Source organism: Microcoleus sp. bin48.metabat.b7b8b9.023, assembly GCF_013299185.1.
GTDB lineage: Bacteria > Cyanobacteriota > Cyanobacteriia > Cyanobacteriales > Microcoleaceae > Microcoleus.
This window is the reverse complement of record NZ_JAAFKG010000008.1, coordinates 97,494-155,164: the sequence shown is the minus strand read 5'-3', so window position 1 is coordinate 155,164 and position 57,671 is coordinate 97,494. Positions and strand designations below refer to the sequence as shown.

The following is a 57,671-nucleotide window of genomic DNA, read 5'->3' as shown; positions in this document are numbered from 1 at the left end:
AAAAACGCCCCGATATTGCAGGCCACTCTTATTACTACTGCACGGAGACAAATAATGATGACTAACTTAAATTACCGACTGCTACCTCCGAAAGATGAGTACGTTCAAGTGTCTATCTATCTGAATCGGGTGCACTTGGATGGATTTACGCCCGATCGCGCGATCGCACAATTGATCGAAATGGGTTATGTTCCTAGTTTGCAATACCAGTGGAATCCAAAACGCAACGAGTTTGATTTGTTTGCTGTGATTCACGATCGCCCGATCGCAGATTCGCTGATGGATAAACAGGCTTGCGATGCTCTCTGGGCTGCATTTAACGAATCTTCGCTTTACGTGATTGGTTGCGAGGCTGCCCAAAATCCTAATTGGCTGGCTGCGGGCAGTTTTAATGACTCGCGCCGTCACGCTGCGCCGGAGGAAATTGAGCCTCTGCAAGCAAATGCTACGGCTGCTGCTTGATATTCGTGCTCTTGGTACGTTGTTGCGCTTCAGCGCTCTTTCCTAAAATCTGGAAAGAGCGCTGAAGCGCAACTACATACGTTTCTTGGTACGTTGTTGCGCTTTAGCGCTCTTTGCTAAAATCTGTCAAGAGCGCAAAGAGCGCAACTACATACCTTTCTTGGTACGTTGTTGCGCTTGAGCGCTCTTCGCGAATATCTGGAAAGAGCGAAGACAGCGCAACTACATACCTTGTACGATCGCACAATTGAGCTAATCTCTGATTGGGCGAATGACCATTTTATGCGATTTTTTACTCCACGAGCTCATAACCAAGCTCTATCGCTAAAGGATTGACCACACTCTTTAATAATCTCAATTCTTCTGGCAGTGCCTGACGCTTTGTACTGTATATGACTTTTTCGATAGTAGTTTTATTTAGCTTGAGTTCTAAATAATTTTCTAACTCGGTAAAATCAAAGTTTCCATTGCATAAATCTTCATATTTTATTAGCATTCCATTTACTTTATGACTATCTGCAATGTATCCTTGAAGTAAATTTGTCCAGTGCAATCCAAACTGCTCTGGTGTGTATACAGGCTCGTTTGGCCATTTTTTGTACCAGTAAAAACCCTGAAAAGAAGCATAGGCATTGTAAGGATTTCTATACAAAAATAGGAATTTGGCATTGGGAAACAGCCATTTTAAGTAAATAGCGTGATCGATAGTCAACCTCACTTCTTTTAGCCCCCATCGCAAAATTCCCCTCGCTTTTGCGGGTTTTTCAAAATGATTTACCAAGAAGGCAATATGAGATTCAAGTAAGTAATTTATGTCGGGATAAAGGTTGGCAATCCATTCGCCAGCTAAGTCAGACAGTGGAGCACCATCGCTTAAAACTTCATCAATAAACCATTCCGCAGCAGGATAGGTATCAGTAATTGATTTGAGTGGGCTAGATAAATGATCGATTAATCCTGCACGACCGTAGGGTTCACCCCATACGATGATAGAACCCGATGACATCACTAACCTTTGCAAAAGAGTTGACCCTGACCTCCAACCAGCAGAAAATATAAATACGGGACTGGAATCGCAATTACTTTTAATGTTCGGCCACCTGACCGAAAATGTTTTAAGAGCTTCTTCGATTGTTGGAACTTTTTTCAAGTCCTCTTCATGTTTGATTTTAAAGTCCATATTGAAAATTAGTTGTTGTTATAATTGATGTGGGTTGTTGGTTGTTCAATTTTAGTGGCAATCTGCGAAAACTTCAACTCTAGTTTAAGCTTATAGCCTTTCTCAAAAAGATGAGGTATGACCGACACCTTCTATAACCGCTTAAATAAAGAGGGCTGAAGCCCAACAACGTACCTCATCCTAGCTCCCTTTGATGAGTACGATCGCCGTTGGCTGGCGATTCCTGTTCGCGATCGCCTTGCCGCGCCTACTTTTGGACTTCGCGGACATTCGATCGCGCCCTGGGGTAGGAGGACAGGGAACTGCCGTTTCCCCACGGATGTCACGTACAATTTAGTCCCAGCCGAAATCTCGATCGAGCAATTGATGTTTGGGAAAAGTCTACTGAGCAGTTTTAAACAGTTGAGTTCTTACAAAATTAGCATACTCCTTGGCGCTCGACGTAACCAAGTGAATCCCATCATTAGTTTTCCACTCTCTTGAGGGCGGTTCTGGTAGCCACTCATAAATATTTTCTGGGAAAATATCTCGAAATAATTCTCGCAGTTGCTTTTCCATGATTGTGTCTTTGACTCGTTTTTCGTTAGGTACGTCCATGAGAACAACTCGCACTCCTGCCTTTTTTAATTGGGTGATTTTTGTTTTGATGTACTCAGACTCTTCGGTGATTGCGTTCTTTACTCCTTCAGACATAGTATTTTTTTTTGCTTGTATTTGCTGTTGAATTAGCTTTTCTATTAATTCTGGGTCTATCTGTTGTTGGGTGCTGTTTGCTTCTTCTAAGAAACGGAATGCAATTTTATTATCCTGTGTAGTCGCTTTGATTAATGATTGGATTATACTGAGCAATGGCTGATATTCTTGTCTAAACATTGGAAATTGTAAACGAATCAAATAAAATAAGGGCTGGTATAGGTTCTCTATAAAATCCTGGCTTGCTTTAAACTTTTCACCTTTGAGAATTGTCTCGCTTAGTTCTACTAATAAGAATTTTGGTTTAACCTTTTCTCTTTCAATTATTTGTAATCCTGTTGGGCTAGACATTCCTAGCAGAGCTAGACTTACGGCTTGAGGGCTGATGTACTGAGGATCTAGCCGTGCAGTTATTGAACTTCCTACCAAAACTATTTCTCGTTCGGATTTTTGATTGTAAATGTAACGTTGAGCTTTTATCGTATTGCTCTGCGGCCCATTAATTCCATCGCTGGGTAACACAACTCCACCTATCACTAAGGTATGATACAGGCTTAACAAAAAAATACAAATCAAGAAAGAAATAAAAAATGGGCGGAGTCTATTAGCCATTGAAATAAAAATTATTTACGACTATCTATATTATTTTAACAATACTGATGCAGGAACATCGCACTTCCACGAACAAAGCCCGCCGCTGTTTAGCTTCACTCTTGTTGACCCTCAAAAGAATCTAAGGATGGGATCGGAATACAGGAAGAGGTAAATTAACCTGCTTGGCTATGAGTGGGCGTTTGGGGCGATGCGATCGCGATCGCTGTTTTTTGGCGATCGGACTCACTCGGTCTCTGGGCACTGACAATATCATTGAACTAGACTAGAGTGGAGTTCCCCAGCCCAAATCCTTGCGGGGCAAATCTTTCGGGGAAAATATATCTGCGGTGAACCTCATCGCGGGTTTGTCGATTTTATTCTTCAGTGAGATTACACAATTTGTGAATTTTTGCAAGGGCTGATATGGATGTTGTGGAAATTGGGAACTATAAAAATGGGATCGTACTGTCCAGCAGTAACTACCTGCAATACCATCTCTGAAATTATTCAGGAAGGCGTCAATGTTTAAGAGCAAATTATCCAAAGTTATCGTATCTCTGCTGCGGCGGATTGCTGGTGTTACCAGATCCGGTGCCAAGCGGCTGATGAGAGCAATGCTGCAAGCCCTCATGGCTATGGGCCGCAGGGCAAAGTTGCCGGTGGCGGGGTTTGTGCTGCCGACGGTGACGATGGTGTTGCTGGTAGTGATTTTGTTGACTGTGGCGATCGTCCTGCGATCGTTCGATCGGGCTAATTTGGCGCGCAACGTGCGGGTGAACCAGCAGGTACTGGCTGCCGCAACCCCCGCGCTCGATCGGGCAAAAGCAAAAATTCAGTTTATGCTGCGGGAAGACCCGCAAAGGCCGACAGCGACTCCCTCCGATGCTGAACTTTACCGGATCATGTCCTTTGACGGTAAAAGTAAAAGTGGTGGAGCTGCACAGCCTGACTTGTATACATTTGGGGACGAAGAGCGACTAATCCTCAGAGCCGATCTTAACAGTGACGGCAAGCCCGATCCCAACGCCGATCCAAAAGGCGCGCTGGTGATTGCGGGAGCCGATAATGAAGCGTTAAATACAGCTTGGAGATATCCGGTCGATACGAATAATAACGGTTTAGTTGATACTTACACACTTTACGGTATATACTTTCGCACCCCACAACGTGATGCTACGGGCAACTTTGCAAGGGCCAGAAAGCCATTGGAAGCAAGAACGCCGCCGATGTCAATCACGGGCTTACTCAGACCTGAGTGTGTGGCGGCGGCAGGTACTAGCGCTAGCTTGGTCGGTGACTCTGGTTGGTACAAACTTGATGGCAGACTTAAAAAAAGTTTTTTTGTTTACACAGTTAATGTACCGATTACAGAAACAAATCGACCACCGAATGGTGAAGTTTTCACAGGCACTCCCAGCCTTTCGGCTCTTGAATACCAACAAGACCAAAGTCGCATTCCCCTCAGCAATAATGCTGTGGTATATGAAGACGATTTAGATATATCTCCGGCGCTGAAGCTGAATCTAAACGGTCGAATTATCACAAATAGCAACTTGCTAATATCATCACTCAGCGGTGCTAATGACATCAAACTTCATCTAGTCAGTAGCGAGAAGTCTTGTTTCTACGACCAAGAAAACAGCAAAATAGTGGTCAGCGGTAATGTAGTTAGCGGAAATGCTGGTAGTGGCATTCCGCTTGCTGCTGAAGTACACCTGTTCAAAAAAACAGGCTTGCCCGACAAAAGTAAAGTCATTGATGACACGAATCAATCTGTTACCAATAATAGTCTTCAGGTACTTTATAACAACAACGCCTATGCCAATCGCATTGCGCTGTTAGTAGCTTCACGAATAGCTGCCGAGCCAAATAACGACCCTAATACCAATACCGACCCTCTATCAGTCAAACAAGCTATGCGGCCGCCCCTGAGTCAGACGCGAGAGCAAGCGCTGCAAGCTTATTTTAAAGAAAGGACTCGGAAAGTTCCTTTTGCAGAAGCAGATTTGCGAACCTCAGGATTGGATACTTACAGCGCCACAAATCCCCCGATTGCACCAGGAGCAACTGGAGATGATCTCAGACCTGTAAATGAATGGAGTCTTCCTACAGGGGGAACTGCGACGGCAGCAACTACCGACGGGCCGAAAACAAAACTGACAATAAACCCAACTCAGTTACAAGCAACAAATCCTATAAAACCCAGCCCACCGGAGGAAGAAACTTTTCTAGGCGATCGCGTGGTAGCAGGCAACAACTTGCCAGCACAGCGGTGGGACGAAAGCAGCAAAAAGTTTCTCGGCAGCGATACACCACAAACCGTTGACGGCACAACTGCTTGGGATGGAGGCGACAAAACTCCCCGCACCCGCAGACCGCAGATTACGCAGATCGCCGATATAGGGGCGATAGATAGAGACGGTTTCTGGGAAAAAGCAGCGGCTCAAATACCTAAAACTGCCGTTGACGGCATTGGCGGTTTGCGCGTCGTCACCAGTGCGGGAGTTTACGAACGGCTCAATTCTTTTCTGCCTCTTCCCCGTTGGGACGACCCGACAACATCTACTGTAGAAGGGTCGCTAACATACGATGACCCGGCAACAACAGGCCCGGAGAAGCTTCCCATCGTCTGGCCTGATTCCATGCCCATGTCGCCCGTGCTGGGAGCGCAGCTAGTGTACAACAACGGCAGGGCTGACACCGTAGCGCCGTCTGGTTGGGCTATTGCCCCATTGCCCAACCCTGAGGCTCCCGCCACTCCAACTCCCCTACCAGCCCCACAAGCTCCTACCATTGACCCCAACACTCCCAAGTATGCTAAGGGCGATTTGCGGATGCGGGCAACAGCCGTATATCACTACGCACAAGGCGGTGGCTACGATCCAACTGTAGAACCAACGAATCTTGATAACGTTCGACCAATCGCCTGCATCAGCAGCTATTACGACCCCAGCACGGCTGTAACGGCTAGAAATATCTCAACACTTCCAAATGTTAGCGGTCTTTTACCATCAGAATTAGAAAAATTAGCATCAGGAACCCTGTCAACGAGACCGCAGCCAACAACAGTCGGCTCCAACAATGGAGTAGTCTACCCCCCACCTGCCGATCGCACAAAAGATGGAGCGGTGGTTCCGGATGCCGACGGCTTGCTAGGCAGCGGTGATTTACAAACGCAAGCTAACTACGTCTTCCCTGACGGTCGCTTTGCCAACGAACCTTTGAGAAACGCACTGCTGAAAGATCCAACCAAACGCAACTTGGCGGATAAGGCAGCGATAGACTCTACAATGTGTGCATTAGAAATTTTAAAGAACCCCGCCAGCAAGGCCAATGTTGCCGGTATTCCTGATGGGGCGATCCAAGAAGTAGCATTTTTGAATGCCAGAGAAGTCAAGGCGATCGAGCGCGACGACTTGAACACTCGTGTTGACGAAACCTTTACCCTCAGCAGTCCTCTGTCTCCGGCGGCAGGCCCTCGGAACCCCCAATCTGCTTGGCTGAAAGGGAATTATAACCTTGCCTTAGAAGACAGAGAACCGCTAGAAATTCGCGCCACTCAATTAAACATCGCGCAACTGCGGACAACAAGTATTGGATCGTCACCTACGGGCCCGAATCCCGAGTGGTTGCTGCCAAGTAGCGGGATTGTTTTTGCTAGTAGGGATGACGCGCTGCCCGATCGCAGCAATCGCACCCCCTCAACAACAACACCGGGAATTATTGATGAAAATACCAGCAAGCTCGTCAGTCCCACAGATTCCCTGCTCGACCCCACCCGCAAACCCAACGGAATTTTACTGGTCGAGGGTTCGCGCTTATTTCGGGGCACTACACCCACGACAAAGACGGTGACAGATGTGGTGAAGGAAAAAGGTCTGACCTTAGTATCGAACTTGCCCGTTTACATCAAAGGAAACTTTAACCTTCACGGCAGGACCGATGAAACTACTAAGAACTTTACCGAAGTTGAAGAGTTCGATGAGCTTTTGACTAAAGCAACTTCGTCAACTGATTCAGGCTGGGGCAATTTCTACACTCGCACGACTCTCAGCAAAAACTTTGCCTGTCGAAATGGCGATCCCAGACTCACCTGCGGGGGCGATTTCTGGAGGCAGGCAAACGTGCTGGCAGATGCGGTAACAGTCCTTTCTGACAATTACCGTTTTGGATTCCGCAATGAGGGAGACTTTGACCTGAGAAACAATGCCGGCGGTGCCGTTATTCCCAGGGACGCCGATGGCAACGGCACGATCGCAGAAACAGAAATACAAACACTTAAAAGAGCTCGATTGGACAACGGCTTTTTTACCAATAACTTTGTCACTAACGGGCTCACCAGCGGCGCGTTTAACGCTAATGGTAGCGGTTTAATTCCCCCCAATGCTCCTGCTGGCGTTGCGCGATTGCTCGACAGCGACTATGTAGGTGTACCCCCCGCTACTCCTAAGCCCGATGAAGTTCGCGACAGTTCTTATTTCAACAATTTTGTCACTCCCGTTCAGCGGCGGGGCCTATTTCCACAATACTTGATGGAAGTCTGTGTGAAACTGCCTGTCGCTGCGTGCGGACCAAAGGACTGGTATATTAATCCGCCCTCTACGGCAACTCCCGCAGGAGTTAAAGCCAGCAATACTTCTCTTTCTTTAAACCAAACTTATCAGCCATCTATTTCTCTGACAGATACCATTAACTTTAAAGCAGGAACAACAGTTGACCCACCTGTACCGGAATTACAACGTTTTCCACGTCGCATTGCTTTTCTAAGAGATGCCAACGATCAATTGCTCAGCGCTTCCCCACAGCCTCTAGGAATTAAAGATGGAACAGTTGCCCCCGGTGCTGGCACTCCTAAGGCTAACTCTCTGTGGTTCGCCGCAGCAAATGGGGCTGTACTCAGTTACAAGAACAACACGGGTGAAACGCCGTACCTCGTAAACAACAATACAACAGACGGAAATGGAACCACATTGCCGCCACTAGCAGCAAACTCCAAAGTTCAGCCGCTTTTGCTGCCTGTATTGCAGATTCAGACTGTGCGGGATGTCGCCGCAGTAAGGGATGAGACCCCCCTGCCTCAATCTGGAGGAGACCCTGATGGGGTTAAAAAATCAAGATGGATGCCACGGGCTATAAACACAACACAAAATCTTATTGTAGGAGCAGGGGACACTCCTTCACGAGCCCTCTCCATCAGCGCCCCCTTGAGTGGGGACTTTAACGGTGGGTTACAAAACTTCCCCCGCTTTGTAGAAAACTGGAATATTCCAGGCTCTCCCAGCACTAACAATATTAAAGGTTCCTTCATCCAATTAAACCGCAGCGCCTACAGTACCGCCCCTTACGTCCCGATTCTGGCTGCTCCGCCACCAGATGTGCCGGCCGCTGTGGCACCAAATCTTCAAAACTCGATCCAGAGTTTGTTTTTTGCGGCAAGTTTACCGCCAAATACTATTCCTACAGCTAGGTATAGAACAGACAACAATGGTGGGCGAATTCCATTCTTTACCCCGCCACTCCGAAATTGGGGTTATGACGTGGGAATGCTCTCTCAGTCACCTGACTTGTTTACTCAAAGGTTCACTACCCCTCCGACAAAGACTCAGCCTGCTGAGTATTTCCGGGAAGTACCTCGCAATGACGAGTGGATAAACACTTTGATGTGCGGGAAAACTGTTGCTGGCGCGAACGCAGTCGGCGACAATTACCGCACTGAATGTCCTCCTGCTTCTCCTTAACTGACCAATCCTATGCCGCGCAATTACTGGAGTCCTATTTATGACTAAGCGACAACAACAGCAAAATTTACCTCCGTCGCAAGATGGCGGCTACACGATTATCGAGTCATTGGTAGCAATGATTGTAGTTTCGGTGCTGATGATCGCGATCGCCCCCGTGATGGCCTTCTCGGTTGCAACTCGCGTGCAAGCGCGGCGGGTGGAACTGGCCACGCAGGCGGCGAAAACTTACATTGATGCCCTCAGAACAGGTACTATCAAATTCGGTGGATCGGGGTTCCCCACAGCCGCACCAGCAAATGACTTGGCAAGTGCAGCACCTCCGGCAGTTGGTGACACATACTGCGTCAACATGAATGGAGGAGGTTGTGAGCCGAACAGTAACAAAGGCTTTTACGTTCAGGGGGCTTGGCTAAATCAAAATGCTACTGCTGGTAACGATCCCACATCAAAAGGCTACCAACTCTTAGTCCGGGTTTACAGGGCTGATTCCTTTGCAGGTGGTGTAACTTTGAGGCCTCCCAAGACTGCGACTAAGCAATCTGTTGTGGGTTCTGGTTTGGGCGACAAGACCATCCCAGTAGTAGAAATGTCTACAGAGATTCCGGCGAGTGGAACTCCCTCCTATAGCTCAATCTCCGATCGCCTCAAAAAACCATGAACTACTGTATGCCCATAATTACAGTGAGTGTTATTAGATTAAAACACCTCCCAACCACTCGGCAAAGGAAGAAGTCAAAATGAAAAATTTACTCAGGTTGCTTCTGAAAAATCAGCATCAGCAAAACCGCTCGGGGCAAGCTCAAACAGAAAAGGGCATGACTCTAGTAGAGCTATTGGTCGGCTCGATTATGGCATTTTTAATCATCACGCCGATGCTCGCCTTTGTAGTCGATATGCTGAATACCGACAGGAGGGAACAAGTCAAGTCAAACACTGAGCAAGATATTCAGGCGGCCGTTGATTTCATCGGCCAAGATTTGAGTCAAGCTATTTATATTTACGATAACAATCCCGCTACTACTACCACTACCACCACTACCCCGACAGGCATCCCGGCACTCCTAGCTGGAAATTTTATCCCCCCAAAAAACGCAACTCAAACTCCAATTCTAGTATTCTGGAAGCGGCAACAGATTAAAAATGCTGTTCCTGTTAACAGTTCAATAAAACCAAACCAATGTGAAACTAAAGCTAATGCAAATAACTGCAACGATACTTACGTACTATCATTAGTTGCCTACTACCGGTTTAAAGATAAGAATTCTACTTGGTGTCAGCCTTCAGGAGACACTTGTCCTACCCGTATTGCTCGCTATGAAATTAGGGATGGAGTAAGAAACCCTTACGCGACAGATCCTACAAATCCTTACTACAACGTTAGTGATACAGAAGATACTCAACAACCAGATCCAGCTTTTGATAAAGCTTTTGAATTGACTAAACCCACAACAAACGTGACACTTCCTGCCGGACTGACAGATCCTAAATCCGGGGTTCAGAACCCACAGGTACTGGTTAACTACATCGACCACAATCCACCAGTGCAGGCATTATCAGCCACTGAATGCCAGACGGCTCTTGGTAATCCGAGTGACCCAAAAGATGCAACAAAAAATCTAGATGAAGAAACGCTAAAAGTAACAGATTCAGATAAAACAAATAGCTTCTACGCTTGTGTAGATACAGCTAAAAATATAGCCCGAGTAACGATCAGAGGAAATAGCCTCCGCCGCCTTCAAGATAGTAATGTTCCTTCTAGCACCGAAAATTCGGCATTTTTCCCAACAGCAACCGTGCAAGTACAAGGTCGCGGTGCATTAGGAAAGTAACTTATGCCTGAAACACATTTCCGAATCGCCACCGCCGATAAAAAGAGGAGACTACAATGAAAATCCCACCAATACTATTAAAACTTTTGCATAAATCTGCCGACAAAGCCAGCCCTAATTTCAACAATAATTTATCCAAAAAGGGCGACGGAGGATTCACTCTTCTAGAAGTGCTGATCGTAGTGGTGGTATTAGGTATATTTGCTTCGATCGCAGCTCCGGGCTGGCTGGGCTTCATCAACCGACAAAGAGTCCGCACTGTGAACGATCGCGTTTTCCAATCATTGCGACTCGCACAAAGCGAAGCAAAGCGAACTAAGCGCGATGTCACAATTACATTTAATCCTGGTTCAGCTACTGACCCGCCAAAAGTTACGTTTAACCCAGCATTACCCACCGGTGGTAGCGAGCAAAAATTAGATGGTGGAGGCGAAATCAAACCCGGGACTATTCAACTTTCTGCTGCTAGCTGTCCTGCTGGTGCGTGTACGGCTGCGACATCACTAACTTTTGATTACCAAGGCAATCTCACCGCAGGTACAACTCCTTTTTATGTCACAGTTGCTGCATCTGGTGGCGGTACAAAGCAGTGCGTAATTGTTGATACTCTTCTAGGAGGAATGAGAACTGCTGAAGGAAACGATCCAGTAACTGGGTGTAAATGATAGCTTTCAATAAATTTAATCTTAATCTCTAACAGCGATTCCGCATAAGTGCAGAATTGCTAAACTATACTAACTTAAATTATTTTATAGTTCAAATCTAATTAAAATGACCAAACTATGCTGCTAGAACTCAAGCAAATCACCGTACCACCAGGAAATCAACTATTGCTCAAAGACATCACCTGGCAAAAGTTTGAAACCCTACTAACAGAATTGGGAGAAAGCCGCGCATCCCGACTTTCTTACAGCAACGGAACATTAGAAATGATGGTTCCGTGCATGGAACACGAAGTTAACAAAGTTCTGATTAGCGACTTAGTAAAAATTCTCCTCGAAGAACTAGATATAGAATTTTGGCCGCTGGGTTCAACCACATTTAAAAATGAAAATATCGCTCAAGCTATAGAAGCTGACGACTGTTTCTACATCCAAAACGAAGCCGCAGTCAGAGGCAAAAACCGCATCGACTTAGCCACAGATCCACCTCCAGATTTAGCCATAGAAATTGACATCACCTCCCGCACTCAGCTCAACAACTACGAAGCATTGGGAGTTCCCGAATTGTGGCGCTACAACGGCCGCAGCCTGCAAATCAGCGTATTGCAAGATGGAAAATACGTACAGTCCGATCGCACTCCGCAATTTCCCAGCTTCCCGATCGCCCATCTCATCCCCCAGTATATCGAACAAAGCAAAACAGCCGGCAGAAATGTCGCCATGAAAGCCTTTCGAGCATTAGTACGATCGCAAATTTAGCAATTCGGGCGCGCTCTGATCCACAGCGGGCGATCGCATCAATACGCGCAATTTCTCCCAAAGGGCGATCGATTCTCTCCACACCGCCCCTACCAGATCCTAATTTTTTATGTAAATTTTATTTAAGCGACCTATACAGTAACCACACTCAAAGTTAAAATACTCCCAACAAAAATAGAGCCTTCCAGCTATTTTTTTTAAACAAAAAATCACTGAGTGTACTTACGTGTCAATAAATAAAACCCCCAAACGCAGAGCCACAGCATCTAACGCCGGTTTTACAATGCTTGAGACATTGATAATTATCGCAATACTGGGAATATTTTGTGCGATCGCCAGCCCCTCTTGGCTCATGTTCATCAACAACCACCGTTTGAAGGTATCAGTCGATCGGGCTTCTTGGGCAATGGAACTGGCCCAAAGCAATGCCAAACGCGACAAAACCTCATGGCAAGCCAGCTTCAAACAAGTCGGAGAAAATGTCGAAGTAGCCATCCACAAATCCGAAATTTTCCCAGCCAAAGTACCAGCCAGTCAATGGAAAAGCTTAGAATATCAAATTAGGATAAATGAAAATGACACAACTTTGCGAAAGGTCAATGAGAACACAAATAAAGTAACACAAGATGGAACAGTCTGGCGAGCCATGTTCAATTACCAAGGTTGCCCAGTGTATAACAAAACTGACGAATGTGGCCTAACAAGCATTCTAGCAAAAGGAAACCTCACACTATCTCATCCAAATCTTCCAAAAGGCGATCGATGCGTGATTATTTCCACACTTATAGGACATACACGCACCTCCGAAAGACAAAGCAAACCCAATCCAGACAATAACAAAAATAGATTCTGTTACTGAATTCAGTTACATCGAATTCGGCGATCGATATATCACCGATCAACCCAAAATCCCGGCGGTTGAAACCGCGTCTACACAAACAAAACCCGCCTCCGCGGGTTGAAGAGTCAATCGCACATTTCTCTCAAATTCCATATTTCTTCGTCCGCGGAGGCGGACATCGTTTGTGTAGGCGCGGTTTCCAACCGCCGGGAATTTCAAATCAAATTCCATCATATTTCTTCGTCCGCGGAGGCGGACATGGTTTGTGTAGACGCGGTTTCCAACCGCCGGGAATTTCAAATAAAATTCCATCATATTTCTTAGTCCGCGGAGGCGGACATCGTTTGTGTAGGCGCGGTTTCCAACCGCCGGGAAATTCAACTCAAATTCCATCATATTTCTTAGTCCGCGGAGGCGGACATCGTTTGTGTAGGCGCGGTTTCCAACCGCCGGGAAATTCAACTCAAATTCCATCATATTTCTTCGTCGGCGTCCGGCGGACATCGTTTGTGTAGGCGCGGTTTCCAACCGCCGGGATTTCTCAAATTCCATATTTCTTCGTCGGCGTCCGGCGGACATCGTTTGTGTAGGCGCGGTTTCCAACCGCCGGGATTTCTCAAATTCCATATTTCTTAGTCCGCGGAGGCGGACATGGTTTGTGTAGACGCGGTTTCCAACCGCCGGGAATTTCAAATCAAATTCCATATTTCTTCGTCGGCGTCCGGCGGACATCGTTTGTGTAGGCGCGGTTTCCAACCGCCGGGAATTTCAAATCAAATTCCATATTTCTTCGTCGGCGTCCGGCGGACATCGTTTGTGTAGACGCGGTTTCCAACCGCCGGAATTTCTGCTTCCTACTTCTTACTCGGCGCAATCTTCTCAATATTAATCAACGCCTCCATCACCGACTCCACAATCGGCGCCGCCACAACTCCCCCGCTACCACCACCCTTCGGCTCATCAATCACCGCCAGCACCACATACCGAGGAGCCTCCACAGGCACGATCCCCACAAAGCTAGTAATAATCGCCTTATCAGAATAACCCCTACCAGCACTAGCTTTTTGAGCCGTTCCCGTTTTCCCAGCAATCCGATACCCAGGAATTTGTGCAGCTTTCCCCGTACCACCATCCACCACAGTTTCCATCATTTCCAAAACCTTCTTGGTAGTTTGTGGCGAAAAAACCTGCTTCGGAACAGCCCTCGGCAACTTCCAAAAAGGTTGACCTTCGCGATCGAAAAGTCCCCGCACAACATGAGGAGTTACCAACTTGCCACCGTTAGCCAAAGCCCCGTTAAGCTGCACCAACTGCATCGGAGTAATCGAAAAACCCTGACCAAAAGCAGTAGTAGCAACTTCCACCGGAGAATTAATAAATTGGTCTCGATTTTTAAGCTGACTCGTTACTTCAAAAGGCAAATCTGTACCCGCAGTTTGTCCCAGTCCCAATTTTTCTAAAGCTTGATAGTAAAGAGAAGCTTTCATCGTGTTCATTATGTGAACCATCCCCACATTACTAGAATGTTTCAAAATCTGCGTAACAGTCGAAGGGCCGCGGGCGCCTGCTTGTTTGTAATCGGAATTTTGGATAGTCCAGATATCCATATAAATCCGACCTTCGTCGTTAAACACAGTGTTAGGTTTGACCGCACCCGCTTCCAGGGCGATCGCCACATTAATCGGTTTAAAAGTCGAACCAGGCTCATAAACATCAGTTACAGCCCAATTTTTATACCGCGACAAATCGAAATTAAAATATTGATTCGGATCGTAAGAAGGTTCAGCCACCACCGACAGCAACTCCCCGTTACGGGCATCCATCACAATCACCGTACCCCGCTTCGCCTCATGTTTGAGCATTTTCTCCTTCAGAGCAATCCGGGCCGCCCGCTGCAAGCGACTGTCGATCGTCAATTGCAATTTCAAGTCATCAAGCTGCACAAAACCCGCCGTCAGTCGATCGGGAAGCCAACGCCCGTCGATCGACTTACTAAATTGAATCGACGGCATCGATCGTTCCAGCAAATTCTGCTGGCTGTATTCCACCCCCGCCTGTCCCTTCCGTTCCCCATCCACATAACCCAGAACATCCGCCGCCAACTCCTGCTGCGGGTAAAAACGCTGCTGCTGCCGCACCAACTCCAGCCCATCCACCGGGCTATTTTTAATTTGCATCTGCCCCACGCGATCGGCAATTTCTTGAGCCAAAGAACTAGCGATCGTAATACCGCTTTCTCCCAGATTAAACCTTCGCAGCAGTTCAGTTTCCGCCGTATTGCCAGGGGCTACCTCGATCGGCAACATCGGAGCCAATTTAGCAGCAATATCCGCCTTCGAGTGCTTGAACAACTTCGGGTGAGCGTAGAGAGTGTACACCTGTCTGTCGATCGCCAACACATTCCCCGTGCGATCGACGATCGGGCGTCTCGGCACAAACGGCTTCGTTTTGAGAGTTTGCTGCTGAAGAGCCTGTTTGCGTAGCGCCGGAGCTCGCGTCACCTGCAAATAAAACAAATTTACAGCCAGCCCCAGCCCCCCCAGCATCAACACCACCCACACAACCCACAAGCGGAACTTGTTGCGTTTTAAACGCTCCAGGGGTGCCCGGGGCGGGCTGCTAGCCGTAGCCGCAACTCTGGGTTTGGCCCTTTGGCCCCACCAAGTGCGATCGCTCGACGCTTTTGGACGTTTAAAATTCGGCGATCTGTAGCGGTCAAAACGGGGATCGTAGCTCATAGAATTCCAAATTCACCGACAAGTTCTACCATTTTAGATTTTAGATTTTAAATTTAATAATTTAATAATTTAAGAATTTAATAATTGGCAATATTTGATAAATATTGGATTTGGATTTATTCTTACCCGAAAGAATTGGTTCAAAGCCCCAAGCCCGATCGGGAGAAATTAAAATCAGACTATTGATTACTCCAATTCTCCGACTTTTAGGTAGATGTCGCTCTTAAACTGTCAACTGTCAACTGTCAACTGTCAACTGTCAACTGCTTACTGTAGCATTATTTTTTTGAACTTCTGTTTGTTAATTATTTTAAAATAAAATTTTAACCGAGGGTAAGTAGGGCCAAAATCGATCGGCACTTACACAAAAATCAAACCGGAAGCAAGCCCTCGGACATTTCCCCCTCGGGCCCTCTCCGCGTTGACATTGCCCAAAAACGGGTACCGTAGCCCCGACAGACAGACAATCTTTGTGCATATCCCCAAATTTTAGACTCAAGATTCAAGCCTCCAGATTCATCTTCAGAGCAAATCTAAAATCTAAAATCTAAAATCCATCGACTGATATAGCCTCAATAGCCCAGCGGCGTTTCCCCGCCCGATCGCTTCTGGAGAGCAGGTTCTTCGGAATTTGGTGCCGGCGCACCAGGCGATCGGTTTTCCGGGGCCGGGCGCAAGAAAATCGTGTCCGCAGGCTTCTGTGCAGCCAAACCAGTTTCTGGATTTTCAGCTTCTTTAGCAAGTTGATGTTTCAAGACTTCGCTAGCAGCACTCAACTGCTGTTCGCCCCGGCGCAGAGTTTCCAGCTTTTGATACTCTTGACTCCAGCGTTGCTCGCCGTAAACAGTCAAACCGTAGAGAGTCAGAGCACCGCCCAACAGCAGCACCAATGCGGCTGAGGAGGCGCGCTCCACCCGCAGGAGCGATTGCAGCCACATCGGATGCGACTGGCGATCGGGCATCACTTTCAGCACCGATGCTTGCGGGCGAGGTTTAGCCTGTTCGTCGGCTGGGGAGTAGTTAGGCAACTCAGGCCCAGTTTTTGCCCGTCTAGCTCGGGCAATAGAAGTAACTTTGCTTTTGGTAGCGTCTGTGGTGGCCTTGCCGGTCGATCGGGAGCGGCGAGGAGAATCCGGGGATCTGATAGCAGCGGTCATAGAGTTCACCAAATTTACGTATAGAGGGCAGCTTCAGCTTGAGTAAGGTTAGGAGTTTTTGCGGTTGCCGATCGCCAATTTCTGGAAATCTCGGTTATCCTTACCAAAGATACCTCACAAACCACCCAACCCATCCTACCACTGGTCTCTTTGACTTGTAGATTTGCCAAAAAAATGAATTTTTTGCCGGTTCGCCAGAATCAATGTGAAATTTATTAATAAATGCAGTATTGTAATCAACGAGCGAATCGTCGATCTATTCGTGCCAGCATTGTTTCTCAAGTACACTATTCCCTTCCTTGCGATGGGTTTTGAATGTTAAGGAGTGTTTATGAACAAGGGATTAATTCGTTTGACTTTGGTAATTGGCATTGCAGCAGCCCTGGGTGCTTGCGGCGGTGAGGGTGGCAGTGGCGGTGGCGCTAGCCCCACTCCTGGTGGCGGTACAACTCCTCCTCCTGTTTCTTCTCCAGCAACACCAAAGGAATCTCCAAAGGCTTCTCCTGGGGCTGAGAAGTCTCCTGGGGCTGAGAAGTCTCCTGGGGCAGACAAGCCTCCAGCAGGCGGTGCTTCTCCCTCTCCTAAAAAGCCCTAACTAGGCGATCGCGGAGTACAACCCCAACGGGCCTAGCCTCCGAGTGAAAAATGGTTCGCTCTTCGCATTTTTCAATCTCATCAGTCTAGGCCTCAAGTTGGGTGTTATTTTTTGTCAGATGCTTTTACTACAGTTCAGTACCTCCCCTTACTGCCGCAAAGTCCGCTTAGCCCTTGGTTACAAGGGAATCCCCTTTCAAGTAGAAAATTTGACTCCGGGCCTGCACGTTTTGAAACTCAAGCCTCTCACGGGGGGTTTGAGGACAGTCCCGGTACTGCTGCCTCAAATTGAAGGTCAACCAGGGGCGATCGCAGACTCGACGCAAATTTTGCACTGGATCGAGTCTAGTTTTCCTTCAACGCCGCTGTTGCCTGCAGGCGAGAGTTTGCAAGCAGAGGCCTGGATGCTGGAAGACTGGCTCGATGAAAGCATCGGCATTGCCACTCGATTTGTTTACTACGAGTTTCGCGCCGGTGCGGGCAAGGCAATCGACCCCTCTGTTTTGAGCCAGTTAGTGATTCAGTTAGCGCGCCACCAGTTCGGCATTAACCACGCTTCGGCAAAACTCGCCGAGTTGCGCCTGAGCGCTGCTTTAGACCTGTTACAGCGTCGCTGGCAAGATGGTTCCTATTTGGTAGGCGAGTCCTTGAGCGTGGCAGATATTGCTGCTGCCGCGCTGCTGAGTCCTTTAGCTTTGATTCCTCAATACCGGATTGAGCATCCTTGGCTGTTGGAGCGCATTGCCAACATTCACCAAGTTTGCGGCGAAACCCTGCCTCCGGGATTTTAAAAGATACCTGTCGGGCGATCGCCCCAGCCTGAAAATTCCACTAATTAATCATCATTGAGTTCTCGGCCAAACTCACCCTCCTTGGCCCACCTGAGTTTGGCACATTGACCATAATTTGAAAAAAACTTATATCACACAGGTTAAAAAAAGTCAAGAATATTATCTAAAAAATATAAATTTTTCAATTTGTTTTAATATTTCTATACTTAGATGTTAGCCCTTAGCAGTAAAAGCACAGCTTGGTCGCCAGCAAGGCAAGAGCGCGCGCAAGGATTGCAGTAAGCGTGGTAGCATTAGCGATCAAAAATGTATCCAAATGTAAAGTGCAGCTCCGCTCTAGGTTTTGAAAGCCGCCATTTAGTCAAAAGATTGAGGTAAGTAGTTTTATGCCCGCGACCGTCCCCTTTGAACAGATTGACCGGATTGTTTGGAATCAGCACCACGATCCATTTGAAGTGCTAGGCCCCCACGCTACGCAAGAAAATGGCAAAAAAGTCTGGGTCGTCCGAGCTTATCTGCCGAATGCCGAAGCAGTATCGGTAGTTTTGCCTGAAGCGAGGGCCGAATACCCGATGAAATCAGAACATCACCCTCACTTTTTTGAATGTACGATCGACACCCCAGAACTAGCAAACTATCAACTGCGAGTCAAAGAAGGGGAACACGAACGCTTTATCTACGATCCCTACGCCTTTCGATCGCCCAAACTCACAGAATTTGACCTTCACCTATTCTCAGAAGGCAACCACCACCGGATTTACGAAAAACTAGGAGCCCACTTCACCGAAGTAGACGGCATTACAGGAGTATATTTTGCAGTTTGGGCTCCGAATGCCCGCAACGTATCAGTATTAGGCGATTTCAACCTGTGGGACGGCCGCAAACATCAAATGCGGAAATCCCAAAACGGCATCTGGGAATTATTCATTCCGGGACTATCCTACGGAACTCACTACAAATACGAAGTGAAAAACCAAGACGGACATCCCTACGAAAAGTCCGACCCCTACGGTTTCCAGCAAGAGGTACGGCCCAAAACAGCCTCAATAGTCACCGACTTAGATACCTACACTTGGCACGATAGCGCTTGGATCGAACAGCGGCGGCACACAGACCAACTGACGCAGCCGGTTTCGGTTTACGAATGCCACATCGGTTCTTGGCTGCACGCGGGTACAGCCGAACCTGCCGTACTGCCAAACGGCGAAATAGAACCAGCAGTGTCGGTTTCGGAACTGAATCCGGGCGCGCGCTTTTTGACTTACCGCGAATTGGCCGATCGGCTAATTCCCTACGTCAAAGACTTAGGATTCACCCACATCGAAATGTTGCCCATTGCCGAACATCCCTTCGACGGTTCCTGGGGCTATCAAGTAACAGGCTATTTCGCCCCAACATCCCGCTACGGCACACCAGAAGATTTCATGTATTTTGTTGACCAGTGCCACGCCGCAGGGATAGGCGTACTGGTAGATTGGGTGCCGGGACATTTCCCCAAAGACGGTCACGGTTTAGCCTTCTTTGACGGAACTCACTTGTACGAACACGCCGATCCCCGCAAGGGCGAGCACAAAGAGTGGGGAACCCTAGTATTTAACTACGGCCGCAACGAAGTGCGGAATTTCCTAGTATCAAATGCTCTGTTCTGGTTTGACAAGTATCACATCGACGGCATTCGCGTAGACGCAGTAGCCTCGATGTTGTACTTAGATTACTGCCGCGAACCCGGAGAATGGCTGACCAACCAGTACGGTGGACGCGAAAATATCGAGGCGGCAGATTTTCTGCGCCAGACAAATCACGTCATTTTTAGCTATTTCCCAGGCGCATTGTCGATCGCCGAAGAATCTACCTCTTGGCCGATGGTATCTTGGCCAACCTATGTAGGCGGTTTGGGCTTCAACCTCAAGTGGAACATGGGTTGGATGCACGATATGCTCGACTACTACCACATGGATCCGTGGTTCCGGCAGTTCCACCAAAACAACATAACTTTCAGTATGTGGTACAACCACAGCGAGAATTTCATGCTGGCTTTGTCCCACGATGAAGTCGTCCACGGCAAGGCCCACATCATCGGGAAAATGCCAGGGGACGAATGGCAAAAGTTTGCAAACGTGCGGTGTTTGTTTACCTTTATGTTTGCCCATCCCGGAAAGAAAACCATGTTTATGGGGATGGAGTTCGGCCAGTGGCAAGAGTGGAACGTTTGGGGGGATTTGGAGTGGCAGTTGCTGCAATTTGAGCCACACCAAAAGTTGAAGCTATTTTTCAAGGATTTGAACAATTTGTACCGCAGCGAAACGGCACTTTACAGTCAAGATTTTGCTGAGGATGGGTTTGAGTGGATTGATTGCAGCGACAACAGACACAGCGTGGTAGCCTTTGTGCGCCGCGAGAAGGATGGCGATCAGTTTGTGATTACTGTGTGCAATTTTACGCCACAGCCGCACTCTCACTATCGCGTCGGAGTGCCGGAACCGGGTTTCTATACGGAGTTGTTTAACAGCGACGCGCGGGAGTACGGCGGCAGCAATATGGGGAATTTGGGAGGTAAGTGGACTGATGAGTGGTGGTTCCACAACAGCGCTTATTCGATCGACTTGTGTCTGCCGCCTTTGGGTGTATTGATCTTAAAGATCGATCGGGAAAAAACAGCAGCAAAATCTCAAGAGTTTTAAGTTAACAATCAAAACTTGATTAAACCTCAAAGTTTGAGGTTATTAAAAAACCCGGTTTCTCCAAAAACCGGGTTTTTTTCTCACTATTGGATTAGGTACGTTGTTGCGCTTAAGCGCTCTTTCTTATATCTATCAAAGAGCGCTTAAGCGCAACAACATACCAAGGCTTAATTTTCAACTACGAGTATCGGAAGCACCAAGATTATAAGAAACTTTAGATGGCTCAACTTTCACTACTTCGGAAATAGACTGTTCTTCCTCTGCTTTCAAATTCGGCAGTGGCATATGCTTCATTTCCCAAACTTTGAGCAAAATTAGATATTCATAAAAAGCTTGTAGCGTGCACCAAGCCAATCCAGCTTGACCGTCAAGAAATCCGCCGAGTAAAATATACATATAGAAAAAGCGCACCACAGGCCGCAAAGGCAAACGCAAAGAAAAATCTTTCAAAGCGCGGCGCCTTTCAACCTCCGATGCGCCAAACAATAAATCCCACCAATTTACTTGACCGGCTGCTAATTGGCGGAGAGTTTCAGCCGCCTCGTCAGTCGAGTAGCGGTTGTGCTTTTCAATCCAGCGAGAAAGACCTTTGCTGCAAGTATAGTGAGGGTAGGTTTCCTTCAAAAAGTGAGTGGGCCCGTTGCAGACTTCCCGTTCAGTGTGACCGTAGTCAGTAAACCATACTTGGTCTTTGCGAAACAGGCGCATTTGATAGCGCGGATATTGAGTGCTGCGACGAATCCAGCGCTCCATAAATATTACTTTTTCAGCTACGTAATAACCGATATATTCTTGACTTTCGATCGCCTTTAAGCATTCAGCAAACAGTGCAGGCGTCATCCGCTCGTCAGCTTCCAGGATGTAAACCCATTCGTACTTGCATTCTACTTCTTGAAGCATCCAAGTCCGCTGGCGTCCGTGAGTTTCAAAGCGGTGCTGCACTGTTTGCACGGGATAGTTTTGAACAATCTCAAGGGTGCGATCGCTGCTGAAAGAATCAACTACAATGATATCGTCACAAAGCAGTGCCGATTCAATGCAAGCGGCGATATCAATCTCTTCGTTGTAAGTCAGAATATAAATTGAGAACATTCCCAGCTTTCAGTAAGGGCAAACTATAGCAGAAGGAAGAAGGAAGAAGGAAGAAGTAAGAAGGAAGAAGTAAGAAGGAAGAAGTAAGAAGTAAGAAGGAAGAAGGAAGAAGGAAGAAGGAAGAAGGAAGAAGTAAGAAGGAAGAAGTAAGAAGGAAGAAGTAAGAAGGAAGAAGTAAGAAGGAAGAAGTAAGAAGGAAGAAGGAAGAAGGAAGAAGGAAGAAGAACGATGGTTTCAGCAATTAACAGCGTCCTAACTACTAGGTGCAGTTGCTATATTCAGCAGATCAAGTATTTCTTAGGGATATCTCGACTTGCGCGTTCCGAGCAGTCGGGTCGATCAATTTTTGCGGTGGCCGAACCGCAGAATTCCCATACTTCTGAGTCCACTCCAACCAACAGTAATGTAGCCGATCGCCAACAGCAAACTGTTGATTCCAGTCTGCAAACTCGAATTTCTCGATCGAGTTCTCAACTCTTTCTCTTTTTGTTGCTTCTGGGTACCAATCTCTTTGCGAGCTTGATTTGGCAGTTCTTGGGCTTGCTGTTCCAAGAACTTATCGAGGGCTTTCGGGTCATTTTTCGACTCCTGAAGCACGGCTTTCAATTCCTTGGGAAGATTTGGATTCTTGAGTTCTTGTTGCAGCTTCCCGTCGTCTTGCAGTAGCGCGCCTATCTGGTTCCGGAGAAGGCTTTTACGCTGCTCTAACTCAGATTTATACTGCTCGCTTTTAATTTGGGCATCTAGTTTAGCTTCTGCTTGTCCGGCTTCCTTATCGAGTAGAACCAGAGCATCCTTGAGTTCCAGGCGAGTATTGTTGAGATGAACGGGAACCAGCAATAGGTAAATTAGCCCTAACAAGCTGGAAATCAATAGTGCCCAAAATCGCAAATCAACCCAAACATTGCGCCGGTCAATAGAGACTCCACTGCTGCTGTCCACCCAAAAGCCCGTCATCAGCAGGGCGATCCCCATCAAAGGAATAATGCCCCGGTCAACTATCTGAGTTGCTGCGGCCAACTGCCAGCCTCGATTGCTCATGTCCGAGATTTCTCCCGGCAGCGATAGAACAATGCTGTTAAGCAAGGCAGAGAGAATCAAGATAATCCCGACTACTTTGAGAGTGCGAGCAGCTACTGAAGAAAATTGACGGCTGTTAGTTGCTTTCATAATTGCTGTTAGATAATTCTACACTGTTAGATTAAACGAAATTTTGTTTAATGAGTTGACTGATGAGAGGGTTCAATTGCTCTTCCTCACTGATTGCTTCGTTTGGGGAGATCGCGCGGCCGGTGCCACACCATCGCAGAGGTTAAGTCCCGAATCTGTGCAAACAGGAGTCCTGAATCTGAAAAGGGCTGTTGAGACGGGAAACTCCGGACACGAAAGACGAATCAAACCGTCCCCCATTTGATGATTTGGGAAGTCCCAACAAGATGCTTGCACAGGTTGGTACTTCAGGTTATTTTCCACCAAAATAGCTCGATCGGGTAATCGCCTCAAATTTCCTCCCACCAGTTGCTAAGCTGTCAGTCATTTAAATTTATTGCCTCAACCCCTTACAGTATGGGGTCTGGCACACAAATAGTGCAGTTTGAATGTCGAACAGCTTACCCCAAACACTTTGCCAAAATATTCAATCCAATTTCTAAAAGTTGTCCAAGCCGCATCAGATATCGACTTGGATAGCTTTTTGTTTTTGACCATGTTCTTCACCTGCAAGTCTTCATAGGCTACCAAGTCGTTAGACTGGACTACGCACCTTGCCAATTTCACAGCAAAGTCTTTACGTCGCCTACTTACCTTAAGGTGTTTTTTGTTCAAGCGATTTCTCGCCTTATCTCTGTTTTTGGAACCCTTTTTGGTTCTGGAGAGTCTCCGATTAAGTCGTTTTAGCGACTTCTCTGATTTTCTTAGATGACGCGGGTTCTCGACGGTATTACCGTCAGAGTCCGTGTAGAAATGAGTTAGCCCTACATCCAAACCGATAGTTTTCCTGGTCGGTTCACGCTTTTCGTTGCGTTCAGCGTCAATACAAAATTGCACATAGTAGCCGTCTGCCCGACGAACTACGCGCACCCGTTTAATTTGATTTAGCTGATATTCGTGCAAGTCGCGACTTCCCCATAACTTGAAAGAACCTGCTTTGAAGCCATCACTGAAGTTGATGCTTCTTCTGCCTTCATAAAGTTTCCACCCACAAGTCTTGTATTCTACAGAACCGTGCGACGAGTGCTTTTTGAAGCGCGGAAAACCTTTCTTTCCTGGTTTTGCCTTTTTGCAGTTGTCGAAGAACCGCGCAATTGATGACCAAGCTCTTTCTGCGGAAGCCTGCCTAGCCATTGAATTAAGCTTGGTGGCCCAAGGAAATTCCTTGGCAAGAACTACGCAATAAGCGCTTAAGTCGTAGCGACCCACCCCTTTCGTATCCATCCAGTATCTGATGCAGCTATTACGAATGAAGCGAGCAGTACGAATGGCTTCGTCTAGCCGTTCGTACTGCTCGCTTTTTCCTTCTAGCTTGGCTTCAAATACTAACATTTACGTTACCGAACCGGATATAAAAACTCTAACACAGTTCTGGCAGAATTAAAGCTGTCCTAAAAGGACGGGGCTTTAGACCCAAATTTTTGGTAAGATTTAGGTGTGTTTCACCGCTATATTTCTCGCTTGCCAGATGGCGTGGCACTTTCATCCCCTGTCTTATAGTAATTGATCTCACAGAGATCTGAAAGAAATAATTGTTTCCCAATCTTTTGAACCTCCAATTACCAACTGCACAACACGGCAGTCACTCGATCGATTTGAGATTTTCCGTTTTCGCTTGTAGGATTTATACCTATTGACGAAAACAATGCAACTTTCGGCTGGTTCTCGAACCCATACAGAATAAGTCATTCCTCATCGCCTACCGCGCTCTTGAAAATCGACATTTTTATTACTCGATAGATGAATCTGGGAGTTTGAACTCTTAGTCTCAAATTTGGGGCTGCTGGCGGCTGTGGGAAAGCAAGTATCGATTTTTTTGGTGGGAGTAGAGATACAGGAGTAGCTATTTTCCGCTTTTTCCTTCTGTTTGCCGGAAAGCGCAGCCGAAGGGCATTCTTGTTTGTTGCTTCCTCCTTAAGAGCGATCAATTACTAATTACCAATTACTAATTACCAATTACTAATTATTGGCAGCTCGATCGCTGGCTCGTTCAATGGCAAACGCGCTCTTATCTCACATTTTTTGCTAGGATGATTCATCGCCGTGCATTTTTTTAGTTATGACTGTAATGATTTCGGGTGTTTACACGTTGGGAGAACTTGAAAGATCGATCGCCTCCGATCCTCAAAAGTGGCGTCCGATGGTGTTTACTAACGGCTGCTTCGATATCCTGCACGCGGGGCACGTCCGCTATTTGCAGGCGGCAAAAGCTTTGGGGCGATCGCTCGTGGTGGGCTTGAATAGCGATGTTAGCGTGCAAGCTATCAAACCGCAGCAGCCAGGATTGCCACCCCGCCCGATCGTACCGGAAATTCAGCGAGCCGAAGTGCTGGCTGCTCTCAAACCAGTGGACGGCGTAGTAATTTTTTCCGAAATTACAGCTACTAAACTGATAAGTATCCTGAGGCCTGATATATACGTTAAAGGAGGCGACTATCAACTAGAAACTTTGCCCGAAGCACCGGCAGTTATTGCCGGAGGTGGCAAGATTTCCTTGATCGAAATAGAAGTTCCGAGTTCTACCAGTGCGATCGTCAAACGCATTTTGCAGTTAGGCGTTTAACCGCTCGTAAAAACCTGGACAAAACTACCCAAAAGTAGTCAATGTTAGACATCTACGTTAGTAATTTTAGTCCACAGTCCTAAAACTACAGGAATAAACGGCAATTCCTCTATTCCCTTCATGAAGTCGGGAATTACTTTTCTCGCTATATTCAGACTTCCATTGATATCAGCATTGATTGTTTTGCCAGTTGAGGTTCTATACAATCCACGCTGAACGCGTTTACCGCTAAAAACAGGCTTGGTTTCTGTCTTTTTGTGATAATTCGGTAAATTATCACCATCTAAAGCACTAGCTTTTGACGTGTAACTTTCCTCAGTTAATGTCACAGCAATCCCTGCCAATTGTGCTTTATACGTCAATAAACTAATCAGCTTGGCATGGGGAATATTGGTAAATGCTTGATTGTTTTTTTTGCCAATATTGATTGACTGTTTCCATCCTGGGTTTTTGCCGATAATTAACTGACCAATATCGTTCAACTGACACCAATCAATTACACGACGACTCGCAGTGTGAAGATAGTTGTCAATTCTTCTGCTTCGCTTACTGTTCAGTGATTTTATCTGTCTGCTAGCTGCGATTGATTGTGATGCGGCTACCCGTTTATTGAATAATTGATTAATACTTTTCAAGGGTTTACCATTAATCAACAGCGGCTTGATGCCGGGATGATTGGATGTTATAGCCATCAAATTGTTTAAACCCAGGTCTACACCAGCTACATATTTCCCCTGGGATAAGGGTATCTCATTAACTGTGTAAACAACTTCAATAACATAATGGTCAAGCTTTGGGACAATCCTTACTTGGTCTATATTTTTAGCTTGAGTAGCCAACTCAATATTAGTCTGAGACAGTTTAACATTCCCGATTGTCAAAGCAGGTTTTGATATTGCATCTATCGGGTAAATGACAACATTCCTACCATGCTCTTTGTGCTTGTATCCTGGTATTTTCGGTTTTCCCAGATATTTTTCAGGGTGTTTTGACCAATCTTTAAGTGCAGCTAACCATCCCTTCCAAGTCTCAGCAACTCTCCGAACAATTTGTTTGCTAACTTTTGTTGGTAGATACCTATAAGCTTCTAAATGCTTAGTCTGGTGATAAATATTGATGGAGTTGTAATACTTATTGGTTTCAAAAAAGTATTGGCGCTGAACGTAGTTAGCACAGTTGTATAGATGTTTAGACTGTAATGCCAAATAATCGCATTCTTGCCAAAATCTATGTTGTTTGTTAATTACGTGTTTTTCTACTAGCTGCATTTGACTCGACATGAGTAAATGTACTGTGCTTTGTATTATATACGACTTCCTGCGAGCGTCAACATGGCAGGTAAAAAAATTATAATGATTGCAAACGCAGATTCCTCTGACGCAAGACGCCCGCATCTGTAATCCAATACCACGGGGGCAAAAACAAATTGAACCAGGGGCCAATAGTCTCGTGCGATCGCCCGAGTTGCGGACAAAGCTACCCAAATAGTGAAGGATGGGTAGCTTTGTCCATAAATTAAGTTACGGTTTCAAACCCCCGATCGCAAACAGCAAACAGTGAGCTAAACTCAGAAGTTACGCCATCCAAAATACCAAGAGTGCGATCGGTCGTACAATTTTATCCAAATTGCTAAGCAGGAGATAATTTTAATGGAACTCACAAGCAATCACACGATCGCGGAAATCCTCGAAAAAAACAAAGCTGAGTTACTAGCAGACTGGCTCAAAGAACTGCAAAACACCGGGCTGCGGCGGGACGACTTGATGAGAGCGAAGGAATTGCGATCGGAGTGTCAAGAGTTCCTGCAATTGCTCCAAATAGCTGTGGGACACGGTAACTTGAGCGACATCCAGACACCAGAGTGGGAAAATATGCGGCTGCTGCTGGCCGAAGTTTCGCGATCGCGCGTTCAGAGGGGCTTTACCCCATCGGAGATAGCCAGTTTTATCTTATGCTTCAAAAAGCCATTGTTCGATCGGCTTTGTCGCGAATTGACACAAAACCGCGACGCACTTGTCGAACAACTTTGGCTTTCCACCAGCTTATTAGACCAGCTCGGTCTGTGGGTGACAGAAATCTTTCTCAAAGCCCGCGAAGAAGTCATCGAACGCCAGCAGCAAGAAATGCTCGAATTGTCAACACCTGTAGTCAAACTTTGGCAAGGTATTCTCGCTTTACCCATGATTGGAACTCTTGACAGCGCCCGCACTCAAATAGTGATGGAAACTCTGTTGCAGGAAATCATGGAAACAGGCTCAGAATTTGCAATTTTAGATATTACAGGGGTGCCGACTGTTGATACTTTAGTCGCTCAACATTTATTGAAAACTGTAGCCGCCGCCCGTTTGATGGGTACTGAGTGCATCATCAGCGGCATTCGCCCGCAAATCGCTCAAACCATCGTTCATTTGGGAGTTGATTTGCAGGATATTCTGACCAAAGCGACTTTGGCAGATGCTTTTAAAGTAGCTTTGCAACGCCAAGGTTTAACTATTAAAAATATTAAAGAGGAAAGATAAAAAAAATGGGAATTGGCCAAACAGGGCATTGGGCAAACAGGTCATTGGGAATTGGGCAAACAGGGAATTGGCCAAACAGGGCATTGGCCAAACAGGGCATTGGGAAGAAGGCCAAACAGGGCATTGGGCATTTGGTAATTTGTAATTGGTAATTTGTAATTGGTAATTGCTCTGTGACTTACATTGATAACCGCTATATTGTGTTTATGCGTAAAAAAATATTTGATTCAAAACTCAAATAGAGGTGAATTTATGGAACGGATTCCTATCCTGCAAATGGGAGAATTTCTGCTAGTCACAATCCAAGTAGATATGCACGATCGCTTGGCAATGACTTTGCAAGACGACCTGACAAACCGTATAGTAAAAACTGGAGTCAAAGGAGTTTTAATAGAAATCTCTTCCCTGGAAATCGTAGATTCTTTTATCGGTCGCATTCTCAATAATATCGCTACAATGTCGCGATTTTTAGATGCAGAAACGGTTGTGGTGGGGATGCAGCCGGCGGTGGCGATTACGCTGGTTGAATTGGGGCTTTCTTTGACAGGAGTTCGGACAGCTTTAAGCGTTGAGAAGGGGATGAATTTATTGCGGAAATCCTTGGGTTTGTCTGATTCAGAGGTGTAAATAATCGATGAATTGTCCGGTGATTTAGATATAGGGCATTAAAAAATAGGTTTGTTTTTCAGTTGAAAGTTAATCCTTGACAGTTGACAACAACCTCTACCCAGAAGGAAGACAATTAGAGTAATGAATTATCTGATATTATGTCTGCTCGATTGACCAATAATACCAATTTTTTATGAGGCTGCATAGAATTCCGATCCCCCCGGCGCCTTGAGGGCGGACACTCTTGGCACGGCCCCTACTAAGGGAGGAACAAGATTTCTCCTCAAAGTCCCCCGGGAGGGGAATTTAGGGGGATCGAGATATGTGCAACGACCCATTAAATTGGTATAAGTAAGGTTTGTAGTGCGGACTTCAGTCCGCAGAATAAAGCGGACTGAAGTCCGCACTACAAACAGTTTTTGTGATAGCAATCAACCGGAAATGATATGATTTTAATTTCTCCTTTTAAGGAGAGGCTTTCAACCAATTCTTTCTGGTAAATACGTTTTTGATACTGTGAAGATTTATTACAAGGAACTCGCGTGAGGAGTGTCACTTCTATGTTTTCTGGAGAAGTTCTATTTTAACTAGAGTAGCCGCCATGTCAAAACGTGAGACACTAGAAATTCGATCGTCCTCCGATATAGTCCACGTCCGACAGCAAGTGCGAACCTGGGCTGTAGCAATGGGATTCGGCTTGGTAGACCAAACGAAAATTGTTACCGCAGCCAGCGAACTCGCCCGCAATACTGTAGACTACGGCAAGGGGGGAACTGTAACTCTAGAAATGCTTCAATTAGGTACTCGCAAAGGGCTGCGGCTGATATTTGAAGACAAGGGCCCGGGAATTCCAGACATTGAATTGGCGATGACTGATGGTTATACTTCCGATCGTGGTTTGGGTTTGGGGCTCAGCGGTTCTAAGCGGTTGATGCACGAGTTTGAGATTGTTTCTAAGGTGGGTAAGGGAACTAAAATTGCGATCGTCCGTTGGAGATGAGAGGGGTTCAACAGTTGACAGTTGATAGTTGACAGTTGACAGTTGGGGGAGAGGGGTTCAACAGTTGACAGTTGACAGTTGACAGTTGACAGTTGACGGTTTTTAAAACGATTGATGATGGGCAAGAAACTGGGTTTCTCCGAGTTTTAGGTTGGGTAACTAGAAATATTCTCAGAAATTAGTTTTCTGAAGTCAGTAACAACTAACAAATAACAACTAACAAATAACAATTAACAACTAATTACTTTTGAAATGTGCACTAGCTTGAGATTAGAACTAGACAAATAATGATAAATGTCCTAGCCTTACCCGTAACAGAAGAAAGTCAAGTCGGAGAAGCGCGACGAATTGCAGTCGCCCTCGCGGCCGAAGTTGGATTTAATGAGACCGATCGCGGTAAAGTGGCAATTGCGATCGCCGAAGCAGCAAAAAACCTTGTCAAACACGCCCGCGAAGGAGAAATTTTGCTGCAAACCGTACCAACAGCGGCAGGATATGACATTCAAATTGTAGCCCTAGACCGGGGGGCGGGTATGGCAAATGTCGGTCAGTGTTTGCGGGATGGTTTTTCGACTGCGGGAACTCTGGGAACCGGACTCGGCGCGATTCAACGCCTTTCTAGTTTTTTTGATATTCATTCTGTACCGAAACTCGGGACTGCTTTGTTAATGCGACTCTCGCCTACCCAGAATCGCGCGGAAGCTTCGGAAAACAGCAATTATTTGGAATTTGGGGTTGTTCGCTTGCCCAAAGTAGGAGAGCAAATTTGTGGCGATTCCTGGGCGACGCAAAATCATCTGAACAAAAATCTGATTTTAGTTGCTGATGGGCTTGGCTACGGGGTTTTGGCTGAGGAAGCGTCTCAGGAAGCTGTGCGAGTTTTTGGGGAAAACGCTAAACTCGGGCCGAAAGCTATTTTAGAGAAGGCTCACGCTGCTTTAAAAAATACCAGAGGAGCGGCTGCTGCGATCGCCCAGATCGATCGTACTCAAAAAACCATCTGTTTTGCCGGAGTTGGCAACATTACTGGTGTAGTGTTCACAGATAACCAAGCCCGCAGCATGGTTTCCTACAACGGCACTGTGGGACACATGATGCGTAAAGTAGCAGAATTTGTCTATCCTTGGTCGTCCCATTCCTTGTTAATTATGCACTCCGATGGTTTGGCGGCGCAGTGGGATTTAAACCGCTACCCGGGTTTGGCTGCGAGACATCCGGCTTTAATTGCAGCCGTACTCTACCGAGACTTTAAACGCACTCGCGATGACATGACAGTTGTAGTAGCCAAGTTCAACAGTTGACAGTTGACAGTTGACAGTTGACAGTTTAAGAGCGACCTCTACCATTAAGTCCGAGAATTGAAGTAATGAATAGTCTGATTTTAATTTCTCCCTCAAAGCCAGAGGCTTTCAACCAATTCTTTCTGGTAAGACAAGCAGCTTGAGAATATTTGCTAACAAGCGTGAAACTGTAGGCTAACTATAAATCACGATCGTCATGAGTGATTTCCCGATCGACAATCCCCAATGCTTCAATGCGAAAAAGGCATGATTTACCCAATTCTGACAACGGAAGTCCGCTTTGAACAAGACATCGTACAAGTACGTCAAAGAGCTCGCCAAATTGGCGCATTGTTGGGATTCGATTCCCAAACACAAACCCGCATCGCGACAGCAGTTTCCGAAATTGCTCGCAATGCTTTTAAATATGCAGGTGGTGGTAAGGTAGAATTTTTTGTGGAAGGGGAATCGCCACAGGTTTTTCGGACTCGGATTTCTGATAGCGGGCCGGGAATTGCTGATTTAGCTCAGGTTTTGGGCCCCAATTTTCGATCGCAAACTGGTGCTGGCCTCGGTTTAGCAGCAGCCAAACGGTTGATGGATGAGGTGCAAATCGATTCGGCGCGCGATCGCGGGACGGCTGTACAATTAATCAAGCAGTTTTCTAAGCAGATGCCTGCGCTGAGTGCGATCGAACTCAATAAATTACTTGATAAACTAGCGCGCCAAATTCCTGAAGATCCCTATGCGGAAATTCAGCAGCAAAATCAAGAATTGCTGCGTACTTTAGACGAACTCCGCCAGCGTCAAGAAGAACTCGTACAGTTAAATCAAGAATTAGAAGATAGGAATCGCGGAGTCGTCGCACTTTATGCCGAATTGAACGACAAAGCTGAATCTCTCCAGCGAGAGGGCGAACTCAAAACCAGCTTTCTCTCCAACATGAGCCACGAGTTTCGCACTCCCCTAACGACAATTCTCAGTATTTCCGAAATCTTGTTAAATCGCATCGACGGAGAACTTTCACCCGAACAAGATAAGCAATTAAATTTTATTCGCAAATCTGCCGAATCTCTGGCAGAACTTGTTGATGATTCGTTAGATTTAGCTAAGGTGGAAGCCGGAAAAGTAACGGTTCGCGTGGCTGATTTTGAAGTCGAAGATTTGTTCAGTGCGCTGCGCGGAATGATGCGCCCCTTGCTACCGCAAAACTCGCCCGTCAGTCTCATTTTTGAAGTGCCTTTGGAAGTGCCAACTCTTACTACGGATGAGGGAAAAGTTTCTCAGATTTTGCGGAATCTGATTTCTAATGCGCTGAAATTTACCGAAGCGGGAGAAGTCAGAGTTGCCGCCGAAATGGGAAAGGGGGGAATGGTTACTTTTTCAGTGGCTGATACGGGTATTGGAATTCCAACCGCCGACCAAACGCGGATTTTTGAAGAATTTGTCCAAGTGGAAAATCACTTGCAGAAGGGGGTGAAAGGCACAGGATTGGGATTGTCTCTGTGTAGAAAAATGGCTGAATTTCTGGGGGGGAGTATTGAAATAGAAAGTTCGCCCGGGGTGGGTTCGACTTTTTTGGTGAATTTGCCGATCGCCTATGCTGGAGAGTCAGAAGTATCTGCGAAAATCTCGGCATCTCAACCAGAGGAAACAGGGCGGGCGATCGAGAATTTGCGATCGGCTGCGCGCGATTTCGCACCAAAAGTTGCGATCGTGAAGGAGCAAAAGAGTTTTTCGCTATTTGGTGAAAGACTTGCGGGCAGAAATCCATTGTACTGTGACGTGCACCGCCAACGATGGTAAAGTTTCGAGGTGTGGATATCGCGATCGATCGATTAGGATAACAAACATGGTTTGTAGTGCGCTCTCCCATTCCGCAGCAGCAGAGCGGACTGAAGTCCGTACTACGAACCCTTATGCTGTAAAATGTATGCGTTCTCAGTAGTAACCGTAGGGTGTGCCGCCATTCACAATCTCTCAAAAAACGATTTTTCCAGTAGCGGCGCACCGCTGGCATCGATCGCCTAGTGCAAACAAATTTTAATAGTTAGTATTAGCTTCAGTGTCGATTTAAAAAACAATGAAACAGTAGCCTCGCGCTCCCAACCCACATACAGAATCAGCCCTTCCCACTTCTGCAATCTAAAATCCCAAATCCAAAATCTAAAATCGCATGACTTTCATTTCCCTTCAATATGCCCTGTTTTTGTTAGTTTTGTTCGCGGCTTACTGGTTGGTTCCCCTGCGGTGGTGGCGGCTGTTTGTCATGCTGGCGGGAAGTCTGATTTTTTACGCTTCGCTGCAAATTTGGTACATTCCTCTGCTGTTAGTCGGTGTTGTGTTTAATTACTGCTTGGCGATGGCGATTGGGGAACCTTTGGATTGGCGGATTGCTAATGAATCTTGGAATCGCCGGCGCTTGTTGGTACTGTGGCTGGGAATAGGGCTGAATGTTTTGCTGCTGCTGGGTTTTAAGTATGTACCTTTTTTCTTGAATTCGATCGGCACTTTGTTAAATTGGCCTGTTGCTCTCGACGGTGCTAACTGGGTAAAAACTCACGTCATCGCACCCCTGGGATTGAGTTTCTTTTGCTTTGAATGCATTGCTTATTTGATTGACGTGTACCGAGGCGCGCCGGCTGCTACTTCGCTGCTGCACTTTGCTGCTTACAAGTTGTTTTTTGCGAAACTGATTTCCGGGCCCATTACTCGCTATCATAATTTGATATATCAACTCAAATCCCAGAAATTTCCGACGCCCGATCGCATTTCTGAGGCCCTTTGGACGATCGCCTTTGGTGCAGTCAAAAAAGGTCTTTTCGCCGACAACTTGGGAATTTATGTCGATTTAAGTTTTACCAACTTGCAGCGCGCTGGTAGCGAGGATTTGTGGCTGGCGATTTTTGCTTACGGGCTGCAACTTTATCTCGATTTTAGCGGCTACGTTGACATGGCGCGCGGTACTGCTTTGCTGCTGGGTTGGTACTTGCCACCAAATTTTGATTTTCCTTATTTTAGTACGAGCATCGCTGATTTTTGGCGGCGCTGGCACATGACTTTGGGGGATTGGCTGCGGAATTATTTGTATTTTCCCTTGGGAGGTTCGCGCGTTGGTTTGTGGCGCACTTGTTTCAATTTGTCTCTCGTTATGTTAATTGCGGGAATTTGGCACGGTGCAGCTTGGGGATTCATAGTGTGGGGGGGTTTGCACGGTTTGGCTTTGGCGGTGCACCGGGTGACGGATGTGACTTTTAAAAAGTTGCGGATCGACTTTTTGTGGGAAAATCCGATCGGAATGGCGATCGGTTGGCTGTTAACTCAGGCGATGGTTTTTGGTAGTTGGATATTTTTCCGGCTTCCCGATTTAAAGAATTCGGGATGGGCTATTTCGCATTTGTGGGGGCATCCTGCTGATGTGCAGTTTTCGCATAAAGTTTATGTGGAAGCTTTGGGCTTGGAAAGAATACATTTAACTTGGATGTTGGCTGCTGTGGCTGCTGCAATGCTGGGGAATTATATTTTGAGTCGCGGTTTGAAGTTGGAGTTAAATTGGCCAGTGAAATTGGTGTTAGTGCCGCTTTGTTTGTATGCGGTTTGGGTGTTGGCGCCGGAAGGCGGTTTACCTTATATTTATTTCGATTTTTAGGGTATGATACTAAATCTGGGTAACATATCCCCCTTGATGATTGAACCGCGAAGACGCGAAGAACGCGAAGAAAGAAGAAAGAAGAAAGAAGAGTCAGAAGATAAAGGGAGGTTGTCAAATCGGATTTGCTATAATACCAAGTTCGAGTTAAAAACCCCGTTTATTTCTTATACCAAATCCGGGTCAGAAAACCCCTTTATAATCCACGATTGGGTAGGGTGCGTCGCTACGAAAAACTCTGGCTGCTTGCAACTATTTTTGAGCGATGCACCCTACGACTAACTTTTATCGTTTCCGGTTGTATCGGAATTATTTAACCGCAGAGGGCGCAGAGGGCGCAGAGAGAGAAGATAGAGAAGATAGAGATGAATAGAAGATGATGCAATCGGATTTGATATTATTGGTGCTTTGATATGCACTCTACAACTGATAGGAACACCAGTCACTCCAGCTACCGACATAGAGTTTAGCAGCGGGAATTCCGGCGATTTCTAAGGATAGTAAATTTACGCAAGCTGTCACGCCGGAACCGCAATAAACGATGATTTCTTCGGCTTTTTCTAATTCCGCCCACCGCTGTTTTTGTTCGGAGTTCGATCGCACTTTTCCAGTTTCCTCGGTCACTCCTTGCCAAGGGTAGTTGACAGCACCCGGAATGTGGCCTGCAATAGGGTCGATCGGCTCCCGCAAACCCTCGTATCTCTCACTTTCTCGCGAATCAACCAAAACTGTCTCCGGCAAGTCTTTTCGCTCTTTTACAGCCTCGATATCTACCGCCATATCTGGCTGCAATTGCACTACAAATTTACCCGCGCGAGGTTTTGTCCAAGTATCTGTTACCGGATATCCCGCCGCTTTCCAAGCGCTGAAACCGCCGTCTAACAAAGCGACTTTGCTGTGTCCCATGTATCGCAGCAGCCACCACAAACGAGATGCAAATGCCAGTCGCGAATCGTCATAAGCCACGACTAAAGTTTCTGATGAATTAATGCCGATAGCGCTGAATTTCTTAGCTAATTCTGCAATATTGGGCAGCGGGTGTCTGCCGCCGTGGGTGCCAACTACACTCGCCAGATCTTCGTTTAAATCTAAATAGAAAGATCCGGGAATGTGACTTTCTTGATATTGTTTTTGTCCCAATTTTCGATCGGCGAGAGCAAATCGACAGTCCACAATTACCACTTGCGGATTTTCGGTATTGGCGGCCAACCATTCAGGGGAAACGATTAAATTGTTGTCATTCATAACTATTCAAATTTGTGATAGGACATCTCTCGGTACTTCATAAATACCCGCAGAATATCTAGGCTAATTCTTAGGTATGTAGTTGCGCTTAAGCGCTCTTTGAGATATATAAGAAATAGCGCTAGAGCTAGGCTAATTCTTAGGTATGTAGTTGCGCTTAAGCGCTCTTTGAGATACATGAGAAAAAGCGCTGAAGCGCAACTACGTACCTTTTGTTCTCCGGTTCGGCTTTTTTGGAAGATCTAAGCTAATTTTCAGGTATGTAGTTGCGATGAAAGCGCTCTTTTATATATATAAGCAAGAGCGCTTAAGCGCAACTACGTACCTAATTTATCGAGAAGGAGTTGCTTTATCCGGTTCTGCTTTTTCGGAATTAGCTTTCTTAGGATTAGGTTTTTCGGAGCTTTCTTTTTCGGAATTGGCTTTCTTAGAAGTTGCTTTATCCGGTTCTGCTTTTTCGGAATTAGCTTTCTTAGGATTAGGTTTTACGGCTGTTGGGGGAGTTGGCTCTAGGGGAGGTGGATTTACTGCTGATTCTTGAGCGTAAAGCAGATATTTTTGATACTCGATTACTTTTGTCTGAGCTAGTTCGTGGTTGGCGCTGGACACGGGTACTCTTCTCATCAACGATACCGCTTCTTGCCAGCGATCGGCAACGATCGTCCAATCTTCCTTCGTTTTTGCCGATCGCCCTAACTCTGCTGCTTTGACTGCGCTGTTAACGGCTTCTCGAAAGGTATCCGGTACAGTTGCTACATTGGCAGTAGTTTCATCTGGATTCTTCAGAGCAGTTGCTGGCGGCTCGTTTAACATCTTACTGACAAATGCCACCACGGCGATCGCCAAAATACCCGTTACCAGCCCGACGACAATGAAAGTCGATCGCAATCGGTTCTCAAATGCAGCCAATTCCGGCGATTTCTCCTCATCCATATCTGTACTCTCTCTTTCTGTGCGATCGTCCATATTAGCAACAGCAAGATTTGGCACTGATTCTCCTGCAAAGCTTTGTGGTTCCAAAATGCTGCTCTCCAAACTAAACTCTTGACTCCAAGCAGCCCCAATCTCACCGCTTTCTCGCCCCTCAACCTTCACTTTGCGAATCGAATTCGGCTGCAAATCCGTCAGTTTTTCACGGACAAAATCAACTAATGTATCTTCTATCGGTAGTTGCTCTGCCTCCAGAATTACATCCAAACAGTCGCCGTTGAGATTCGCGGAGGCTGCGATCCCTTCAGATGGCAACTGGCTGTTGAGCCAAGATGCGATCGCCTGTGGATTTCCCTGCTTGGCAAGTTCCTGAAAATTAAGCTCTGTCATAGCTGGACACCTGATTGCAGAAAGAAAGGAAGAAGGAAGAAGGAAGAAGGAAGAAGGAAGTTCGGCAACGGATTCTGTAGCGGATGTAACGGATGTAACGGATTCAGTCCGATGGAAGTCGGAAGAAGGAAGTCGGAAGAAGGAAGTCGGAAGAAGGAACTAATAGTTTTTTTGAGTTGAAAACACCATAACTGAAATTCAACGAACAGTATAATCTATCTCGGTAAATCCCAGATCAAAGATGCAAATAATTTCTCTCTGTCTCCGTCCCATCTCTTGGGGAAGGACTGAAGTCCTTACTACGAAACGAACTCAGGTTCGTAGTGAGGACTTCAGTCCTCAGAAATTTGATATCGGGCGCGCAACTCCAGATACCACAACCGTAGCGCCTCAAACGGACATCCGGCTGGAAAAAGACGCAGTACGCCCGGATTCGAGATTGGAGATTAAAAAATTGTGCGATCGCAGTGCCATCGACGGACAGCGAGTGATATCATCATTTAGTCAATATTCTAGTTTTTATAGCAAATAGCTCGATCGCACAATGATAGCAATAGCAATTTTAGCTGCTGGACGCGGCACGCGCATGAAATCTGACTTGCCCAAAGTTCTCCACGAATTGGGTGGTCGATCGCTAGTTGAACGAGTCCTCCAAAGTTGTCAAGAAATTGAAATTTCCCGGCGACTTGTCATAGTCGGTTATCGAGGTGAACTCGTTAAACAATCGCTGATGGAAAGTCAAGAAATACCGGAAAATCCTGATTTTCCTCCCCTAGAATTTGTCGAACAAACCGAACAATTGGGAACCGGTCACGCCATCCAGCAATTGCTGCCTCACTTAAAGGGATTTCCAGGAGATTTGCTGGTATTAAATGGGGATGTACCTTTGCTGAGGGCAGAAACTATCAAACAATTGATGGCAATTCACCAACAGCACAAAAACTCTGCTACTATATTGACAGCTAATTTGCCGAATCCTCAAGGATACGGGCGAGTATTTACTGACAGTCAAAACTTTGTCCAGCAAATTGTCGAAGATCGCGACTGTACAACAGCTCAAAAGAAAAACCAGCGAATCAATGCAGGTGTTTATTGTTTTCACTGGCCGCATTTAGAGAAAATTTTGCCAGATTTAAAAGCAGACAATGACCAAAAAGAATATTACCTAACTGATACGGTAAGTATTCTCTCTCCCGTGATGGCGGTGGATGTTGAAGATTATCAAGAAATCTTGGGAATTAACGATCGCAAACATTTAGCCACAGCTTCCGATATTTTGCAAGCCCGGGTAAAGGATAAGTGGATGAAAGCGGGCGTGACGCTGATCGATCCCAACAGCATCACGATCGACGATACCGTAGAGTTGCAGCCGGATGTGGTAATTGAACCGCAAACTCACTTGCGGGGTAAAACTTCGATCGCCTCTGGGAGTCGCATCGGGCCCGGTAGTTTGATTGAAAACAGTCAAATTAAGGAAAACGTGACTGTGCTTTATTCGGTAATTTCGGACAGTACGGTGTCGGAAAATTCGCGAATTGGGCCCTACGCACACTTGCGGGGACACGCACAAATAGGCGCCAACTGTCGCGTCGGCAATTTTGTAGAATTGAAAAATACTCAAATTGGCGATCGAACTAATGTCGCTCACTTGTCTTATTTAGGCGACGCGACTTTGGGAGAAAAAGTCAACATCGGTGCAGGGACAATTACCGCCAATTACGACGGCAAAAATAAGCACAAAACTCAAATAGGCGATCGCACTAAAATCGGTGCAAACAGCGTGCTAGTTGCACCGATAACTGTGGGGGAAGATGTGACTGTAGCCGCAGGTTCTGCGGTAACGGAAGATGTGCCGGACGATTGTTTAGTAATTGCACGTTCCCGCCAAGTTGTCAAACCAGGTTGGAAGTTGAAAGATCGAAACAAAGAACTAGGTTTGTAGTGAGGACTTTAGTCCGCAAAAAGAACTAGGTTTGTAGTGAGGACTTTAGTCCGCAAAAAGAACTAGGTTTGTAGTGAGGACTTTAGTCCGCAAAAATAACTAGGTTTGTAGTGAAGACAGGTTTGTAGTGAGGACTTTAGTCCGCAAAAAGAACTAGGTTTGTAGTGAGGACTTTAGTCCGCAAAAAAAACTAGGTTTGTAGTGAGGACTTTAGTCCGCAAAAATAACTAGGTTTGTAGTGAAGACTTTAGCCGGCAGAATTTTCACTCTGACTGCAATCCTCACTACAAATACTTTCGTGCGATCGCGCGTGGAGGTAGTTGTTAATCGCTTTGGCGATTTCTACTTGCTTGTAAGGGTTCATAGTGTGGGGAAGGGATATGCGATCTCCTCCAGAAACTAACAGTCTAACTTGGTACCAAATATCATGATCCCGATCTCTCGTGCGATCGACTTCCACCCCATAAATCTCGAACAGAGAGCGTTTAATTACTTTACGAGCCAACAAACCCCGCCGTTTAACAGTCAAGGTGTTGGAAGTTCCATCGAAGCTGTAGGTTTCTTTATTTCCCAAGGCGATGACTCCGACTCCTGCGAGCAAAAATATGCCTCCTGTCCATCCCAACCAGCGATCGTCTTGGCTTAAGCGCAGCAAGCGAGATTTTGCATTTTTCAGATAAAAATTGATGTCGGAAGCAACAGCCTCTTTATTCCCCCAGTTAGTCGAGTTAGCACTCAAAGGAACATCGCCAACATTCGTCACAAGTACAACTCTGCTTTTGGCTCCAAATCTTTCTACTTTTGCTCCCTGCAAAGCAGCAAGATGAATTTCTTGGATGTTCGATCCCAGTAAGTGCGATCGCACCAACTGGCAATTTCCTTGTTTTTCCTGCGATCGCTGGCAGATCAAAGTTGCTGCATGATAGTCAAAAGTCAGCCCGATCAGTCCAAATGTCATTAATAAACAACTAGGGAACCAAAAATCCAATATGCTTTTGGTCTGAATTATTAGTTCAGTTGCCGTGTGCTTAATTATTTTCATTTACTTCACCCTTTAACTCCAAAACTGATGTTACAGATCGACTTCCCGACCAGGCTAGGTCAAATTGTTAACTTATATATTATTGGAAGCGATCCTATGGAATAACCCTTTTTATCTTGCTAATAGGCTAGCACTAAAATTTCTGACCGACAACAATTGTCGCGAGTTAAGCTGCGGCTGCGTTTGAGAGAGCTTTCCGCGATCTAAGGAGATGAATCGTAAAAATATATTAATTATCTCATTGGGAGTCAAACGTTAGCTTTCTAGCGCGATCGTACAGGAAGTAATGGCAAACAAAAATGAAGAAAACTTTATAATGTAACAGAATGTAAAGTTTATTGGCGCCTACCTAAGTATCGTTAATTATTGATTTGGGCGATTCAGCCCAGAGGGATAGCTACGCCGCGCGTACTTAAAGTCGCAGGTGAATTCATTTAGTGCGATCGCTTCTCGATATAGCCGCAAATCAAGTCAGCCATTTTTTGTTGCTCTTTCTGATTCGCAATTTTGCCTAAAGATAGATGATCGCCCTCATTCATTAGCAAACGTACTTCATATAAGTTATCGTTTTCGGTAGGTATTGTTTTTAATTCTACTTTGGAAATTTCGCCGATGGATATTTCTGCAACTTCATTTACCCATATTCCCCTTTTTTTGATAGTTAATGTACTTGTATTTATATCAAAGATGTAATTTTCCAGAATGAATTCATAACGAAGTGCAAAGTATGTTCCTCCTACAACAGCTAATACAAAAGGGAGCATGGCAACCGCTCCTATCAAAATACCCGAAAACGATGACCCGTAATCTTTTTATATTACTATTTCTCCGACAGCCGTTTGTATGTATTTGTTGAACAACCTTACATCGTCACCAGTTTGATTCGGTAGCGGAACATCACCTTGGTTGGTTACGAGAAATACCTCCTCCATATCTGTATCAGTTATTTTATCAACTCTCGATCCTTTAACTCCCTCGATTGAGGTTAATTTGCCTTTCACTAACCCCACAAAAGTTGACGTGGTTAATTCGCAAGTTGCGATCGTTCGCTCAACTTTTTTGCAGGAAAATCTTTCCACTCCAGCATCGACGATCCCGACAGGTATTAACAAAAATAAGCCTAAAGTTGGCAGTCCAAATGTGAAAAAATAGCTGGTAAGGAATACGATCGCATTATTCTTCAATTCGAGTCTATTGCTAAGTTCTAGAAGATGTCTTGTTTTTTGAATAACTTTCATGTCAGATATCAGCTCCAGTATAATTAATTGACAATTGTTACAAAACTTTCTAGATCGTCATTAATCGTTGATTATTGATTCAGATCGCCCGTCGAGGAAGCGGCGAATCAAATCAGCCATTTCTTGTTGCTCTCCCGGATTCCAGCTACTGCTTAAACATAAGATATCTCCCGCATTGATTAGCAAACACACCTCGTAGTAAGTATGGCTGTCATCTTCTGTTTTATTTACTTGAACTGTTTTCAATTCGACTTCAGCAATTTCACTCAACGATCGTTCGGCAACTTGATTCATCCACAACCAGTTTTTATGAATAGTCAAAATATTTTTATTTTTGTCGAAAACGTAATTTTGCCTAATCAGTTTACGGCGCAATATATTTATATCTTCACGAGCAGCAACAAAAGAAAACATGATAAAAAAAAGCAAGATACCAGAATGATATAACCGATCATCTTTTTCTATTATTAATCCTCCGACAGCAGTTTGTATATATTTATTGAACAACTCTACGTCCTCCCCAGAAAATCGATTCGCTAGGCTAATATTTTCTTGCTTTGTCACAAGAGACATCTGCTGCTTAGAAGTTGAATTTCCCTCGCTATCGGTACTATTTATTGTGTCAACTTTAGCTTTTTGGACTCCCTCAATCGAAGTTATTTCACCTTTCACTAATCCCATAACACTTGACGTGCTGATTTCGCAAGTTGCGATCGTTCGCTCGATCTTTTTGCACGAAAGTCTGTCCACTCCAGAAGCGGAAATCAAGCCGAGTGTCATTATTAATACAATAAATCCTAAAAATTTGACACCAAACCCGGTAAAAATTATCGCCATAAAACTCCCTTCTTCTCGATCGTCAAGCTCTAGAATATCTTCCGTTTTTTGAATAACTTTCATGTTAGGCATCAGCTCCAGTGTAGTTAATTGACAATTGTTACAAAACTTTTTAGATCGTCATTGAAGGCGATGTATTCATTTAGTGCGATCGCCCATAATCCAACGACAATGAAGGGCAAGCTAGACAATAAATCTAGCCAGATATTAGAACGTTGAATTTTTAGTTCATTATATGGTGTTCCCTTGAGTTTTTTCATGAATTCATCCTTTGGATGACACAAAAACTTGAATTGCTTATTTTTGTGTTGTTTCCATTCTATCATGCACAGATTATTTGACAATCCCTCCGGTGCACTTGCTTGGCAAAGATATTGCTTCAGTGCTATCATAGCTCGTCGAGACATAGCTGCGGATTAAGTCGGCCATTTGGCATTGTTCTGTTACTGAATTGCTTCTCAAACAAATGCGATCGCAACCCAACATTAATAACTCAACATAGTAGCTATAATTTCCTTCGCTATCTCCTATTTCCTCTAATTCCACCGCACAAATATCGCGAATTGATCGTTCGGCAACATGATTAAGCGACAAACCCCGTCGTTTAACGGTCATTTTTCCCAAAGTTTTATCAAAGATATAGATTTCAGATATCGCGCCGTCCAACAAACACAGGGAGAATAACAAAAATATGCCTCCCCCTATCCAATTGCAGGCAAAGATAATCTGCAAGAATCCGATTGCGACAAAAGGAGAAATCAATAGCAATCCATTCCAGATTCTAGAAGTTTGAATTATTAGTTGGGTTGGTGTTTGTTTGAGAATATTCATAAGTTTACCCTGTTATTATTGTTTGGAAAATGATGTGAATTACTAATTTATAATCCACGGATTATTTAGTCCGGCGGCCGACGATCGCCATTTTGGTATTGTCAACAGCCTGGACAGCACAAGCATCGTCCGGAAGCACCTGCAAAGCTCTGTTAAAATTGATTAAAGCCGTTTGATAGTCTCTCTGTGCGTAGCAGACATAGCCAAGTTTCATTGATTTTTTGAATTCATCTTTGTTACCGGGTACAGATGCTGCATCAAATCGAGGAGATGGCTGAGTACCCGGAGATGATTCTTGAGTTGCTGGTGGGTGGGGAAACATCGGTTTGTTGAGTCTAAGTGCATCAATCTTGATAATCTGAACCTCGCTTTCCCATCATTCCCCAATAAGCCACACCGTAAAGTTGAGCAGCCTGCATAGCTTCCTCGTCATAGCCTTGAGCTTTGAACAAAGCCTCGGCCTCTTTGAGATAGCCCATTGCTTGTTCTTTATTGTTGGTTGCATCTTGAACCATCAAAGCTAATCCCAATTTCATGCGAGCATCAGCATCATTAGCATCACTTTTAATTGCTGTTTTCCAGTGGGCAATTTCCTCTTCTATAGTCTCCCATTTAAGTTCGTTAGAGTTTTCGGTAGGAAAGCCATCAATACCGTAATTGGTGATATTCAAGAATGTCGCAATGACTTCGGCTGTTTTGTGCTTGCTTCCTACACCAGTGCTGAAGCTAGAAGTTAGAGGAACACGTCGCTTACCTGAGTTCAACACCAGACATACACGATAGGTATTGCTCTCACTGCTCGACATCTCCTGTATTTCCACACCTGAAATATCTTGAAGCAGGTGTTTGATCAGTTTCTTTTTGCCAATGAGTGGTTTATGCCGCTTGATAGTCATATGACCGAGATTTTTGTCAAATGCAATGGTCTCAATTTCTACAAATATCACTATCAGCAAACCAACGACAGCAAATAAATAAAGGAAAAAACTGCCAGAAGACAAACCTCCAAATACGCCGACTAATAAAAAACTCCCCCCAACAAATAGCCCCATCCAAAATGCGAACATTTCTACGAATTCTAGTTTGTCTGCTGTCTGTTTCATGATTTTATTTTGAATCAATTTTAAGTGAATGTGGACGTAGATTATTTAGCTTTTGCTTGAGCGATCGCCTTTTTGGTATCGACAACAGCCTTGAGGGCTTCAGCATCGCCGGGATTCGCTTGTACAGCTCTGTTAAAATTGATTAAAGCTGTTTGATAATCTCCCTGTCCGTAGTAGGCATAACCGAGCTTCATCGATTGTTTGAAGTCATATTGTTGACCGCCAACGGTACCAAAGCTAGGCTCAGGAATAGGTGCTGGCGAAAGTTGAGGGGATGACTCGGAACTAGGAGATTTCTCGGAAGCAGGAGATTGCTCTTGACTTGGCGATGAAGAAGTGCTGAAATCTGAAGGAAAAGAAGAGGGCGATTGCTCGCTAGATCCTTGGTTTACGGTTATGGTTCCCGACTGAGCCAATTTTGTAAACTCTGCGCCATAACTTACCACAGTAATAATGCCTCCTAATAAAAACATTGGCCATGCAGATAGTTGAATCAAAAGTGTTTTTCTGATTTTTTTATTGCTCCATTTTTTAATATAAAAAATTAAGGAAGCAAATGGAATAAACCAGTAAAGTAATCCCCAAACTACTTCTTCTTGGAAAGCTTGAACTAATCCCCAGATATAGCCAACAGTAGCTAAAAGAAAACCCAGACCAAAAAATAAGGCGATCGCAATTTCAGACATTTTCTATTTCTCCGTTTGATATATAGTTGTTTTCCAAATCGATTGCTTCAAGTCAAATGGTTGAGCAGCAACAAGCACAGAATTAGGCTCGGAACGGTTGCTGCGGAAACTTAAGGAGATGGTTTGGGTTTGGGAGCAGGCGATAGCTTAGGTGATGGAGAAGTATTGGAATCCGAAGGAAAAGCAGAGGGCGATTGCTCGTTAGAACCCGGATCTACATTAGGTGAGGGTGCGGGTGCAAAAATTGCTGTAGTAATGCTTCCCAATACAATCATTAACCATCCAGCACATTGAATTAAAAAAGTTTTTCTAATTTTGAGATTACCCCATTTTTTGGCATAAAAAACGAATCCAGCAAATGGGACAACCAGGTAAAGCACACCCCAAACAACCTCCTCTTGGAAAGCTTGAACCAATCCCCAGATAGAACCAACTAAACTTAAAACTAAACCTAGAGCAAAAAATAAGCCGATCGCAATTCCAGACATTTTCTATTTCTCCGCTTGATGTATAGTTGTTTTGCAAACTGTAAAGGTAAGGATTGAAACGCATTTTCAACCCGAAACTCTTTTGGCTGTTTGCTGTGTTAAAAATAGATTAGTGGTGAATCCAGTCCGATCGCGCACAGCGAATGTTAGGATTTTGGTTAGGAATTTGACTAGGAACTCGATCGCGACTGCCACAAATGATACCCTCAAACCTCGATCGACCCGAAGAACCGTTTGTACGGGCAATTTACGACTGGGACATCGAAAAGCTTTACAGCGACTTAGCCAACGCCAAACTAGAATTCGCGCCCCACACTAGAAGAGGGCTGACACCCGTGGAAAAAAGGCACTTGTGCGGCTTGCTGTGCGGCTACAGCCCCGCCGAGATGGCGGTACTTCTGAACAAACAAATCAAGGGTGTAGAGGTTGACTTATCCAAAACTTTGTACCGATACATAGAAATATTGACAAAGCGGCCCCGAAATGCGCTCAAAAATTGGAGAGACGCGATCGACTGGCTGGTAATAGCCGGGTATAAAAAACAACCGAAAACCTCATCCAGCGCAGTCTTAAAAGCCACTCTCCAGCATTCAGACAGCATTCTCTCGGCGGCGATCAGTCCCGACGGACAATTACTAGCAACCGGTTCTCACGACAGTACAGTCAAAGTTTGGAGTTTGCACAGCGGGGAGCTGCTGCGGACTATTTGCGGACATTCAACCCCCGTGTTGCTAGTTGCTTTCAGCCCTGCTAGCAAAACGCTGCTGACGCGATCGCGCGCGGGTACAGTCAAACTGTGGAACCTGCAAAATGGGGAACAGATGAAGCGTTTAGCAGACGTACACCGCCACGAATCTGTGGCTGTGAGTCCCGACTGGCAAATTTTGGCGATCGGCACCACCTGCGGCACTGTCAAGCTGCAACACCTCAACAGCGGCCAACTGCTGCAAGTTTTGAAAGGCTATCAAGGAGATGACATAAGTGCGATCGCCCTGAGTCCCAACGGCAAAATGTTAATAGCCAGCGGGCTGAATGCAACCAGCGGTTTCTGTCGCGCTACCGTCACTTTGTGGGAATTACCGGGGGGAGAAGTGCGGCGAACATTTGGTAGCGAAAATTATGTAGCAATTACTCCAGACAGCCAAATTCTAGTCTGTCATGCCAACAAAACGATCGCCCTGTGGAATTTGGAAACAGGCGAATTATTGCATTCGGTGCAAACCGGAATTCGCATCACTTCCGCCGCCGCCATTAGCCCCGACGGGAAATATTTTGCTGTGGGCTGTTTTGACGGTACTGTTAGGATTTGGAATTTGCGCGGCGAATTGTTGCACGCTTTAGAGGGACATTCGGGCCCGGTGTCGGCGGTGGCGATCGGGCAGTTGGGCGACACTCTGGTTAGCGGTAGCGATAATGGTACAGTTAAACTTTGGCAGTTGCGGATTTAATCAATTACTTATTAAATATCAGAGCAAGGTAAACAATGCACGCACTACGAATATTGTTTTATTTAGCGCGGCTAACTGCTAAACGTGCAGCGTTTAAATTTTGCTGATACTGGATAACTCTATTTTTAGCTACAGCATAGTTAGAATTTGACGGCGGCACAGATTTCATAGATGCCAGCGCTTCCTCCCAGTGAGTTGCAACGAACTCCCACTCAGCTTTAGATTTAGCTGTTTTAGCGAAAAACGCTGCATTTTGAGCTGCATCAATCCCTTGTTGAAAAGGGCGACTAATTCTGCGCTTAATTGCGGCTAGATTCTCCTGGTACTGTACAACTCTATTTTGAGCTACATCATAATTGTCACTCGACGGCGGTACAGCTTTCATCAGGGCGATCGCATTTTGCCACTCAGCAACTACTGCCTGCCACTGCGTCTCTGTTTGAGCATTCTGAGCAAGATTTGCTGCATTTGTTGCTTTATTTACTGCATTCCCAAAAGAGTCAGATTTAACTGTTTGAGGAGTCGGAGATAATGGTTTGGCTATGGGTGCAGTTGGTAAAGATGGTGTCGGTTCAGAATTCACCGCACTCGGTACAACTTTTGTCGGTTCAGGAAAATTTATCGCTTGTCTCGCCTCTGGATTTTTAGACAGCAGCGAACTCGCTGAAACTGCCAAAAAAGCTACAAATCCCAGTAAAATTAATTCTGCCAGTGTTTTTAGAGAAAAGCTGTTCCGAATTAAATAATCTATTTGATAAAGATATGCAGATGTAACTATCCAAATCACTGCTGAAACTTCAGCAATAGTAGATAGATAATTAGATACATCTGCTTGATGAGAACTCAGACAACTTGCTAATTCAAAGTCTGCTCCGTAGTTGCAGCTTGGAACAATTGGGAAAAATGGCAACAGCAAAACTACTACCATTATCAAAGATAACAGTGCCACAATTGGGGCATACACACCTTCCCACAAACTTCTAGGACTTGGCAACCACCGAGTGTACGGGGTCTTTGCTTCATCAAAAAATAAAATGTGGTGAATGTAAGATAGTATTGCTACAGACACAGGTACGATTAGTTCTAAGCCTCGCCAAAATGAGTTTATATCTTGCTCAACTGCGGATAGAGTTATGCCGATGACAGCAATCCAAAAAGTGACAACTCTCACCACAACAGCTATCCACAATGTTAAACCTAAAGCTCTCAGCCAGGAACTTGGATAGGGAAACCATGCTGGCCAGCGTCCGTTTTTAACTTGCTGATTATTAGATGTTTTCCAAGGCGTTTCTCCTGTCAACAATTTAATTTGTTTTCTCGATCTTAAAATTGCGGCGCAGTTGTCAAGGGTAATCCCCAGGGAAACCAGCAAATAAACTGTATAAAATGCTGTAATAGGTAGCGTGCTGCCATTCGGGATTGGTCTAGAAAAAACTATGAATAAAGTCAATAAACCCATCAAACCGCTAAGTAGAAAGGCAATATAAGCAGCAAGTCTTCGTTTAGTGTAAATGTAAGCAAAAATGGGAAATGTCAAGCCAAGTACAGCAGCTACCCACAGACGGCGCCCAGATAACTTGACTAACTTTTCTAATTCCTTTGGATCGATCGCAGGTTGAGCGATCGCATTGAGATTGCTCTGTGGAGCCATAGATATTGGCGGTGAGGAGGATGTAAATTAAGATACCACGCCGCCAATACAGGTTTTCAGCAATTTGTCAAAAATGTCCTAACTTGTAGGCCGAAAATTAAACGGCTTTTCTAAGCAACAAAAACTAACGTTCCCTTGTTTGCTTCCAAAGTATTGCCCATTTCCGTACCGTTGTGAAAAGCACCGAGAATGATCTCGCTAGTTTTGCCGATCGCGATCGCACCATTAGCATCAATCCCGATCGCACCAAAATCTCGTTTGCGATCGTCAGCTTCCGCAAAAGAACGCTCAAAAGCAGCTTTCAAACTCAAACCATCCGTTACCCGAATCACAATTCGCGCCGCCAAACACTCATCCATGATGTGCTCGCCGATACCAGTACAGCTAACCGCCGCATTCCCAGTCGCGTAATTTCCCGCAGGCATTGCTGAGTCGCTAACGCGCCCGATGCGCTCAAAACCCTTGCCGCCAGTCGAAGTTCCAGCAGCTAAGCGTCCCTGAGTATCCAAAGCTACAACTCCGATCGTGCCAACACCCGCAGGTTCCGCCACCACAGTAGCCATTGCTTTGTTAAAATTGCCTTGGCGTTCCTGCATCCACTCGTGCAAGCGCAAATCCGTCATCGGATCGTAAATCGGCAACTGAAGTTCTCGCAGCAATTCTGCCGCACCGTAATCTGAGAGTACGCGATCGTCCGAAGTCTGCAAAAATTGAGCAAGTTCGATCGGATTTTGAACGCGAGCCACATTAATCGTGCCGCTGAAACGCTGCGCCAAACCGTCCATCAGCGAAGCACTCATCCGAATTTGCCCGTCCGACTGTACCACAGAACCCGTACCCGCATTAAATCGCGGGTCATCTTCCAACAACCGACAGCCCTGCACTACTGCATCTACGGCACTTGCGCCATTTTTCAGCAGCGGATACACTGCCTCCAAAACATCGTAAAGCGACTTCCGCACCGCTTCAATTCCGCCCTTGCTTTGCAGACAACTACCGGCACCGCCGTGAATAACTAGCTTTGGTTGCACCTGTTGCGATGCCATACTTATAACCGTGAAATTTTTCCTTTGCAATCTTAGCCTCAGTTTGGCAAATGGCAAGACATTCTTAATTTTCTGTGCTATTGCGGCGGCGGCGACAGCGATCCGAGCAGTATTTGACTTCATCCCAGCAGTCAGCCCATTTTTTGCGCCAGGTAAAAGGTCGATCGCACACCGGACACATCTTAGTCGGTAAATCAGATTTCGCTCGCTGCTTAGCCATGCTAATTTTGACAGTAGTTAGATTAACTATAGCCTTTATCAATTAGGTGAGGTAATCGGGCATCGGGAATCGGGAATCGGGAATCGGGAATCGGGAATGGTTACTTGTTAGTGATTTTTCTAATAGTCAATTACCAATGCCCAATGCCCTGTTTTGCCTTCTTCCCAATGCCCTGTTTTGCCTTCTTCCCAATGCCCAATGCCCCATGCCCAATGCCCCATGCCCAATGCCAACATCCGAATCGTCTTAGTCGAACCCGCAGGGCCGTTGAATGTGGGCTCTGTGGCCCGCGTGATGAAAAATATGGGTTTGCACCAATTAATTTTGGTAAATCCCCAGTGCGATTATTTAGGGGAAGAAGCTCGGTTGATGGCTGTGCGCGCCGCCGACATACTGGAAACGGCGACAGTAGTTGAGAGTTTGCCGGCTGCTTTGGTAGGATGTGTCAGGGCGATCGCAACTACAGGAGATGATTGTCGATCGCACCCAATGCCGCTAGAATCACCCGCAGATGCTTTACCTTGGTTGCTAGAAGCCCCCAGCGCCTTAATTTTTGGTCGAGAAGATTGTGGATTGACTAACGCCGAATTAAACCGCGCCCAGCGCTTGATTCGGATTAAGAGCAGCGATGCTTACACTTCCTTAAATCTCGCCCAAGCTGTAGCTATTTGCTGCTATGAATTGTACCGGCAAGAAGGTTCGGCAACGGATTTTGTAGCGGATGTAACGGATGTAACGGAGAGAAACAAGGAAGAGCGAATCTTTTCCCAATCTCCCCTTCCCCCCCTCTCCCCCTCTCCCAATCCCTCCCTCTCCCAATCATCCCCTCTCCCCAACAGTGTTCCGTTGGAACAGTTAGAGGGATACTACGAGCAACTAGAAGGGCTGCTGCTGAAAATTGGTTATTTGCAGCCGCACACAGCAGCAAGTCGGATGGAAAAATTTCGGCGTTTGTACAACAGGGCTTATCCGACAGTGGATGAAGTCGCCATGCTGCGGGGCGTGCTCCGCCAAACAGAATGGGGATTGAAAAGTTATCCGCGATCGCCAGTTTCTGATACTCTGGATGGGGCGTTGCCGGAAAATCCGGGCGACATTAAGTCAGAGTAGTAGCAATTTGAGATTTTCAGATTGCCAAGCTAAGATTTTTGTGTAAATTTCGGGATTTTTGGGTATGTTTAGCATTAAAGTGCGATCGCAATCTCAAACGCGCACTTCCGAGCCAGATTTCCGGTAAATCTAAAATCTAGAATCTAAAAGTGATTGGCTGTTGATACAAAGTAAATGATTTTCTAGAAACTTCTTGAATAATTAGGTAAAAGCTGGTAGTGTAGACTGAGAAAAAAAATGCTTTAGCGACTAAAACAGCTAAGACCATGGTCACTTAGAGTCATTATCATTTCCAGCAAATGTTGAAGCATCAAGCTGCTGTTAAATATGGCAGTTTTGTAGTAGGCATAACGGAAGAATACACATCAAAAACCCGTTCAAAGTGTGGACAGAAATTCAAATGGCGCTTTCAATATCTTGTTGAAAGCTTTGAGAGATACCTCCTTGACAGGAGAGCTTGCAGCTTTTTCTGTCTTGCCATACACGGTAGTATCAGGCTTAGTCCTGGATTTGCCGGGTTAAATGTATCTGTTAAGCTAAAAAATCTTAAACTTGAAATTTACAGTGCAGAAGGAGTAAGACGTGGCAGAGCGGTTTCCCAAACGATCGATATTATCAGTGATGTCCTCGATAGCCTCTGCCAACTCCGGCCCGCAGCCGCCTCAATCCGGCGCTTCAAGCGAGTCTGGCAAATCCAGCCGTCGCCGCCCTCCCCAACCGCCAAATAGCAATTCCGAAATTCCCCCATCAGAAACTGCGACTTTCTCACCACAACCAAGCCGCAGCAAGAGAAGTAGAGCCAATTCTCCCGCACCTACCTCCGAAGAATTGAGCGCGCAGGACTTTTTGTCCAATCCCCAATCAGCAATTAATCCCAGAAAACCCAGAACCACCAAAACCACTAAAATTGGGGAGGCGAAGAGTCGCCAACCTCGCAAAAAAGGCCTCGCTGCTGTCGATATGTTCGAGTTTCCCGAACCGAATTCCCCTGTGGGCACTCCCCCCAGCAATCCCACCAGCGAACCCGAAACGACAACTCCCCCCCCACCCCGTAAAAGTCGAGCCAGCGCCCCACCAGAGAGCATTCCAGACCCGGTAACAGCCCCCAAGGTCAAAAAAGCCCCCGTGCCGAAACCGCGCCCGCAAGCGAATCAGAGACCGGGCAAACGCTCTGCAACTGGGAACGTGCCGCCGTTGGTATATGCTACTCGGTTGCTGATTTTGGGAGTTGGGATGGCGGTGATTTGCGGTACGCTGCTGTCAGTGGTGAATGCTGTGAGTCGATCGGGCGTAGTGACACAGGAAACCCCCGCAGGTCAGACAAAGCCAGCCGATAGCGCAGTTGCCGCCACCGCCACCCCAGAAGCATTGCAATTGAATCAAGAAATGGCAGCTTTGAAAACACAAGTTCAGGTGATAGCAACAGAAAATGCCACTTTGACAGCGGGAATATTTCTAGTTGATTTAGATACAGGAAGCTACCTAAATTTTAACGGCGATGCTCCTTTTGCTTCAGCGAGCACGATAAAAGTGCCAATTTTAGTAGCTTTTTTCCAAGCAGTAGATGAGGGCAAAATCCAGTTAGATCAAGTGCTGACGATGAAACCGGAACACATTGTCGGCGGCTCTGGCGATATGCAAGACGACGCACCGGGTGAAAAATATTCGGCCTTGGAAGTTGCGAAAAAGATGATTGTTGTCAGCGACAATACAGCGACAAATATGCTCGTTGAGTTGCTGGGAGGTGCGGAAGTTTTAAATCAGCAATTTGCCAACTGGGGATTGAGGGCGACGGTGCTGCGAAATAAGTTGCCAGATTTGGAGGGAACGAATACTAGCAGCCCGAAGGATTTGATAAATATTATAGCTCAAGTCGATCGCGGAAATTTGGTTTCGGTCAAATCGCGCGATCGCATTTTGCAAATCATGCGCCAAACCAAAAACGATACTTTGCTACCCAGAGGCTTGGGCGAAGGAGCAGTGATTGCTCACAAAACTGGCAACATCAATACAATGCTAGCCGATGCGGGGATGGTGGATTTGCCAAACGGCAAGCGTTATTTACTAGCAGTGATGGTAAAGCATCCGCAGGAAACCGAGAAACCAGCTCAAACATTGATTCGGGATATTTCTAAGATGAGTTACCGCTATTTGAACGACGGGGAAACACCCACCGATTCCAAAGTTAAAATCAAAAATTAATTCATTCAACCTAAAATAGGTTCGTAGTGAGGACTTCAGTCCGCATCCAAATCAGGTTCGTAGTGAGGACTTCAGTCCGCATCCAAATCAGGTTCGTAGTGAGGACTTCAGTCCGCATCCAAATAGGTTCGTAGTGAGGACTTCAGTCCGCATCCAAATCCGAGGACTGAAGTCCTCACTAACAAACATAAAAACCTGTAACTTCGAGACTATTGAGACAATTTTTAACTCTTCCGGTTATGTTACCGCAAGTCGCGTAAAGTTTACAAACTATAAATGAGTTTGTATTATGAAACTAACCACCCGACTTGCTTGTTTGCTAGCGCTCTCAACCTTAGCCGTGGGAGTCTCCCCCGCCTTCAGCAATCCTCTTCGCTCTTCTCAAACTGAATTCACGGATATTACAATTACTTCCAATAATATCGAACTGAATCGAGCAAAAAACTTAGCCCGTCAAGCAGCAGAGAATGCTAACGGCGGTTTAGGCCAATATCGAGCCGAAGCATCGATGCACGGCATTTCAGCCGAATCGCCTTTTGTTGAAAATGGTGACGGTACTTGGACATTTACTTTTCAAGGTTACAAACCCGGTTCATCTGTCTATACAGTTGAGACAGTTGTGACTGTTTCCCAACATGGCAGAATCACAGTCAATTACAACGGACGCATTCGTAGCTCCAACCGATTTTAACATTAGGACTCTTCTAGGTATGTAGTTGCGCTTTAGCGCTCTTTGTTCCTGAGATAAGGAAGAGCGCTGAAGCGCAACTACGTACCTTTTTGATTTTTCGGTTTTTTATCCTGAGATAAGGAAGAGCGCTGAAGCGCAACAACGTACCTTTTTTGATTTTAGGTACGTTGTTGCGATTCATCGCTCTTTACTCCTGATATATGAAAGAGCGCTGAAGCGCAACAACGTACCTTTTTGATTTTAGGTATGTTGTTGCGATTCATCGCTCTTTGTTCCTGAGATAAGGAAGAGCGCTGAAGCGCAACTACGTACCTTTTTGATTTTTCGGTTTTTTATCCTGAGATAAGGAAGAGCGCTGAAGCGCAACTACGTACCTTTTTTGATTTGAGATTTACAGAGATTCAAAATTAGCAGTAAAACCCTCTAAAGTCAAGCATTCATCCATAAAATCCTCTACATCATTGACATTCTCAAGTTTATATTCCATGATGCGTTGACCGTCGCCTTTCATCTTTTTGGAAGAAAGAGGCGTAGCCGGATATTTGTCAGCAATGACTTTGAAAGCTTTGGAATTGACAGTCCAGCTTTCCGCAGAACATTGAATGATTAAAAGCCACATAATAAAATCCCTCCTTTGCTAAGGTACGTAGTTGCGCTTCAGCGCTCTTTCATATAGACAACAAGAGCGCCCAAGCGCAACAACGTACCTAAAAAAACCTTTAGCAGCCAGGTTGCTGCAACTTAGCTCGATAGTGCCGACAAATCAAGGGATTCTGTTGTTTGGAAAAAAGCTAAAAGGCGATCGACTATTTGAGCAACACCACCCTTAACATTCGACTCAACATTCAAAGGCATCACCGGATCGTGCAGTGACAAGCGTAGCAGAAACCAGCCCGATTCGCTAGCTGACGTGCAGGAAACTCGCAAACCTTCGTAATTATTGGGTACAATTCCCCAGTCGGCTTGGGTTGAGACAAATTCTTGCAGTTGCTCAATGACGCTAGTTCCGTGGGCTTTGAAATCATCCACACCAATTTTAATCCGAAACTCTGCACTTTCTTCAGGCTCTTGTAAATTCGCAATCAAATCCGGCAAAGATTGATTAGCTAATTGGGATTTAGCCAATTCAATCAATAGTTTGCTAACCAAATAAGCGCCATCATCCAAAAAGTAATTTTCCTTCAAAGCGCCATGTCCAGAAGTTTCAATGGCTAGCCATGATTCCTGTCCCGCTGCATTGAGGCGAATCGACTCGTCAATCACATTTTTGTAGCCGCGTTTAAAGCGATGGTGAATTCCTTTCAAATCCTGTTCGATGAATTGCGTTAAACCATCGGATGTGATAGAATCCGTAACGACAGTCGAGCCTGGGTGCTCTTGTAGGACGATCGCCGAAATCAACGCGATTAACCGATTGCGATTCAGTTCCTTGCCAAATTGATCCACAGCCGCACTGCGATCGACATCCGTATCAAAAATAATCCCAAAATCAGCTTGATTGGCAATTACCGCTTGACAAATTGACTGCATTGCCTGTTTATCTTCGGGATTCGGCACGTGATTCGGGAATGTACCATCCGGTTCTAAAAATTGACTGCCCGTCGTGTCTGCACCTAAAGGCTTTAAGACTTTATCCACATAAAATCCGCCCGCACCATTCCCCGCATCCACAACAATTTTCAAGCCTGTCAGCGGCTGCTCAAAATTATCGGGATGATTGACTGATTCCCTAATCTTTTCGACGAATTGGTTGCCATAAACAGAGATAAAATCATGCTTGGTAATAGTACCGGGAACGGTGGCTTTTTCAAACTCATTGGTTTCGGCAAATGCTAAGATATCGGTAATATCTTTTTTTTGTAATCCACCCTTAGCAGTGAAAAACTTTAAGCCGTTGCGATTAAAAGGTAAATGGCTAGCAGTCAGCATAATCGCGCCGTCGCACTCAAAACCTGGGGTGATTGTACTCATAAACATGGCGGGAGTTGATGCCATTTCAAAATCATATACTGTAGAACCAACTGAGGCGATGCCGTCCATGACTGCTTGCATTAAAGTTGGCCCGGATAGGCGACTGTCACGCCCGATCGCAATTATCAACTTTTCGGCTGGTTTATTGACTTTCTGTACCAGCCAACTGACAAAGGATTGACCTAAAATTGTCGCAATTTCCGGCGTGAGGTTGACTGTTTCCCCTGGCACCCCTTCGAGGGCGATACCGCGAATGTCCGATCCATTTTGCAGTTTTGTCCAGTTGTAGTTTTGCATAATGATTGATGGTAAGTAGAAGGAAGAATGAAGAAGATAATACGGCGGTTGAAACCGAAGGATTTTTTAGGTACGTTGTTGGGCTTTAGCCCCAGATTCAGGGCTAAAGCCCAACAACGTACCTTTTTTAATGTGGCAATACAGATTACTGGGAATTATAGCCCCGTCACCGCTGACATTAAACTCTCATTCTTTAGTCGCGTTCAACGCTATAAACTGCCTGCAAACTAAACTCACCATGCGCGGGGACTTCCACAATATCCGTCGCCGCATTGGTCGTTTCCACGCAGATTAAACGCTGATAATCTGCATCATCAAGGTCGGCCATGTTTTTAGAAATTGTCACCCAGGGATTCCATACTACGGCGGATTTACTGCCAGATGATTTAATCCGAATCCGACGGTTGAGGGCGGCATCGTCTATGACGAATTCGTTGGTGACATCGAGATAAATTCGATCGACCTCACCGACAGCTACGACTGCACCTACTTGAGTTTTTTCCACTCCACCGTCAACTTTATCAAGATATTGGCTGTTTTCTAAACCCAACACCTGCACGCGGTTGATGTCTCCGACTAGAAAATAGGTGTGGAAGGCTTGGGTGAGGGGAAATGCTTTGTCGCCGAGATTGCGGGTGATTAATTCTACTGTGAGGGTGGTGCCGATCGTAATGGCGATCGCCAATTCAAAAGCTTGAGGCCACATCGCCCTCGTTTCCTCAGTATCCTTAAGCCCCAAAATCACTTGAGTTGCGCCCTCTGAAGTAGTGCTGGTTGACACCACATTCCAGAGGCGATTCCGCACAAACCCGTGGGCTGGGCGGCCCAAGCCTTCGGGATCTGGGCCAAACCAAGGCCAACAGATGGGTACACCGCCTTTGATGGCTTTCCCTTCGGCGTAGTAGGCTTTGTCGCTGAGGAACATCAAATCTGCGGTTTCGGTGGCTGGTTGGAAGGAGAGCACTTGGCCGGAATACACAGATATCAAGGCTTTGGCTTGGCCGTTGTCGATGTGAATCATCGGAAAACCACCGTTTCCGGCGGCGAAGGTGAGGTGGCCGGCAATGCCATAGTCGGTGTTTAATTGGTCAATACTCATGCTGTTGGCCTGGTTAACTGCTTCCCAATTATCTCAGGAGTTTACTATTTATGTTTAGCTATTTAGCAAGTAGTTTCAAATAGTAGCTTTGTAGGGTTATAAAGAAGTGAAATAGATATTAAGAGGATTTTACCACAGAGAGCGCAGAGGACACAGAGAGAGGAGGAATCAGCGGTTTTTCACGAAATCCAAAACCCTCATAACACTCTTCCCTCTGCGCCCTCTGCGTCCTCTGTGGTTCAAAAATCTTCTCTTAATGAAGTGGGACATATTTTAACATTCAGACTTTGTACCTGTTAGCTATTTAAGTCTTCCATAAAACACGACTGTATTATAACTAATAGCATAAATCTCCATTCTGTTACAAGCCCTGGTTAACTAGCTGGGTACAACTGCCGAATATACTCTTGATAAAACTGCTCATGTGACCCTGAAAAGTTTTCCATCCCAGTCTTTGTTAAATACCCACTCTTGCCAGTATGTGGATTTTGTACATAGCTGTAAATCACTTTTTTACGCTCTGGATTCTCAGACCAAGTAATGTTGAAAGCTGCGTAGTTT

The 57,671-nt window shown here is 45.7% G+C and carries 50 protein-coding genes and 1 pseudogene (2 of these 51 cut by a window edge); 24 read left to right on the top strand and 27 right to left on the bottom strand.

Translation table 11 applies throughout. From position 1 onward, the window contains the following. A protein-coding gene (locus QZW82_RS07385) for a hypothetical protein (protein WP_106147397.1) crosses the window boundary here: on the top strand, nt 1–65 show its 3' end. 151 nt of this gene lie to the left of the window's left edge; the window shows 65 of its 216 coding nt (coding positions 152–216); the start codon falls outside the window, past its left edge; it ends in the stop codon at nt 63–65. Beyond that, nucleotides 55–462 (top strand): hypothetical protein, encoded by a 408-nt coding sequence (locus QZW82_RS07380; protein ID WP_293146610.1) that lies wholly within the window; start codon nt 55–57, stop codon nt 460–462. Before QZW82_RS07385 ends, QZW82_RS07380 begins: the two co-directional genes overlap by 11 nt. Before the next feature lie 292 nt (nt 463–754). Here QZW82_RS07380 and QZW82_RS07375 read toward each other — a convergent pair whose 3' ends face one another. Together QZW82_RS07375 and QZW82_RS07370 are read right to left on the bottom strand one after the other, a co-directional pair. Beyond that, the gene (locus tag QZW82_RS07375; RefSeq protein WP_293146608.1) at nt 755–1,642 is read right to left on the bottom strand and encodes a sulfotransferase; all 888 of its coding nucleotides are present in this window, start codon (nt 1,640–1,642) and stop codon (nt 755–757) included. 381 nt (nt 1,643–2,023) lie between these two features. Then, complete coding sequence (locus tag QZW82_RS07370; protein WP_293146606.1) at nt 2,024–2,947, bottom strand: hypothetical protein; 924 nt, start codon at nt 2,945–2,947, stop codon at nt 2,024–2,026. A gap of 503 nt (nt 2,948–3,450) precedes the next feature. Here QZW82_RS07370 and hpsA point away from each other — a divergent pair. From hpsA to QZW82_RS07340, 6 genes are all read left to right on the top strand, one after another. Then, the gene (gene hpsA / locus QZW82_RS07365; protein WP_293146604.1) at nt 3,451–8,667 is read left to right on the top strand and encodes a hormogonium polysaccharide biosynthesis protein HpsA; all 5,217 of its coding nucleotides are present in this window, start codon (nt 3,451–3,453) and stop codon (nt 8,665–8,667) included. Between the two features lie 40 nt (nt 8,668–8,707). Then, nucleotides 8,708–9,328, top strand: coding sequence for a prepilin-type N-terminal cleavage/methylation domain-containing protein (locus QZW82_RS07360; RefSeq protein WP_293146602.1), 621 nt, complete (start codon nt 8,708–8,710; stop codon nt 9,326–9,328). Between the two features lie 79 nt (nt 9,329–9,407). Next, nucleotides 9,408–10,499 (top strand): hormogonium polysaccharide secretion pseudopilin HpsC, encoded by a 1,092-nt coding sequence (gene hpsC, locus QZW82_RS07355; protein ID WP_293146600.1) that lies wholly within the window; start codon nt 9,408–9,410, stop codon nt 10,497–10,499. A 56-nt stretch (nt 10,500–10,555) separates the two neighbouring features. Then, nucleotides 10,556–11,164, top strand: coding sequence for a GspH/FimT family pseudopilin (locus QZW82_RS07350; protein WP_293146598.1), 609 nt, complete (start codon nt 10,556–10,558; stop codon nt 11,162–11,164). A gap of 117 nt (nt 11,165–11,281) precedes the next feature. Then, nucleotides 11,282–11,920: a Uma2 family endonuclease gene (locus tag QZW82_RS07345; RefSeq protein ID WP_293146596.1), complete on the top strand. Its 639-nt coding sequence runs from the start codon at nt 11,282–11,284 to the stop codon at nt 11,918–11,920. 283 nt (nt 11,921–12,203) lie between these two features. After that, nucleotides 12,204–12,779 (top strand): type II secretion system protein, encoded by a 576-nt coding sequence (locus QZW82_RS07340; RefSeq protein ID WP_293146594.1) that lies wholly within the window; start codon nt 12,204–12,206, stop codon nt 12,777–12,779. A gap of 39 nt (nt 12,780–12,818) precedes the next feature. Here QZW82_RS07340 and QZW82_RS07335 read toward each other — a convergent pair whose 3' ends face one another. The 3 genes from QZW82_RS07335 to QZW82_RS07325 form a co-directional block, all read right to left on the bottom strand. Continuing rightward, the gene (locus QZW82_RS07335; RefSeq protein WP_293146593.1) at nt 12,819–13,466 is read right to left on the bottom strand and encodes a hypothetical protein; all 648 of its coding nucleotides are present in this window, start codon (nt 13,464–13,466) and stop codon (nt 12,819–12,821) included. Between the two features lie 149 nt (nt 13,467–13,615). Then, complete coding sequence (locus QZW82_RS07330; RefSeq protein ID WP_293146591.1) at nt 13,616–15,499, bottom strand: penicillin-binding protein 2; 1,884 nt, start codon at nt 15,497–15,499, stop codon at nt 13,616–13,618. Nucleotides 15,500–16,071: 572 nt separating this feature from the next. Continuing rightward, entirely contained in the window at nt 16,072–16,656 is a 585-nt protein-coding gene (locus QZW82_RS07325; RefSeq protein ID WP_293146590.1) for a hypothetical protein, read from the bottom strand. Nucleotides 16,657–16,987: 331 nt separating this feature from the next. On the opposite strand from QZW82_RS07325, the gene QZW82_RS07320 reads away from it, so the two are divergent. The 3 genes from QZW82_RS07320 to glgB all read left to right on the top strand — a co-directional run bounded on the left by QZW82_RS07320 (nt 16,988) and on the right by glgB (nt 20,722). Beyond that, nucleotides 16,988–17,251, top strand: a complete 264-nt coding sequence (locus tag QZW82_RS07320) for a serine protease (protein WP_293146589.1) — start codon at nt 16,988–16,990, stop codon at nt 17,249–17,251. A gap of 118 nt (nt 17,252–17,369) precedes the next feature. Next, on the top strand, nt 17,370–18,041 hold the full coding sequence (locus tag QZW82_RS07315; RefSeq protein WP_293146588.1) for a glutathione S-transferase family protein: 672 nt from the start codon (nt 17,370–17,372) through the stop codon (nt 18,039–18,041). Nucleotides 18,042–18,427: 386 nt separating this feature from the next. Then, nucleotides 18,428–20,722 (top strand): 1,4-alpha-glucan branching enzyme, encoded by a 2,295-nt coding sequence (gene glgB / locus QZW82_RS07310; RefSeq protein ID WP_293146587.1) that lies wholly within the window; start codon nt 18,428–18,430, stop codon nt 20,720–20,722. A 174-nt stretch (nt 20,723–20,896) separates the two neighbouring features. Here the strand turns inward: glgB and QZW82_RS07305 are convergent, their stop codons facing one another. The 3 genes and pseudogenes from QZW82_RS07305 to QZW82_RS07295 form a co-directional block, all read right to left on the bottom strand. Beyond that, the gene (locus QZW82_RS07305; protein WP_293146586.1) at nt 20,897–21,814 is read right to left on the bottom strand and encodes a glycosyltransferase family 2 protein; all 918 of its coding nucleotides are present in this window, start codon (nt 21,812–21,814) and stop codon (nt 20,897–20,899) included. Between the two features lie 339 nt (nt 21,815–22,153). Next, the gene (locus tag QZW82_RS07300; RefSeq protein WP_293146585.1) at nt 22,154–22,984 is read right to left on the bottom strand and encodes an HpsJ family protein; all 831 of its coding nucleotides are present in this window, start codon (nt 22,982–22,984) and stop codon (nt 22,154–22,156) included. A gap of 444 nt (nt 22,985–23,428) precedes the next feature. Then, nucleotides 23,429–24,355, bottom strand: a pseudogene (locus QZW82_RS07295) (transposase); the annotation flags it as partial. A 736-nt stretch (nt 24,356–25,091) separates the two neighbouring features. Between QZW82_RS07295 and QZW82_RS07290 the strand changes: the two are divergent. Further along, a complete protein-coding gene (locus QZW82_RS07290; RefSeq protein WP_293146634.1) occupies nt 25,092–25,586 on the top strand; it encodes an adenylyltransferase/cytidyltransferase family protein in 495 nt (164 codons plus the stop codon). A 44-nt stretch (nt 25,587–25,630) separates the two neighbouring features. Here QZW82_RS07290 and QZW82_RS07285 read toward each other — a convergent pair whose 3' ends face one another. After that, nucleotides 25,631–26,854 (bottom strand): transposase, encoded by a 1,224-nt coding sequence (locus QZW82_RS07285; protein ID WP_293146584.1) that lies wholly within the window; start codon nt 26,852–26,854, stop codon nt 25,631–25,633. A 381-nt stretch (nt 26,855–27,235) separates the two neighbouring features. On the opposite strand from QZW82_RS07285, the gene QZW82_RS07280 reads away from it, so the two are divergent. The 6 genes from QZW82_RS07280 (at nt 27,236) to QZW82_RS07255 (ending at nt 34,643) form a co-directional block, all read left to right on the top strand. Next, the gene (locus QZW82_RS07280) at nt 27,236–28,105 is read left to right on the top strand and encodes an STAS domain-containing protein (protein WP_293146583.1); all 870 of its coding nucleotides are present in this window, start codon (nt 27,236–27,238) and stop codon (nt 28,103–28,105) included. 252 nt (nt 28,106–28,357) lie between these two features. Next, on the top strand, nt 28,358–28,732 hold the full coding sequence (locus QZW82_RS07275) for an STAS domain-containing protein (RefSeq protein ID WP_293146581.1): 375 nt from the start codon (nt 28,358–28,360) through the stop codon (nt 28,730–28,732). Nucleotides 28,733–29,315: 583 nt separating this feature from the next. Then, complete coding sequence (locus tag QZW82_RS07270) at nt 29,316–29,714, top strand: anti-sigma regulatory factor (protein ID WP_293146578.1); 399 nt, start codon at nt 29,316–29,318, stop codon at nt 29,712–29,714. A gap of 287 nt (nt 29,715–30,001) precedes the next feature. Next, nucleotides 30,002–31,015: an ATP-binding SpoIIE family protein phosphatase gene (locus QZW82_RS07265; RefSeq protein WP_293146576.1), complete on the top strand. Its 1,014-nt coding sequence runs from the start codon at nt 30,002–30,004 to the stop codon at nt 31,013–31,015. A gap of 225 nt (nt 31,016–31,240) precedes the next feature. After that, nucleotides 31,241–32,800, top strand: a complete 1,560-nt coding sequence (locus tag QZW82_RS07260) for an ATP-binding protein (RefSeq protein ID WP_293146574.1) — start codon at nt 31,241–31,243, stop codon at nt 32,798–32,800. Between the two features lie 370 nt (nt 32,801–33,170). Continuing rightward, nucleotides 33,171–34,643, top strand: coding sequence for an MBOAT family protein (locus QZW82_RS07255; protein ID WP_293146572.1), 1,473 nt, complete (start codon nt 33,171–33,173; stop codon nt 34,641–34,643). Nucleotides 34,644–35,063: 420 nt separating this feature from the next. Here QZW82_RS07255 and QZW82_RS07250 read toward each other — a convergent pair whose 3' ends face one another. Continuing rightward, entirely contained in the window at nt 35,064–35,888 is an 825-nt protein-coding gene (locus QZW82_RS07250) for a sulfurtransferase (RefSeq protein ID WP_293146570.1), read from the bottom strand. Nucleotides 35,889–36,218: 330 nt separating this feature from the next. Continuing rightward, complete coding sequence (locus QZW82_RS07245; RefSeq protein ID WP_293146568.1) at nt 36,219–37,208, bottom strand: hypothetical protein; 990 nt, start codon at nt 37,206–37,208, stop codon at nt 36,219–36,221. Between the two features lie 241 nt (nt 37,209–37,449). On the opposite strand from QZW82_RS07245, the gene QZW82_RS07240 reads away from it, so the two are divergent. Then, nucleotides 37,450–37,740, top strand: coding sequence for a hypothetical protein (locus tag QZW82_RS07240; RefSeq protein ID WP_293146566.1), 291 nt, complete (start codon nt 37,450–37,452; stop codon nt 37,738–37,740). Between the two features lie 12 nt (nt 37,741–37,752). Beyond that, nucleotides 37,753–39,150: a bifunctional UDP-N-acetylglucosamine diphosphorylase/glucosamine-1-phosphate N-acetyltransferase GlmU gene (gene glmU / locus QZW82_RS07235; RefSeq protein ID WP_293146564.1), complete on the top strand. Its 1,398-nt coding sequence runs from the start codon at nt 37,753–37,755 to the stop codon at nt 39,148–39,150. A gap of 247 nt (nt 39,151–39,397) precedes the next feature. On the opposite strand, the gene QZW82_RS07230 is transcribed toward glmU, so the two are convergent. From QZW82_RS07230 to QZW82_RS07190, 9 genes are all read right to left on the bottom strand, one after another. Further along, on the bottom strand, nt 39,398–40,108 hold the full coding sequence (locus QZW82_RS07230; protein ID WP_293146562.1) for a hypothetical protein: 711 nt from the start codon (nt 40,106–40,108) through the stop codon (nt 39,398–39,400). Between the two features lie 518 nt (nt 40,109–40,626). Beyond that, entirely contained in the window at nt 40,627–40,956 is a 330-nt protein-coding gene (locus tag QZW82_RS07225; protein ID WP_293146560.1) for a hypothetical protein, read from the bottom strand. Between the two features lie 48 nt (nt 40,957–41,004). After that, nucleotides 41,005–41,430: a hypothetical protein gene (locus tag QZW82_RS07220; protein ID WP_293146558.1), complete on the bottom strand. Its 426-nt coding sequence runs from the start codon at nt 41,428–41,430 to the stop codon at nt 41,005–41,007. 60 nt (nt 41,431–41,490) lie between these two features. Beyond that, nucleotides 41,491–42,330, bottom strand: coding sequence for a hypothetical protein (locus QZW82_RS07215; protein WP_293146556.1), 840 nt, complete (start codon nt 42,328–42,330; stop codon nt 41,491–41,493). Between the two features lie 270 nt (nt 42,331–42,600). Further along, nucleotides 42,601–43,098 (bottom strand): hypothetical protein, encoded by a 498-nt coding sequence (locus QZW82_RS07210; protein WP_293146554.1) that lies wholly within the window; start codon nt 43,096–43,098, stop codon nt 42,601–42,603. 61 nt (nt 43,099–43,159) lie between these two features. Further along, nucleotides 43,160–43,420 (bottom strand): tetratricopeptide repeat protein, encoded by a 261-nt coding sequence (locus tag QZW82_RS07205; RefSeq protein WP_293146552.1) that lies wholly within the window; start codon nt 43,418–43,420, stop codon nt 43,160–43,162. 22 nt (nt 43,421–43,442) lie between these two features. Continuing rightward, complete coding sequence (locus QZW82_RS07200; protein WP_293146550.1) at nt 43,443–44,201, bottom strand: hypothetical protein; 759 nt, start codon at nt 44,199–44,201, stop codon at nt 43,443–43,445. A 41-nt stretch (nt 44,202–44,242) separates the two neighbouring features. Then, entirely contained in the window at nt 44,243–44,887 is a 645-nt protein-coding gene (locus tag QZW82_RS07195) for a tetratricopeptide repeat protein (protein ID WP_293146548.1), read from the bottom strand. Between the two features lie 110 nt (nt 44,888–44,997). Continuing rightward, nucleotides 44,998–45,375 (bottom strand): hypothetical protein, encoded by a 378-nt coding sequence (locus tag QZW82_RS07190; protein ID WP_293146546.1) that lies wholly within the window; start codon nt 45,373–45,375, stop codon nt 44,998–45,000. Between the two features lie 197 nt (nt 45,376–45,572). Between QZW82_RS07190 and QZW82_RS07185 the strand changes: the two genes are divergently transcribed. Further along, nucleotides 45,573–46,823, top strand: coding sequence for a WD40 repeat domain-containing protein (locus QZW82_RS07185; protein WP_293146544.1), 1,251 nt, complete (start codon nt 45,573–45,575; stop codon nt 46,821–46,823). Nucleotides 46,824–46,881: 58 nt separating this feature from the next. Here the strand turns inward: QZW82_RS07185 and QZW82_RS07180 are convergent, their stop codons facing one another. The 3 genes from QZW82_RS07180 to QZW82_RS07170 form a co-directional block, all read right to left on the bottom strand. Next, nucleotides 46,882–48,474, bottom strand: coding sequence for a hypothetical protein (locus QZW82_RS07180; RefSeq protein ID WP_293146542.1), 1,593 nt, complete (start codon nt 48,472–48,474; stop codon nt 46,882–46,884). A gap of 110 nt (nt 48,475–48,584) precedes the next feature. Then, nucleotides 48,585–49,520: an isoaspartyl peptidase/L-asparaginase gene (locus QZW82_RS07175; protein WP_293146540.1), complete on the bottom strand. Its 936-nt coding sequence runs from the start codon at nt 49,518–49,520 to the stop codon at nt 48,585–48,587. 64 nt (nt 49,521–49,584) lie between these two features. Further along, nucleotides 49,585–49,740: a DUF2256 domain-containing protein gene (locus QZW82_RS07170; RefSeq protein WP_106149998.1), complete on the bottom strand. Its 156-nt coding sequence runs from the start codon at nt 49,738–49,740 to the stop codon at nt 49,585–49,587. Between the two features lie 219 nt (nt 49,741–49,959). On the opposite strand from QZW82_RS07170, the gene QZW82_RS07165 reads away from it, so the two are divergent. The 3 genes from QZW82_RS07165 (at nt 49,960) to QZW82_RS07155 (ending at nt 53,743) form a co-directional block, all read left to right on the top strand. Next, the gene (locus tag QZW82_RS07165) at nt 49,960–50,850 is read left to right on the top strand and encodes an RNA methyltransferase (RefSeq protein ID WP_293146537.1); all 891 of its coding nucleotides are present in this window, start codon (nt 49,960–49,962) and stop codon (nt 50,848–50,850) included. 582 nt (nt 50,851–51,432) lie between these two features. Then, entirely contained in the window at nt 51,433–53,052 is a 1,620-nt protein-coding gene (locus QZW82_RS07160) for a serine hydrolase (RefSeq protein ID WP_293146535.1), read from the top strand. Nucleotides 53,053–53,341: 289 nt separating this feature from the next. Continuing rightward, on the top strand, nt 53,342–53,743 hold the full coding sequence (locus tag QZW82_RS07155) for a hypothetical protein (protein ID WP_293146533.1): 402 nt from the start codon (nt 53,342–53,344) through the stop codon (nt 53,741–53,743). A gap of 391 nt (nt 53,744–54,134) precedes the next feature. Here the strand turns inward: QZW82_RS07155 and QZW82_RS07150 are convergent, their stop codons facing one another. The 4 genes from QZW82_RS07150 to QZW82_RS07135 all read right to left on the bottom strand — a co-directional run. Then, nucleotides 54,135–54,362 (bottom strand): hypothetical protein, encoded by a 228-nt coding sequence (locus QZW82_RS07150; protein ID WP_293146531.1) that lies wholly within the window; start codon nt 54,360–54,362, stop codon nt 54,135–54,137. 122 nt (nt 54,363–54,484) lie between these two features. Next, the gene (locus tag QZW82_RS07145) at nt 54,485–56,011 is read right to left on the bottom strand and encodes a phosphomannomutase/phosphoglucomutase (RefSeq protein WP_293146529.1); all 1,527 of its coding nucleotides are present in this window, start codon (nt 56,009–56,011) and stop codon (nt 54,485–54,487) included. Nucleotides 56,012–56,204: 193 nt separating this feature from the next. Beyond that, entirely contained in the window at nt 56,205–57,110 is a 906-nt protein-coding gene (locus tag QZW82_RS07140) for a D-hexose-6-phosphate mutarotase (RefSeq protein ID WP_293146527.1), read from the bottom strand. 374 nt (nt 57,111–57,484) lie between these two features. Continuing rightward, on the bottom strand, nt 57,485–57,671 hold the 3' end of the coding sequence (locus QZW82_RS07135; protein WP_293146525.1) for a peptidase M15. The gene runs 470 nt beyond the window's last position; the window shows 187 of its 657 coding nt (coding positions 471–657); its start codon lies beyond the right edge, outside the window; the stop codon is at nt 57,485–57,487.

Excerpts from the sequence above, each read along its gene's own strand:
- QZW82_RS07380 (WP_293146610.1), top strand. The coding sequence starts at position 55 with ATGATGACTAACTTAAATTACCGACTGCTACCTCCGAAAGATGAGTAC.
- QZW82_RS07375 (WP_293146608.1), bottom strand. The coding sequence starts at position 1,642 with ATGGACTTTAAAATCAAACATGAAGAGGACTTGAAAAAAGTTCCAACA.
- QZW82_RS07370 (WP_293146606.1), bottom strand. The coding sequence starts at position 2,947 with ATGGCTAATAGACTCCGCCCATTTTTTATTTCTTTCTTGATTTGTATT.
- hpsA (WP_293146604.1), top strand. The coding sequence starts at position 3,451 with ATGTTTAAGAGCAAATTATCCAAAGTTATCGTATCTCTGCTGCGGCGG.
- QZW82_RS07360 (WP_293146602.1), top strand. The coding sequence starts at position 8,708 with ATGACTAAGCGACAACAACAGCAAAATTTACCTCCGTCGCAAGATGGC.
- hpsC (WP_293146600.1), top strand. The coding sequence starts at position 9,408 with ATGAAAAATTTACTCAGGTTGCTTCTGAAAAATCAGCATCAGCAAAAC.
- QZW82_RS07350 (WP_293146598.1), top strand. The coding sequence starts at position 10,556 with ATGAAAATCCCACCAATACTATTAAAACTTTTGCATAAATCTGCCGAC.
- QZW82_RS07345 (WP_293146596.1), top strand. The coding sequence starts at position 11,282 with ATGCTGCTAGAACTCAAGCAAATCACCGTACCACCAGGAAATCAACTA.
- QZW82_RS07340 (WP_293146594.1), top strand. The coding sequence starts at position 12,204 with ATGCTTGAGACATTGATAATTATCGCAATACTGGGAATATTTTGTGCG.
- QZW82_RS07335 (WP_293146593.1), bottom strand. The coding sequence starts at position 13,466 with ATGGAATTTGATTTGAAATTCCCGGCGGTTGGAAACCGCGTCTACACA.
- QZW82_RS07330 (WP_293146591.1), bottom strand. The coding sequence starts at position 15,499 with ATGAGCTACGATCCCCGTTTTGACCGCTACAGATCGCCGAATTTTAAA.
- QZW82_RS07325 (WP_293146590.1), bottom strand. The coding sequence starts at position 16,656 with ATGACCGCTGCTATCAGATCCCCGGATTCTCCTCGCCGCTCCCGATCG.
- QZW82_RS07320 (WP_293146589.1), top strand. The coding sequence starts at position 16,988 with ATGAACAAGGGATTAATTCGTTTGACTTTGGTAATTGGCATTGCAGCA.
- QZW82_RS07315 (WP_293146588.1), top strand. The coding sequence starts at position 17,370 with ATGCTTTTACTACAGTTCAGTACCTCCCCTTACTGCCGCAAAGTCCGC.
- glgB (WP_293146587.1), top strand. The coding sequence starts at position 18,428 with ATGCCCGCGACCGTCCCCTTTGAACAGATTGACCGGATTGTTTGGAAT.
- QZW82_RS07305 (WP_293146586.1), bottom strand. The coding sequence starts at position 21,814 with ATGTTCTCAATTTATATTCTGACTTACAACGAAGAGATTGATATCGCC.
- QZW82_RS07300 (WP_293146585.1), bottom strand. The coding sequence starts at position 22,984 with ATGAAAGCAACTAACAGCCGTCAATTTTCTTCAGTAGCTGCTCGCACT.
- QZW82_RS07290 (WP_293146634.1), top strand. The coding sequence starts at position 25,092 with ATGATTTCGGGTGTTTACACGTTGGGAGAACTTGAAAGATCGATCGCC.
- QZW82_RS07285 (WP_293146584.1), bottom strand. The coding sequence starts at position 26,854 with ATGCAGCTAGTAGAAAAACACGTAATTAACAAACAACATAGATTTTGG.
- QZW82_RS07280 (WP_293146583.1), top strand. The coding sequence starts at position 27,236 with ATGGAACTCACAAGCAATCACACGATCGCGGAAATCCTCGAAAAAAAC.
- QZW82_RS07275 (WP_293146581.1), top strand. The coding sequence starts at position 28,358 with ATGGAACGGATTCCTATCCTGCAAATGGGAGAATTTCTGCTAGTCACA.
- QZW82_RS07270 (WP_293146578.1), top strand. The coding sequence starts at position 29,316 with ATGTCAAAACGTGAGACACTAGAAATTCGATCGTCCTCCGATATAGTC.
- QZW82_RS07265 (WP_293146576.1), top strand. The coding sequence starts at position 30,002 with ATGATAAATGTCCTAGCCTTACCCGTAACAGAAGAAAGTCAAGTCGGA.
- QZW82_RS07260 (WP_293146574.1), top strand. The coding sequence starts at position 31,241 with ATGCTTCAATGCGAAAAAGGCATGATTTACCCAATTCTGACAACGGAA.
- QZW82_RS07255 (WP_293146572.1), top strand. The coding sequence starts at position 33,171 with ATGACTTTCATTTCCCTTCAATATGCCCTGTTTTTGTTAGTTTTGTTC.
- QZW82_RS07250 (WP_293146570.1), bottom strand. The coding sequence starts at position 35,888 with ATGAATGACAACAATTTAATCGTTTCCCCTGAATGGTTGGCCGCCAAT.
- QZW82_RS07245 (WP_293146568.1), bottom strand. The coding sequence starts at position 37,208 with ATGACAGAGCTTAATTTTCAGGAACTTGCCAAGCAGGGAAATCCACAG.
- QZW82_RS07240 (WP_293146566.1), top strand. The coding sequence starts at position 37,450 with ATGCAAATAATTTCTCTCTGTCTCCGTCCCATCTCTTGGGGAAGGACT.
- glmU (WP_293146564.1), top strand. The coding sequence starts at position 37,753 with ATGATAGCAATAGCAATTTTAGCTGCTGGACGCGGCACGCGCATGAAA.
- QZW82_RS07230 (WP_293146562.1), bottom strand. The coding sequence starts at position 40,108 with ATGACATTTGGACTGATCGGGCTGACTTTTGACTATCATGCAGCAACT.
- QZW82_RS07225 (WP_293146560.1), bottom strand. The coding sequence starts at position 40,956 with ATGCTCCCTTTTGTATTAGCTGTTGTAGGAGGAACATACTTTGCACTT.
- QZW82_RS07220 (WP_293146558.1), bottom strand. The coding sequence starts at position 41,430 with ATGAAAGTTATTCAAAAAACAAGACATCTTCTAGAACTTAGCAATAGA.
- QZW82_RS07215 (WP_293146556.1), bottom strand. The coding sequence starts at position 42,330 with ATGAAAGTTATTCAAAAAACGGAAGATATTCTAGAGCTTGACGATCGA.
- QZW82_RS07210 (WP_293146554.1), bottom strand. The coding sequence starts at position 43,098 with ATGAATATTCTCAAACAAACACCAACCCAACTAATAATTCAAACTTCT.
- QZW82_RS07205 (WP_293146552.1), bottom strand. The coding sequence starts at position 43,420 with ATGTTTCCCCACCCACCAGCAACTCAAGAATCATCTCCGGGTACTCAG.
- QZW82_RS07200 (WP_293146550.1), bottom strand. The coding sequence starts at position 44,201 with ATGAAACAGACAGCAGACAAACTAGAATTCGTAGAAATGTTCGCATTT.
- QZW82_RS07195 (WP_293146548.1), bottom strand. The coding sequence starts at position 44,887 with ATGTCTGAAATTGCGATCGCCTTATTTTTTGGTCTGGGTTTTCTTTTA.
- QZW82_RS07190 (WP_293146546.1), bottom strand. The coding sequence starts at position 45,375 with ATGTCTGGAATTGCGATCGGCTTATTTTTTGCTCTAGGTTTAGTTTTA.
- QZW82_RS07185 (WP_293146544.1), top strand. The coding sequence starts at position 45,573 with ATGATACCCTCAAACCTCGATCGACCCGAAGAACCGTTTGTACGGGCA.
- QZW82_RS07180 (WP_293146542.1), bottom strand. The coding sequence starts at position 48,474 with ATGGCTCCACAGAGCAATCTCAATGCGATCGCTCAACCTGCGATCGAT.
- QZW82_RS07175 (WP_293146540.1), bottom strand. The coding sequence starts at position 49,520 with ATGGCATCGCAACAGGTGCAACCAAAGCTAGTTATTCACGGCGGTGCC.
- QZW82_RS07170 (WP_106149998.1), bottom strand. The coding sequence starts at position 49,740 with ATGGCTAAGCAGCGAGCGAAATCTGATTTACCGACTAAGATGTGTCCG.
- QZW82_RS07165 (WP_293146537.1), top strand. The coding sequence starts at position 49,960 with ATGCCCAATGCCAACATCCGAATCGTCTTAGTCGAACCCGCAGGGCCG.
- QZW82_RS07155 (WP_293146533.1), top strand. The coding sequence starts at position 53,342 with ATGAAACTAACCACCCGACTTGCTTGTTTGCTAGCGCTCTCAACCTTA.
- QZW82_RS07150 (WP_293146531.1), bottom strand. The coding sequence starts at position 54,362 with ATGTGGCTTTTAATCATTCAATGTTCTGCGGAAAGCTGGACTGTCAAT.
- QZW82_RS07145 (WP_293146529.1), bottom strand. The coding sequence starts at position 56,011 with ATGCAAAACTACAACTGGACAAAACTGCAAAATGGATCGGACATTCGC.
- QZW82_RS07140 (WP_293146527.1), bottom strand. The coding sequence starts at position 57,110 with ATGAGTATTGACCAATTAAACACCGACTATGGCATTGCCGGCCACCTC.